This is a genomic window from Gammaproteobacteria bacterium (genome assembly GCA_029880545.1).
Taxonomy (GTDB): domain Bacteria; phylum Pseudomonadota; class Gammaproteobacteria; order Acidiferrobacterales; family SZUA-150; genus JAOUOD01.
The window spans coordinates 57,672-115,342 of the sequence record JAOUOD010000002.1 but is presented as its reverse complement, the minus strand read 5'-3'; the positions used below and the strand labels follow the sequence as shown (position 1 = coordinate 115,342).

Sequence of the window (57,671 nt, the reverse complement as noted above, 5' to 3'; positions counted from 1 at the left end):
CTTTTGAAATCAGTAATCTTGCGCGCTTTACTTCAGAGCGCAACAGGCGGTAAAAACAGGCAACCATGGAGCTGATTCGCGGTCTTCACAATCTTCGGCCGGAGCATCGGGGCTGCGTGGCCACCATCGGTAATTTCGACGGTGTTCACCTGGGCCACCAGGCGGTTATTGGCCAGCTGGCCGATGAGGGGCGCGATTACGGGGTGCCGTCGCTGGTCATGACTTTTGAGCCGCAGCCGCTTGAGTATTTCCAGCCGAACAAGGCGCCGGCAAGATTGACTCGCCTGCGCGAGAAATTGCGCCAACTGGGCCGATTCGCTGTAGACCGGGTGCTGGTGTGCGAGTTTGACGAAAAATTTGCGTCACTGGACGCCGAGGATTTTGTCGAGCGCATCCTGGTAGAGGGTCTGGGCGTCAGGCACCTGGTGGTGGGTGACGATTTTCAGTTTGGCAAGGCGCGCCGTGGAGACTTTGCCATGTTGCAGCAGGCCGGCCGGCGATTCGGTTTTGATGTAGTACACATGCACACGTTTAATATAGATGGCGAGCGTGTCAGCAGTACCAGGATTCGCACAGCGCTGGCAATTGGTGACCTGCAGACTGCCGAAAAATTACTGGGTCGCCCCTATCGCATGTGTGGTCGGGTGGCGCATGGCGACAAGATAGGCCGAACCCTGGGTATTCCGACAGCCAATATCCACCTGCATCGAAACATGTCACCGGTCCAGGGCATATACGTTGTCGAAGTTTTCGGAGTTCGGGGCGAACCGGTCCAGGGAGTGGCCAGTGTCGGTACCCGGCCAACAGTTGGTGGTACCCGGGCTTTGCTGGAGATCCACCTGTTTGATTTTAACGAGCAGATCTACGGTCAATACCTTAATATTGATTTTCTGCACAAGCTGCGGGATGAAGAAAAATTTGATTCACTGGATGAGATGAAGTTGCGCATATTCCAGGATATCGACGAGGCGCGTACCTGGTTCGCAAACAGAACATAAGACAAGGCCCGAAAAGGCGACATAGAGCATGAGTGAAAACAGTTACAAAGACAGCCTGAATCTTCCAAACACGGATTTCCCGATGAAAGCCAGCCTGGCGCAACGGGAACCCAGGGCGCTGGAGCGTTGGAACAAGGAAGATATTTACGGACAGATTCGCAAGGCTCGCCAGGGTCGGGAAAAGTACATCCTGCATGATGGTCCCCCGTATGCGAATGGCGATATCCATCTTGGTCATGCGGTCAACAAGGTGTTGAAAGATATTATCGTCAAGGCCAAGAGCATGGGTGGTTATGATGCGCCCTATGTGCCGGGCTGGGACTGCCATGGCCTGCCCATCGAGCTGCAAGTAGAAAAGAAAATCGGCAAGGCCGGGGTCAAGGTGCCGGCCGACAAGTTCCGCAATGCCTGCCGTGAATATGCCATGAAGCAAGTAGATGGTCAGCGCAAGGGCTTTATTCGTCTTGGCATCTTTGGTGACTGGGACAATCCTTACCTGACCATGGACTACAAGTACGAAGCCGATATCATTCGTACATTGGGAAAAATTATCGAAGCTGGCCATGTTGTTCAGGGTCACAAGCCTGTGCACTGGTGTACCGATTGCGGTTCTGCGCTGGCCGAGGCGGAAGTGGAATACCAGGACAAGGCGTCACCGGCAATTGATGTGCGGTTCCAGGTGCTCGACGAAGAAGAGCTGTTCGCCCGGTGTGAATCGGTTCCCGGTCATCATGGTGAAGGTCCGGCCAATGTTGTTATCTGGACGACCACGCCATGGACGCTGCCTGCCAACCAGGCCGTGGCCCTGAACCCGGACCTTGAATACGTAGTCATTCAGTGTGAAGCGGAGCATGGCAAGGAGCGCCTGGTGATAGCCGAGGCATTGATGAAAGATGCGATGGCACGCTGGAACATCGAGAGCTACAAGGTAATCGCCACTTGCCTCGGTTCTGCACTGGAGAACCTGAAGTTACAGCACCCGTTTTATGACCGCGAAGTTCCGGTGATTCTTGGTGATCACGTTACCACCGACGCGGGTACAGGTGCGGTGCATACCGCGCCCGGTCATGGTCTTGAAGACTACGTGGTTGGCAGCAAGTACAACCTGGCAGTTGAGAACCCTGTTGGCGGTAATGGCGTGTTCCTGCCGGATACACCCTTGTTTGCCGGTCAGCACGTATTCAAGGCCAACGATGCCGTTATTGAAACGCTGAAGACACGCGCCAGGCTGGTACACGTAGCATCCCTGAAGCACAGTTACCCGCATTGCTGGCGCCATAAAACACCGATAATTTTCCGTGCAACGTCACAATGGTTTATCGCCATGGAAAAGTTGCGGCCGGTCGTCATGCAGGAAATCTCCCGGACGAAATGGATGCCGGACTGGGGTCGCGCCCGAATCGAAGGCATGGTGGAAAACCGTCCTGACTGGTGTATTTCCCGTCAGCGCACCTGGGGCTCGCCAATCGCGGTATTCGTAGATAAAAGGACCGGCGAGCTGCATCCAAAGACGCCCGAATTGATCGAGCAGGTCTGTCAACGGGTGGAACAAAACGGTATTGATGCCTGGTTTGATCTTGATCCTGTTGAACTGCTGGGTAATGATGCCGACCGTTACGAGAAAGTCACCGATACACTTGATGTCTGGTTTGATTCCGGTGTATCCCATGCCTGCGTCCTGGAAACCCGTGAAGACCTGCAATGGCCGGCAGACCTCTACCTTGAAGGTTCGGATCAGCATCGAGGCTGGTTCCAGTCTTCATTGCTGACAGCAGTCGCCAGTCGTGGCAAGGCGCCTTACAAAGGTGTACTGACTCACGGGTTTACCGTCGACAAGCACGGCTACAAGATGTCCAAATCCCGGGGCAACGGCGTCGAGCCGGAGAAAGTGGCTGATACCATGGGCGCCGATATCCTGCGCCTGTGGATCGCGTCAACGGACTATCGCGGCGAGATGACGTATTCCGACGAGGTGCTCAAGCGAATTGCTGACAGTTATCGTCGTATCAGAAATACTGCTCGTTACCTTTTGGGCAACCTGGACGGATTTGAGCCATCAATGACGTTGCCGGTTGACGACATGTTGCCGCTTGATCGCTGGGCAGTCCAGGAAGCGGCCGCGTTGCAGCAAGACATCCTCGCTGCGTATGATAACTTCAGCTTCCATCATATCTACCAGAAGCTGCACCAGTTTTGCGTGGTGGAACTGGGTGGTTTCTACCTGGATATTCTCAAGGACCGTTTGTACACGATGCCGCGTCACAGTCGTGGTCGACTGTCAGCGCAAACGGCGATGTACCATATACTTGAAGCACTGGTGCGTTGGCTGGCACCGATTCTCAGTTTTACCGCCGATGAAATCTGGCAGTGTTTTGCCGGCAAGCGTGAGTCCAGTGTATTTATTGCCGAGTGGTACTCGTTCCCGGCCGGGTTTGGCAAGCAGTTTTCCGATGGCCTGGATCGCGGTTACTGGGCTGACGTTATTGAAGTGCGCGATACGGTCGCCAAGGAACTGGAGCGTTTGCGCGCGGCCGGCAGCATTGGCGCGGCACTGGAAGCGCAGGTGGATTTGTATTGTTCTGATGAGCTGAAGGCAAAACTGGATCGCATTGGCGACGAGCTGCGGTTTGTCCTGATTACATCTTATGCGAACGTGCATGGACTGGATAACAGGCCGGCCGATGCCGCCGAAACCGAGCGCAAGGATTTGTTTGTTTCCGTATCCGCACTGGATCATGGCAAGTGCGTGCGTTGCTGGCATCGTCGCGAAGATGTCGGCAGCAACAGTGAACATTCCGAGCTGTGTGATCGTTGTATCACCAATATCGGTGGCGGCGAAAACCGGGAGTTTGCCTGATGTTGCGCCTGTGGTGGATATCGGCAGCTGTTATCGGGCTTGATCAGCTGACCAAGGTGCTGGCGGTAAAAATGCTGAGCAAGGGTGTGATCCCGGTTTTGCCATTCTTTGACCTGGAGCTTGCCTATAATACCGGCGCGGCCTTCGGTTTTCTTCATGATGCCGGTGGCTGGCAACGTATCTTTTTTATTGTGCTTGCCGTAGCTGTCAGTATTGTCATCGTAACCATGGTCAGGAAACTCAGGCAGGATGAGCTGCAACTGGCCGTGGCACTGATGCTGGTACTGGGTGGAGCCATAGGCAATGTTATTGATCGTATCTATCTTGGCAAGGTTGTGGACTTCCTGCATTTCTTCTACGGCACCTGGTCCTGGCCCAATTTCAATATAGCCGATTCGGCTATTTCTGTTGGCGCCGTACTGCTGATTGTTGACAGTTTTGGCTGGCGCATTATTGGCCGGAGATCAGGTTCGAATGAAGCGCAGGAGAAGCAGGTATGAGCGACCAGGTTGTAAACGGGTCTGTTGTCACATTCCATTATACGCTCACTATTCCATCGGAGAATCACGTAGCCGACAGTTCCCGTGAAGGCGAGCCGGCCACCGTCACCATCGGCAGCGGCGAACTGATCGAGGGGCTGGAATCACGCATGCTTGGATTGCAAAAGGGTGATACCAGGAAATTCGAGGTACCGTGCATGGAGGCCTATGGTCCTGCTGAGCAGGAGCGGATCCTGACCATACCGCTGGATGAGTTTCCGGAAGACATGGATACAAGTGAAGGCAATGTTATTGGCTTTACCACGCCATCCGGTGAAGAGATTGCCGGAGTGATCCTGGCAAACAGTGAAGGCCAGGTGCGCGTTGATTTCTCGCATCCGTTGGCAGGCTATGACCTGTTGTTTGACATAGAAATACTGAACGTGGAGCCGGCTTGACCGGATCGAAATCATGAAAGTCATTCTCGCCAGCCCCCGTGGGTTTTGTGCCGGTGTTGATCGTGCCATTGAGATCGTTGAGCGTGCACTGCAGATGTTCGGTGCGCCCGTGTATGTGCGCCACGAGGTCGTACACAATCGTTTTGTTGTCGATGACCTCAGGCAAAAAGGCGCTGTATTTGTTGAGGAGCTTGACGAAGTGCCTGATGGTGCGACAGTGATATTCAGCGCTCATGGAGTCAGCCAGGCAGTTCGCGACGAGGCTCAGCAGCGCCAATTACAGGTGTTTGATGCAACCTGTCCGCTGGTGACCAAGGTACACATGGAGGTTATGCATCAGCACAAGGCAGGGAGCCAGACTATTATGATTGGCCATGCCGGTCATCCTGAGGTTGAAGGTACGCTGGGCCAGGTCAAAGACCGGATTTACCTTGTTGAGTCACCGGACGATGTGGCAAGTCTGGAGATTGCAGGTGAAGGACCTCTGACCTATGTTACCCAGACAACCTTGAGTGTCGACGACACGGAAAAGGTGGTCGCGGCACTGAAGAAACGTTTTCCGGGAATATCAGGGCCGAAGAAAGATGATATTTGTTACGCGACGCAGAATCGCCAGGATGCCATAAAGCGTCTGGCAGGTGAGTCAGACGTGGTCATTGTTGTGGGTTCGGCAAACAGCTCCAACTCCAATCGTTTGCGCGAAGTGGCCGAAGCCAGGGGTTGTCGTGCATACATGGTTGATGGACCACAGGATCTTCAGCAGTCCTGGTTTGAATCCGCCCAGACTGTCGGCCTTACGGCCGGAGCATCCGCACCGGAACTGCTTGTACAGCAGGTTCTTGATCAGCTCAGACAGTGGGGCGCAGCGGTTTCAGACGTGCAGGGTGGAGAACCTGAGACCATACACTTTGCCATACCCAAACCTTTGCGTGCACCTGCCTGATTAGCCAGTTATTTCTTGTCACTCCATTTGCCGTTGAACATGCCGTTGGCGTCAACGGTCCCGGTATCGTTTTTGTCCCAGCTTTTTCGTCCCGCCTGGTCAATGCGAAAACGACCGTCGTTGGACTGGAGACCGGTAGTGCCGGCACCGTTCGGATCAGCTTCCAGTAAATAGCAGTTGGCCGTTGTGCACCCGGCGGTGACCGGCGCCAGGATGGAAATACGGTAATGGTTTTCCGGGGATAGCGCGGAATAAATAAGCGTCGCACTGCCCGGGTCAGCTGCAGTGCTGCAGGCCTTGTCCGCGGCTGTCGATGACGACTGTGCTGCATAGCGGTTGCATTCAGTAAAAAATTTTTCCTGTATGTTGGCCAGTTGGGTTAATGGGCCCTTTGCATCGGTGCGACGCGCTTTCCTGACATGGTCCTGATAGCTGGAGTATGCGAACGACGAAAGCACCCCGATAATGACAACCACGATCATGAGTTCAATCAGGGTGAAGCCTTGGCTGTTTGTTTTGTTCATATAATCCTGTTCCGTCAAGGTTGAAAAGCCGGCCATGTTATTGGGGCAGGTTGTAGTCTGCCGGCAATAGCCACAGCTCAATAATGATTCCATATCCTGATCGGTTATCGTGTTTGACCGAGTAAGCGGCCTTGGTGCCTTTTCGGGCAAAACTGACCGGGATCGGAGTACCTTGTGCATTCTTGATGCGTGAACCTGCCGACAGTTTCAGCAAGGTGTCGTTGATAATGATTTCCATGTTTCTCGCGCGAAGCTCGTCGACGATGCCAAAATTCACTATCTCCGCTGGCAAGGTCGGCCGGTTTTCGGTAGCGACCCCGGTAACCGGTATCAACAGTGTCGGTGCGAGAAATAGAGTTGCCCGTATGAAGTCAAGTATCTTCATGTCCGCCTCCGGTTATTGCAGTTCACGCCAGCTTTGCCTGCACAGGCTGACCGGTGTTTTGGTTTTCTTGGAAGTCGGCGTGTCGCCGGACGAGTTGCCACCAACCAGGATGCTGTCAAGGTTGTCGCAACTTCGCCTGGGTGGTGTTACGCCACCCGCTGCAGGAGGTATGCCCTGCATGGGCTTCTGTTCAACGGGCGCGCCACCGGGATCAAACTGGCCGCCGCAAGCGGTACCATTACATACGCTATTATCGATTAAATCGATCTCACCGTCTTCATTGGTATCAAAGAATGCTTCAGGAGGTGGACCGCCGTTGGTGCGGTTCAGTGCCATTATCCAGCCCTTGGCGCCGGCGCCACATGGGCGGTCTTCCGGTATCAGCGTTGAGAAGATAATGGTGTCGCCCCAGGCGAGGGATTTGTAGATGACGCGTTCACCCGCAAAGCCGGTAACGGCCGGGTCGAAATCTATCTTCCAGCCCATGTAGGTGCCAGGTGTTCCGGATGAGCCCCATGAATCAATGCTGGTGTCACTGGACGTCCTGAATGCGGGCGGGTTAGCTGATCCGGCACCGGCATTATTGCCATTGACATCTGTCTGGGTAATAGCTTGCTCAAGAAGGTTTGCTTTCTTGACCTGGGTGTTGTTCTCGGTACCTGAACCGGTTTCATCCCAGATACCGTAGAAACTCTGCATCTGTGTCGTCGGCGAGACGATGATATCACTCTTGCCCAGGTACCGGCCTGTACCGAAAAATACCATCAAGCCTCCAGCCGCCGAAGTCTGATCGGCGATTTCCGGAGCAGAAGTAATCGGTTGCGGGATGCCGTTGTCATCCGTAGCGGTGAAAAGGGGTGCCGGCTTGCCGCCCACGTTCTTGGATACCACCCAGCCTGACGAGGTGGCGCTGGATACATCAAACTTCCACAGGTTGCCTTGCAGGTCGCCCGCGTAAACCAGGTCAACAATAGAGTCATTGTTGTCGTCTACAAGTGACGGTGCGTTTAGGCCATTGGGTGCTGTTGCGCTGCCTGCGCCGGTATTGATCTTTTTGAGCAACGCCCCGGTTTCAATATCCACGATGAACAGGTGCGCCTTGCCGGAGCAGCTGTAACTGGTACCGCAAACGCTGGTATCGCCCGGCAACGGGATGCTGCTGTTGTAGCCGTTGCCAAATATGGCAACCCACTTGCCATTGGCCAGGCGACCAATTGCCGGTTTGCCGAAGGTAAAGCCCAGGTCCGGATCAGTGAATTCCCACATGACGATATTGGCAGCATTGTTCTCGGCGAAGTTTGCCTTGTAGGAGTGCCTGGTACCGAGGGAATCGGTATAGGGCAGCGGGTCGGTAATATCGAGTGCAAACACTGATTTGCCACCACCGCGCAGGGAACCCAGAAGAACTGTGTGCCACGCACCGTTGTAGAAGGCATCGCCGGCTACCGGCGTTTCATCAACATAGTACTGGTGGGAATAGGCCGGGTCTGTGAGTTCCGGCAGCTTGTGATATATCGATGACGGAACGTAAGCCAGCTTTTCTTCACCGGTTTCGGCGTCAAAAGCATGCAGCATGCCATCGTTTGCGCCCACGTAAATCATTGCCTTTCGTTCAAAGTTGGCGACACGAAAACTGTTATAGGATACAGATTCCAGGGCGTCCAGATACCCGTAGGGCGGTGCGCCGACATAAAGCGGTGAAGAGTGGACGATGTCACCGAGCTTGAATTCCTGGCCACCTGGTCCGCGACTACGAAATTTTCCTGATCCGGACTTTGATTCATTGCCGTGGTCCCCGCGAATGAATTCAAGTCTTTGCTGTCCCAGAACGGCATCAGGATTCCCGGTACCGTCGGTTGCACCGTCAATCAATGCGGCCTGTTGGCTGGCGCCGATAGTGTTCCAGCGAAATGCTGTACCATCTGGCGCCAAGGCAGCAGGATTCCAGGTAACGATATGGCGCCCGGTGTTCCAGTTTTGAGTCTTCAGCACCTCTGCGGCGTCCGATGGTGGTCCGCCCCAGTCACCGCTGTTGATAATGTCAAAGCTGTCAAATTGTAACGCAAACAAGTGGCCTTCCCAGGTACCGCTGTCAAAGGTGGACTGGTACAGGCGCGTATCCGTGGACACGGCACCGGTGGAAACGGCAATTGCGGAAGCTGAACCGGCACGCTGGTTGATGTTTGACAGGGCATCCTCAAATGCCTTGATAAGTTTCTGTCCGTCAGAAGCACTCATAAACTGGCCGCGGCCGTTATAGGCGGCATGCCATAAATCGTCGATCCTGTTTTGCACATCATTGATGCCGTCCGCCGGATCCGGCCAGGCAAAGCCTGTTGCCCTTGGATCTGAGTCGCTGTTATCGGCAGGAGTCTTGGTGTTGAATGGATCCAGTGCACCGGTCAAACCGAAGCTCACAGTGAAAGTCACCATGTGCTGATGCGCCGCCTCGTCCACGTTCTCCAGGACGGGCACATCATCAGCAAGACTGGGTGCCAGGTCCCGTTCGTAATAGTTCATGGCCACGTCAGCCAGTGTATCGGAGAAGCCGTCTGCGAATGGAGTGCCGTCAAAACTTGTATTGCTATCGCCATCCGTGTTGGCCATGCCAATGGCGGGGCCATTGTATTCGCCATCAGTCAGAAGGATGGTGAAGTTTTGTTGGCATTCGCCACCGTGGTTTGCGTCGAGAATGGGCGATAGCCCGGTAGCCTTGAAACTGTTCGGGTGACTGGGTGCACTGGAAAATAATACGTTTTTGACATCAGTGTCATTTATACCTTCAAAATATTTTCCGGTGTTACGCAGTGCCGTTCTCAGGGGTGTGGTGCTTGCTGGCCCGATATTGGATAAATGTCTTAACATTTTTTCCTTGTCGGCCTGCGCAACCGGATCAACCGGTACGCTGATGTTGTCTATATTGTTGACCTGCACGGCGACACCATTGTTGTTCCATAGTGTCGAAAATCCCATTCGATGGCGACCAGTGTAAGTCAGTTCCGTTACGGCCCGTTTCATCACAAAATCACGTTTACGGTAATAGGTGTACCAGTTGGCGAAATTGCGTTGCTGCTCGGTAGCCGGCACAGTGGTTGTGCCTGTACTTGCCAGTTCGGCCCAGGTTACACCTTCGGAGTCAGTCAGCCCGCATTCGCCACTGTCCCACTGGCCATCAGCATCAGTGTCTGTCCACGGAAAGTAGGCATAGTTTATGGCAGTGGCATTAAGTGTGCCGTTGTACCCGGCATCATTGCAGTTGGTAACAGCACCGCTTGCATCAATAGTCGTGCTCGCGGATACCCCTGCAGGGCAATAAGGATTGTTTCTCAGCGTGGTGAAACCGCCCGACAAGATGTCCGCGTCAGAATAGCTGACATTGTTCGCGTCTTTCCCGCGCCAGGGCGTGTAACGAACATTGGGGTTGTAGGCGAGAACATTAAAACCGTGACACAAACGCTGGCGATCCAGTGTGCCGGCCGGTGAAAAACTCAGCGTGTTGGTCGTGGCCGTGCCAACGGGGACGCCCTCGTTGTACAGGGTTTCGCCTCGCATACTGCCGGAATCGTCGAGCATGAAGAAAATATTGGGCTGCACCGAATTGGAAATAAACAGTGGTGAATTGCTGATATCCGTGGAGGCAGGACTGCTAGCCGCGGTGAATAATATGCCCGTCAGCAATGCGCCGGTCACAGAGCGTTTGACCCGGCTTGATACGGTTATGCGGTAGCCATCTGGCTGAATGCAGTTCATAGTTTTCTCTCCAGTGAATTATTTGCTCAGAAAATCCATTTTCATATTGCGTCAATCCGGTTCAGTACCAGGCAAAAGTGGATTGGGTCAGCGATACAGCGTTAGCTGTGCCGCCCTGGCCGCGGGCGGTTATACGGTACATAAAGCGTTGTGGTGTTCCACCATAGCCGCCGCACCCTGACTTGCTTTCACATGCAAGCGGGCCCATGTCCTCAACAATGTATTGCGGGGAGTCCGACAGGTATGAAAGATCAAAGATACCGGTATTAGCCGGTTGTCCCGGGGTGCCGGGGTGCTTGATTGCATTGGCGCTGTTCCAGATATCCAAATTGGTATCGCGCCAGACCGGAGTACCGTTGACCGAGGGAGACAGTATCTGAGGCGTCGTTTGTGCCCGTGGCGTCTTGCCCTGTTGCTTTAACCATCCCTCGGCGGTAATCAGGGCGGATTCCGCAGCCTGGAACGACAGCGCCTTGTCTTTCATGTTGCCGGCCATTTTTTCCTGCAGTGACGAGGTGCTCATGGCCGAGATGCCGATAATGGTGAGCACCAGCAGAAAAATCAGTGATATCACCAGGGTCATTCCCTGCTCGGTCAAAGCTATAGTGTTTAATGGTTTCATACCGGCTCCTGGACAATGAAATAGTTTGTCCGACTCATGCCTAGTTTCTGCGAGCGACAGTCATGGTGAATACCCGTCGCCTTGCGCGATTCTCGGACCCGTAATTTTCCGGAGATGATCCTGGCCCGTAATCGTCAAAGCTTTCATTTGCCAGTCCGAGTATGTTGTAGACTGTAGTATCGGCTTCACCGTCGACCGTATCGCCGGATGTGACCGCAATGCCAACCCGGATGGAAACCACTTTTGACAAGTCTGCAGCTGCAGCGTCGCCTGGCAAGACATATTGATTGGCGCCATTGTCACGAAAGCGGCCCGGCGCAGTATCCGTATCCATGCCCAGCATCAGTTGCATACGCTCGACCCCTTCAACGAGGGCTTGAGCGACCAGGTCACCCCGGACCAGTGATTTACGCATCAATGCCGGGTCGGGATCGGGCTTGTTATCGCCATCAAGATCGGGCTTGCCGACGTAGTAGGCGCGGGCTTCCCAGCGCAATACTTCGGCATTGGTGGTGTAGCCATGACCAAGACGATTGGTACTGTTGCTGCCGGTAGCATGGGCCAATGTCAGCGCGCCGCCATTGTTGGCAACGTTGTTGGTGATGGCAAAGATATCGGCATTATTGCAGTCGGTGACCATGACGATATCGTTCTGGCGGAATGCGCTTTCAGTTTCCGTTGTTGCCAGGATCTGGATGTTGGCATTGGGCGCGGCCGACCCTGTCGGGTAAGCATCTACAGATGTCCCATACTTGACGATCAGGAGATCGGAAAACGGCTCCATTTCGCCGGCCTTGAAATATCCGCCTGATGCAATGTCCTTCAGCGCTGGAGTCCAGTCGCTCAAGGCACTGCCACCTGACCCGGTGTAGCGATAGACTTCCATGCCTGCGCTGTCATACCGGGTGGCGTCATTGGGATTTTTCAGTATATTGGTAACGTCGGCGGTCTCGAGGCGGCGTGCACAGCCGGTATAACCAGCCATGCGGATGTCGCGGGCGAGGAAGTCAATGGCAAAGCGTCCACCTTCCTGTATCCGCGACATGCCTTCCGTGTAGCTGTAGGTGGTCCTGCTTGAGACAAAAATCTGGGTAACAGCAAGAAGAATGATCAGGCTGATGGTCAGCGCAATCATAATTTCAACCAGGGTGAAGCCGGATTGCCAGAATTTTCTCGCAACCAGTGCAATGTTCCTGTGTTTGGTCGATGTCATAGTTCAACCTCCTGGGCGAATTCCTGGTCTGCTTCATTTTCTTTCCATTTAATCTGGATCTTGTGCAGCAGTGTCGCCGGGTCATAACTGATTTGGCCGTCCGCATCTGCGCCCAATTGCTCGTTGATGGATTGTTTCCATAGCGCTAGGTCGTAGGCGGCCAGCTGTGCGGCTGTGCAAGGGCTGGTGTGACAGGTTCCGGCAGCGGGCTGGCCCAGGCTGACGCCGTACTGGACCTGGTAGTTGCCGGCGATACCGTCATTCGCGCGGATCTTGTCGGTCAGCTCGTAGGTCAGGATAACGGCCTGGGTGCGTTGAAATGACTGGTAGTTGTATTTGAGTCCGACGGTTTGCAATGCAGCCAGTCCGAGCAGTCCGATAGCCAGAACCAGGATGGAAATCAGGACTTCCAGCATGCCGAATCCCGATTGACCTGCGCTGGATACGGGACAGTGAAAAGATAAAGGTCTCATCCAGAATCTCCTCGTTTCTGTATTACGGGCAAGCTGTGGCCGGACGTGCGACCTTGGTGACGCCGGTGAAGCTGATGATGATGTCACGACCGGTGTCGGTTTCCGGGATGCCGTTGTTGTCTGAGTCGTAGCAAATGGCCAGCGTAATCGCGTTTGCCGCCCCCACGGTTGCCGTGCCCAGGTTGGTTATTCCCTGGCGGTCAAAACCAATCGCAACGACCGCGCCTGCCGGGTCACCGAGGTAGGTGCGGGAGCCGTCGGGTGGCTCGATAACGCGCAGTATCTGTTCACCGGCATCAACTACACCATTGGTCGTGGTATCAGTCCATATCAGCCGTTGGCGGGTGTTCCAGCTGCCGGCGGGGTCGCAATCTGACGCAGCCACGTTGGCGACGCACAAGGCGACCGCGGTACCTCGCTTGATGGCCTCGCTACGGGCAAAGTTAAGGTCGGCGATAAATGCGTTGGCTTGGGTAGTGATGCGATTGTTTTCGAGAGTTCGCATGAACGAAGGCACAGCCAGGCCACCGATAATCGCCAGGATTACCAGGGCAATAATCAATTCAATGAGCGAAAAACCGCCACTCCTTGGCATAATTTTTTGTCCGCGTTCGCGTGACCCGCTATTTTGACAATAAGTTACAGGCGGTATAATTAGACCGATGAACGGTAGATTTAGCGAGCCACTCGTGCCGACAAACGGTCTATTGTGGCAGATAAACGGGATTCCTGTGCGAAAATGAACGGTCGAGAAAATCCGTAAAGTGAAATCCATGTAGTTTCCCTCGTTCCTGAACACGGTTTTGCCCTCAGTTTTTAGGCTTCTGCAGGCTATTTTTATTTCTAATTTAAAGTATACCCGTGTCTTTTGATCTGAACTACAGGGTTGAGAAAAGCATGCTGCTGCGCGCTACCAAAAATGGACATGTAAATAAGTATTAGTATAAATATAAATACTGTTAAGATATTGATAACATTGAATAAATCTATATAAACACTATGGAAGTAATGAAAACCGGTTTGTTGGAAGTGTGGTATGGACGCCACAAAGACAACCCATTGCTGTTCGGGGGGCGTTAGTGACAGCAATGGGCGGCAGGAGGTGCACCAGTTTTACAGCCGGGTGCGCTACATATACATATGGGAACCGGACGGCAGATGATTACCAGCAACTGGTTGTAGCAGTTCCTGTAGAATCTTCGCTTTCCTTTTCGCCCCTGGAAGTAAGCCGGAAGCGGCGGCAAGTTGTATCCTTTAGCTGGTTGGTGTCAACGGCAACGGCTTCCAGTGCCCAGCAGGTAATCGGGAAGCAACCATTGTCCCAGGTCGGTGCCACGGCGCTGACCCGGTAATAACGCTCCGGAGAATCCCAGTCGCCAGCCGCAGCGCCGGCGCTGGTGGCCTGCACCAGTCCCAACTCGGTCAGATCGCTGGTGTAGGTCTTCCGATCGAGGTAGAACTGCTCCATGCGTGACGCGACCTGGGATATGGCGGTCTTGGCATCGGCACGTTTGCTCTTCCTGATGCTGTCCTGGTAGGAAGGGATGGCGAATGCGGCGATGATGGCAATAATAACAACGACAATCATCAGCTCGATCATGGTAAAGCCATGTTGCTGGCGGAGCGTTCTGTATGACAATTTATTTGGGCTTGCGAACATATTTATCCTCTTTATGTGAAGTCAGGCTGCGAAAACAAGCAACCTCTTTGTTCTTTATAACCGATACCGTGAAAACAGCAAGCTGTCAAAACAGGAAAAACCCCTGGCCACTGGGTAGCCAGGGGTGTTGCTGAGACTGGATCAGTAGCCGTCGTTTTCCAGCCAGAATGAGCGATATCCGCCCTTCAGCTTTGTCTCCTGTATTTGAAGGTCTGGGCGAACCACCTTGCCGCCGATGTTAACTACACCGGACGGGATGCCGCCTGATTTCAACTTTTCGTACCGATCACTGGTGGTCAGGCCGGCGGTAGTCGAATCATAATCCTGGGTAGCAGTGCCGTCTTTAAGGTTCAGTGTATACAAGAAGCCTGAACCTTCTGAGGGTTCACAAGTGTCTGCTAGTGCGCCATTGGCCGGTTGGTAGCTGGTGAAGTAGATTTCAGAAGCGACCGTAAAAGCCGACGCCAGCACTTTTTCTCCGCAGGGTTCCGAGGCGGGCTGCCAGGGGCAATGGAGCTTTAGGCGCCAACCGTTGGACAGGTCTGGCGGCGTTGCGCAACTGCTGTTTTGCAGGCAGTTATTGGTAATGTCGGCCAGACTGCCATGATTCAATGTCGTAATTGACGGTGTACCGGACAAGGTTTCGCGGTCGCGGATGACATAGAAGTAATTGTCGGTAATGAGATTGGTTGGATGCGCCCGATTACCGCTACCGATGACAATGGCGTCATACGGTACCCCGGAGTCGTCCTTGGCCTGGACGTAGTCCGGCTGGTAGAAGAATCGACGATCCGTGGTCGTGGTGTCACCGTTGTTCTGGGCATTGAATACCAGGTTGGCGCGCCACTCGTTGCCACTGGCAAACTGATCATTAGACTTGAGATCCATGCGCCAGATATTGCCACCGGTATCTCCGACATAGATGCGATCGGTCAATCCATTGCCATCGCTGTCTACTGCCGTGACGCGTGACGGAATGCTGTGCAGCATGCGACTGTCGTAGTAGGCCTTGGCAGCCGAATCGGGCCCGGTGGTTGCGCCATATACCGCTTTCCAGATCAGGCTACCATCGCTGGCGTCTACCACAAATACGCCACGACCCATGCTGTCCGGACCACCGGCCGCTGCCGTATGATTGACCGTATTGTCATCCTTGTTTGGATCAAAGCCGCCTGAAAAGATCAGTGCCGGTGTTGAGGTAGTGTTGCCACCGTGTAATACCTGGGTAACAACAGGCTCAGACCAGGTTTCACCCAGCTCGGCAAAGTCCGGATCATTTTTGGTAATACGCCAAAGCATTTTCGGATTATCCGGGTCGCTGATATCCAGTGCGTAATAGGCGTGACCGCCCCGGCGCAGGCCGAAGAACAGGTGAACATAATCACCGTCAACCGGTTCAATGTTGCCATCTCCGTCGACATCGCGGGTTACCGCAGTCGGGGCGCCGTCAACGCCGTATTGATGATCGGCCACGGAACCGGCGCGAAGAGTCGGAATGATGTCCATAACCTCCATTGGCATGTAGGCCCAACCTTCCACGCCATCCTGATCCGGTATGTAGCTGGGATTCCCCTGCGCATCTGTTGTAGCGGTACCGGTTGTCAAGGTGTTGCGTATCATATGGAGTACGCCGGCATTGGTACCGGAATAAATGCGAATATCCGGGTTGAGTTTGTGGCGGCCGTTAATGGCCCCATAGTTGACTGCCAGTGGCCGCGAGTGCAGCGGATCACCAAACATCCAGTTCCGGTTCTTCTCGCCATCGTTGATACCGCGGACATACTTGATCATGTTACATGAAGTGTCCGTCGTTTCGGTGGGATCACAGGTGCCAGCGGTTGCGACACCAAATGCAGCCATAATATCAGTTGCTGCAGCGACTGAAGTAGTCGCTTCCAGTGGTCTCAGGCCGGTTGCGTTTCCATTGGTAAAGCCGGCCGGGTCAGTAAAGACCTTCCGGTTTGATGTTGCCGTGGCGGTGCCGGCGGGATTGGTCAACCCCGGGGTAAAGGTGCTGGTGCACGTGGTCCCGGCGCAAGTGAGCTTGTACCCGGGTATCCGTGATCCACAACCGCCGCGTTCAATAAAGCGTCCGTCGGAACCGGCAAAAAATTCATCTATACCCTGGACCGGGTCACGCAAGTCGCCGGGAAGGGTCCAGAAGCTCAACGCACTATTGCTGATACGACCGTCTTTGTCGCTCACTGCATTCTTCGGTGGCGTACTGGCGTCAACAATGAGGCCCTTGTCCAGATCCAGGTTGAACTTCTTGATGTTGCCTGACCATGCCGGTTTGCCGGTTTTTTCCGCTTCGAACATGGCGATGAACAGGTCCTTCTGCACCTGGGCGCGGTTGTACACGTTTACGGCAATGGATGGCGCCACGAACGTGGTAGAGACGCTGATGATATTGCTCAGGTGGGCGCGCAGGTCTTCTTCCAGTTGATCCGGGTTTTCGCTCAGCGCGGTGGGGCGGGTCGTGCCGCCGGCTTCGGCCCAGCTGATCTGTTCGTTGGTAAAATTACCGTTGGGAGTATTGATCAGAAAATAAGACGTTACATTCTGGGTGCCTTTTAGGTTATCTGCCCGATCGGGCCATGTTGCCGGTCCAAATGTGCCATCGGCCAGATCCACGTCATAAAGCCAGCGCAATACGTTGGCAAACTGGGTGTTGGGGTTGGAGACATCCACGGCGTTGAGTGCATCGCTGGTGGACATGCCGCCGTTTGCCTTGTCCATGGAAATCGCAGCATTGGCATCTTGCTCCTGCTGGTTGACGCCAAACATAAAATTGACCACGTAAATACCGGCACAATCGGTGGCATTGACAAGCTGCAACGGGCTTTTGTACATATATTTGCCATTATTACAGGTCTTGCCGGTACCGTTAAAACAGGCTTCTACATTGGTGTCCCACTTTGGTGTGACGTTGCCATTACTATCCAGGTCGTTGGCGTCACCGAGGTTATAGGTGACCGTGGTGCCATAGTCCCGCCAACCATTGCGAAGAGAAAAAATTTCCTGTCCGGTCAGGTAGCGAAACAGTTCGAAATAGATTTCCGATCCTTGCCAGGTATGACTGAGATTACCTTGAGGGATGGGCAGGGCATCCAGCTTCTTGAAGAATTCAATCTTGTTTCTGTCCTCTACCGGGTTAGCGACAGTCATGTCGTTTGGATCAAAGGTATTCGGATCATCATTTGTTTGGGCAACCGAGTTGAGCCCGTAATAGACCATCGCGCCACCACTGCAGGCAGTTGCGGTGGGTCCGGCGCAGCCGTTGTTATGGGCGTGGTTGACTATCAATCCGAGCTTGAAACCGTAAAGCGGGTCCAGCACCTTTTTCATGACCGCGCGAATCATGTCGAAAAAGGTAATGGTCGTCAGCGGCGGCATGTAGCCGTCTGCGATGAGCTTGGCGCATTCGCCGTTGTTGCACACGGTGCTGCCAAGGTTGGCACGATAGTCTATGGTGAACATTACCATGGCTTCCGGAGCATTGGCTGCGGAGCCGACATAGATATCGGTATCATGAGCCCGGGCAATTTCCGAAGATAGCGTGCTTGTCGCCAGTACGGCTGCAGTCGCGAGTGTCAGGAAAATTCTGTTGAAAACCATAACGAGCACCTCGTTGTATGTGCCAAAACTGTTTGCTAGTTGTTTGAAGCGGTAATAGGTTCAATAGGCGGCGCCCCGTTTGAGGGAACCGGTTTTATAAAACCCTGGGTAATGTCTGAAAGTCCTTGCCCCAGTGCTACCTTGTTATAGCGGCTGCGGATGGTGAAGGCTGCGGCCTTGGCCTTGTCACAACTCAAATCCATGCCACGAGGTGGACAAAAACCTTCGGATACCTTTTCGATAGCCAGGGAATGCTTGTTGGTATTACCACTATCCAGAAACGGGGCCTGCAGCGGGATGGTTAATGTCGAGTTTTCGTGGCAGGTGTCGGTGTAATTGGACGTACACCGAATAAAGCCGATATCGCCGACAACGGTAACCATGTTTTCGTGATTGCTGACCGTGTAATCAATTCCTGCCTGCGCCAGCTCAAAGGCCTGCATGGACATTTCCTCGTTACCGGACATGCGAAGCTGTAACAGGCTGGTGCCTAGAGATGCGAGACTGAGCAGGGTAACCGCGACCAGTATAATCAGCGCCGTTAACAGCGCTGCACCCTGTTGGGTTGTATTCACCTTGAGTATCCTGTTTCTCATTGCAATACCTGCTAGTTCAATTGGGCCATGTACGCGGTGTTGCGCATCACAACAGTTTTTGTGAACAGCCGGCGCCGATACTGGTCGCCATTTCCGTTCACCTGGACAGTGCCGAGGTTGTAGATGATATCGTCCTTGTGAGTAACATCCTGGCCACTGGCACGTGCAAGAATAAAGATGCGTGCAGTTACTGCCTTTTTGAGCTCAACGGTGGTCGGTGCGTCGTTGAAATAGTCGGCAATACCATCCTTGTTCACATCAATGCCAAAATTGACAACGATATTTTCGATTCCCTCGGCAGCCTCGTATTCCACGAGTTGTGGGGCGCCGCCGACAATTTCCAGGCGACGCATATACAAGGTTGGAACCGGGTCATTGTTCTTGTTGCGATCCTTGATGTAATACATGTTGATCAGGTATTCACGGGCCTTTTCATTGGCAGCCGGTTCAGTAGCAACATCGCCGGGACTATGTATGCGCAACCGGGCGTTGTAGTCATTGCTGATGATATAGGGGTTGCCTGCAACCTGGGTCGCGGCAGAAGAGCCCTTGGCGCGCTTGAACACAAATATAGGTGTCCCCGTCTTGTGGAAGTTCACGCACGTACCGAAAGCGCCCGGGGTGGCGCCGGTGATTACCGGTGTATCCGGGTTGGCTGGGTCCAGGCTGAAGCCGCACTGGGTCGGAAAGGTAATACCGGACTTGTCAATGCCGCCGGCGTAAGTGGCGCCACCCCAGTAGCCGGCCATGCCAAATTCTTCGTCCAGCTTGTGCATGATAAAGCGGCCGTTTTCCTGCATGCGACCCAGGTCATCATCCTGGCGATAGTTTTGGTTTGAGCTGAGCAAGACGCCCATAACAGCCGCAATCAGCATAAGCCCGAGGGTGACGGCAATCATGAGCTCAATCAGGGTCAGGCCTGACTGGTATGTTATAGGTGGCGTGCGTGTGTTCATCATCAGTGATCCGATTGTGCAATCATGGTGTCAACAACTATCAGGCGACGGTGATCGTTGTCGCCGGCAGTATCGCCGTCGTAGTTGCCGCTGGCCTGGCCGCAGGGATTGTTTGGATCCGGGTCAGAAATTTCCGTTTGTCCGCGCCAGGCAATGGTGATGCGATAGCGTCCCGCACGAGTTGGCTTCGGTGGTATGCCGACAGTTGTAGCTTCGGTTACAAAACTGTCAATACACGCAATGGGAGACACGAGACCACCTATATTGGCTGTCTGGGTGAGGCTGTCGGTTACCGTGGCGCCGATGAGTGCCTGCTGAAATTCCCATAGGTCATGGGTGGCCAGTTGTAATGGCGAACAAGGTGTCCCGGTGCCGCCACAATTGGGCGCGGGCTCGCTGGTGAAGGTGGCAGCTGATATGGCGGCTGCCGGATTTTCCAGCGTGCCCGCGTAAACATTCAATGGCTGGGCCGGGTTATAGGTGGCAGGGGTGTCTGCCTTGCCGCCAATATTGCCGGCGTTGGCGCGCATTTTTTCCAGGATGCCTTGGGCGAGCATGGAAGCAGTTGTTCGTTGAACTGATTCAAAGCTGGATTTTTTCGATGTCAGTTGCAGTGCGGCGATACCGAGCAAGCCAACCGCGAGAATCACCACGGTCACCAGGATTTCGATCATGGTGGCGCCGGCCGCATGTTTCGCTGTCCGAATTGTGGGTTTGTCTAACATAATCACCGTGAAATTCTCTTGTTACAGTTTACGGGCAAGTGTATTCGCTTACTTTGGCCCTGCCAGTCAGGGTCAGCTCTACCCGGCGTCCCAGTTCGCCGGTGCGATTGTTGTCACAAACGCGAAACTCGGTACCGACGGCCACGTTACTTGATCCGTCCGGCAGGTAGCTGAGATTTGGCAGTGACGCTGATGTATTAATGATGACGCCGGAACTCATGCCATCAGACTGCCGGACTAATTCCTCGCCTCCGTCAAACACTGCATCACGGTTAGTATCGATCCAGATCAGCCAGCCATCATCCCAGCTCGTGGTTGCCGCGGTGTTGCAGGTCGAAGACGCGGCGTTTTTGGCGCATACTGCAACAAAGGCTTTACGCTTGATAGATTCTGAGCGGGCAATCTGGAATGCGCCGACCAGTTCACTCGCTTCAGTGCGAATGCGCATATTCAGAATGGTGTCCCGGAATGAGGGCAGGGCAAAGCTGCCAATCACCGCGAGGATCGCCAAGGTAATCATTAGCTCAACGAGTGTAAATCCTTGATCTCTGATAAACGGTCTATTCTCTCTGATAAACGGTCGTATGGAGGTTTTGTTATCACCGATAAACGGTTGATTAAGGCCGACAAACGGGATGCGTGTGTATAAGGTTGTGTCGCGTTGTTGGTTGATCATAGGCATGCTGCTAGGTCGAAACATCGTATAAATACCTGTATAAGGCTCCACAACCAATCAAAGATGTTATTTCTATTACTACAAGTGTAGACGAAACGTGTATGTGTACAATTCCATTGTCCGGTAGCCGGGTCTTGCTTATGGCCATGTTTTTTTGCCAGTTTTTATTCGAATGACGTATTCACATAATCAAATCGCAGTTATCGGCGGCGGTATTATCGGCTTGTTGGTCGCTCACTCGCTGGTCGAGCGTGGTGAACAGGTTTGCCTGATCGAGAAAGGCGAGATCGGCAGGGAGTCCTCCTGGGCAGGCGGGGGGATATTGTCTCCGCTCTATCCGTGGCGGTATCCAGACGCCGTGAACCACCTTGCTCTTTGGAGCCAGGACTATTACCGGGAGTTTTGCGCGGGTCTGGGCAGTCGAACCGGCGTGGATCCGCAGTGGCGTCGTACCGGCTTACTGGTTGCCGGTGATCCGGGGCCCATGTTTTCAGGCTGGGCAAAGAAATTTGGCGGTGATTCCGCCGTTGTTGACGCGCAAGCAGTGGCGGCGTTGAGCCCCCGCCTGCTCTCGATTGAAGGCTCCTCCGTCTGGATGCCACACATTGCACAGGTGCGAAATCCAAGATTGCTCTCGGCTTTACGAAAAGAGCTTGAGCAGCGCGGTTGCCGATTCTTGGTGGGGACAGAAGCGCAGGCCCTGCAATTTGATGCCGGACGTGCCCGGGGTGTTGAAACCAGCCGGGGTGTTGTGCCTGTGTCCCGGGTCGTGATTGCCATGGGCGCGTGGACCGGGAGATTTATGGAGTCGCTGGGCCTGACAGTGCCGGTGAAGCCGGTACGAGGACAGATGATTCTGTTTCGGGGTGAGCCGGGGTGGCTCAATACGATGGTCCTGAAAGAGAGCAGGTACCTGATTCCCCGGGCAGATGGACGCATTCTGGCAGGGAGTACGCTGGAGGACGTCGGTTTTGACAAGTCGACGACCGAGGACGCGCTGGTAGAACTGCGCGACGCCGCGATAGATATGGTGCCTGGATTGGCCGGTATGCCGGTGGAGACACAATGGGCCGGGCTGCGGCCAGGGTCTCCTGACGGTGTTCCGGTAATCAGCAGATTGAAGGGAGTCGAAAACGTGGTAGTTTGTAGCGGCCATTACCGCAATGGCTTTGTGCTGGGACCAGCCTCCGCCCGGTTGGCCGTGGAGCTTTTGCTGGGCGAGGCGCCATCGGTAGATGTAATGCCTTATCATCTGGACCGCGTCTAGACCTGAGCCGGAATTTGTCTATAATTCAACCATATGGAAGACCTTTCTAAGACACTATCCGCTAACCGGCCCGGCGCGCCGGAATCAGGCGCTGAGTCCGGCAGAATCAATGCTGGCGAGATTCGCCGTAGACTTGAAGCGCACGGGATACTGCCCACAGCGCAGCGTATTGATATTGCATCTATCCTGTTTGCTGAGCGTGGCCACTATTCGGCAGAAGACGTGTACAACAAGGTCAATCATGCCGCCATGGCTTCAATTGCCAATGGCTTCAGCCGCAAGCGCGCTTCCAAGGCAACTGTCTATAACACGCTCGGGTTGTTTGCTGAAAAAGGCCTGGTGAAGGAAGTAATCGCTGATCCTGACCGGGTGTTTTTTGATACCTATACTGGCCCTCATCATCATATGTTCAACACCGATACCGGTGAACTGAAGGATATCGATGGTGAGTCGGTCAATGTCATCGGCTTGCCTGCACTGCCTGAGGGTGCCGAGCTCGAATCAATCGAGCTGATTGTGCGCTGGCACCAGAAAAAATAAGCTCCACAGCGCGAGACAGTAATTGCTCACAAGGTTGACGCGGTGGTCACCTGGCTTTTACCTGTATCCCGCAGACTGTGTATACTCGCGATCCTGAAAATCCCCGTTGCCGGAGTAGCTCAGTCGGTAGAGCAACGCACTCGTAATGCGTAGGTCAGGCGTTCGATTCGCCTCTTCGGCACCATTTTTCTCTTTGTTGAGCTGTCTCTGTATGGAAACCGGTGCCCGGGATAATTCATCATGGTAACGTTCGGTCTGGCACGGATGTTCAGCAAGGGAAATTCCAGTCATGCATGTCGATCCCGAAAGCGGTTTGATTTCGCCGGCGCGATTTGTTGGTTCACCCAATTTTGATACAAGGCCGGACGGTTGCGTGCCCGAAGTTCTGATCATTCATGCTATCAGCTTGCCCCCCCGCCAGTTTGGCGGGCCGTATGTAGAGCAGTTATTCTGCAATTGCCTGGATGTTTCGCATCACGAGTATTTTCGCGAAATCCAGGGTCTGGAAGTCTCATCGCACCTGTTTATTCGTCGTGACGGAGAATTAATTCAGTTTGTCCCTTTGGGTCAGCGTGCCTGGCATGCCGGGGTTTCGGAGTGTGAGGGTCGCCAGCGGGTAAACGATTTTTCCATCGGCATTGAACTGGAAGGCGACGATTTCACGCCTTTTGAGGAGGCGCAGTACGAGTGCCTGGCCGGGGTGACCCGGGCGCTGATGGATGCGTACCCGGACATTTCCGTGGACAGAATATACGGTCATGCCGATATCGCGCCGACACGAAAAACCGATCCAGGGCCGTATTTTGACTGGCAGCGCTATCGTAGCCGGTGTTCGGCTTGATATGATTGGTGCACATTTGGGGGTCGGCACAGCCGGCGAGGAATTACGGGTCCAGACAAAATAAATATGATTGATGTGTTGTTGGCAGGTATTGGAGCGGGTGCGCTGGATCGATGGCTTGGAGACCGGTCCAGGGTTGATCCTGAGCCCTGGTACAAGGACTGGGTAGACAGCGTTGAGCAGCGGTTTAACGGTGGCCAGGTATTTCAAGGCGTGATCGCGTTGTTGTTGGTGCTGGTGCCGGTGTTGGTGCTGGTTGTGCTGTTGCGCTGGGTGGCCTGGCAATTCGGCATGTTGACAGGCTTTGCACTGGATATCGTTTTGTTGTTTTTCTGTATCCGCATCGATGGGTTGCACCAGTCTGCCAATCGAATAGGCCATGCATTGAAGCGCGGCCGGTTGCTCGAGGCGCAATCGCTGTTACGTGCATTCAGTGGTCACAGCGTTCTCAGGGAGGATGAGGCCGTTATCGCCGAGGCAGCCGTCGAGACCATCCTGTGTCGCGCCAATACCCAGGTTATCGCGCCGTTGTTCTGGTTTGCATTGCTCGGCCCTGTCGGCTCGGTAATGCAGATGCTGACCCGCATTGTGCGTCAGCGGTGGCAGGGGACCGGGGACCGGTTCGGCCAGTTTGGCTTGCCGGTGCAACAGGTTTATTGCGCCATTAACTGGCTGCCTGCGCGTTGTTCGGCCATGTGTTTTGCCATGGTGGGTAATTTCTCCGACGCGGTTCATGGCTGGCGCGATACGCCGTCTGGCTGGTGTAACAGTGAAACAGTGGTTGCTACTACGGGACTGGCTGCGCTGCAGATTGAGCGTGCCGGGCAGGAAGCCGGTGAAGAGATGGAGCCTGACGAGGAATCATCAGCGCAGGCCATTGACCCAGGTTACCAGCATGCCGATTCGGCGTCCGTGCGACGGGCAGTTGCGTTGGCGTGGCGCTCAGTACTGTTCCTCGGCGTGCTCGCGATTGTCATGAGCCTGGCATCATGGCTGGGCGTGTAGGCTGAACCGCGTCATGATATCCGCAATCATTCAGTCTTGAGATGAAACAACTGATTCTTGGTGGCGCCCGTTCGGGCAAGTCGCAGCTTGCACAAAATCTCGCCATGGCTTCCGGGTTACCGGTAGTCTACGTGGCAACTGCAGCAGCCGGGGATGATGAAATGGCCCAGCGTATTGCCATGCACAGGCAGCAACGACCCTCCGGGTGGCAGGTAATCGAAGAAGCTCTCGAGCTGGAATCTGAATTGTTGCGATTGTCCGGACAGGGGTTCTGCGTGCTCGTGGATTGCCTGACCTTGTGGCTCAGCAATAACCTGGAGCAGCCCGATGTTCATGACAGGATTACCCGGCTGGTTACCACGGTGAAGACATATGAAGGCATCCTGATTATGGTTAGTAACGAGGTAGGCCAGGGCATTGTTCCCATGGGTGAACTCAGCCGTGCATTTGTTGACCATGCTGGCAGGCTGCACCAGCAACTGGCGACGACTTGTGATCGTGTTGTCGTCACCATGGCCGGCCTGCCACTGGTACTGAAAGGGAGGCATATTGAGTACTGATTGGTGGCTGGAATCCGCAATGCCGCCGGACGAACCAAGTCTGCAGCGCGCGCGTGAGCGTCAAATGAATCTCACCAAACCGCCGGGGTCGCTGGGTCGCCTTGAGGACGTGGCGTGCGCCATTGCCGCCATGCAAGCTTGCGACGCACCGACATTGGATCGAATTTCCATTGTTGTGTTTGCTGCTGATCATGGCGTTGCCGAAGAAGGGGTATCGGCATTCCCGCAAGCGGTGACAGCGGAAATGGTGCGAAATTTTGCCCGTGGCGGTGCGGCGATCAGCATACTCGCCAGGGAGCTGGGCGCAACACTTGCGGTGGTCAATGTTGGTACGGTTTCATCTCTGGAAGTGCTTGAAGGTGTAACCGATGCACGGGTGGCTGCAGGTACCCGTAACTTTTCAAGGTATGATGCCATGAGCCGGGAGCAGTTGGCCCGGGCGCTGTTGGCCGGTTTTGATGCAGTCGAACAGGCTCGTGCTGACAGAACGCAACTGTTTATTGCCGGCGAAATGGGAATTGCCAATACCACGTCAGCGACAGCATTGGCCGCGGCCTTGTTATCAGTAGATGCGCGCGAGTTAACGGGGCCGGGTACAGGCCTGGATGCAGACGGTATGGCCCGCAAGGCCGAACTGATCAACCAGGCACTGCTGTATCATGCCTTGAGTCCACGGCAGCCCGTGGATATTTTGTGTCGTATGGGCGGTTTTGAGATTGCTGCCATGGTTGGCGCTTACATACGTTGCGCGCAGTCAGGAGTCCCGATTCTTGTGGACGGCTTCATAGCCGGGGCCGCAGCCATGGTTGCATGCGGGATTAATGCCTCGGTGAGACCGTGGATGCTGTTTGCGCATGCGTCGGCAGAACCTGGCCACCGGTTGATGATGCAACATCTCCGGGCGAAACCCCTGCTTGACCTGGATATGCGATTGGGCGAAGGAAGTGGTGCTGCAGTGGTTGTTCCCATGCTGCGATTGGCACTGGCGTTGCACAACGGCATGGCCACCTTTGCTGAAGCCGGCGTTTCGGAAAAGGGCGCGTGAGACTGTTTTGATTATCGATCTGTTGCGTCACGGTGAACCGGAAGGTGGAAACGTTTATCGCGGCTCCACGGATCATGGCTTGACGGGTTTTGGCTGGCAGCAAATGCGCAGTTTTTGCCAGGCCCCCGCCTGGAACAGACTTGTCAGTTCGCCGTTACGCCGATGTTTTGATTTTGCCGCTGAGCTGCAGCAACAGCATGACTTGCCTTTGAGTATTTATGCGGAATTCAGCGAGATACATTTCGGTGAATGGGAAGGGCAATCATTTGAGCATGTGCTGGCAACCGATGAAGCCAGGCTCAGGCGGTTCTGTGATGACCCTGAAAGCCAGGCACCGCCAAATGGCGAAAGACTCACTGACTTCAGACATCGAGTAATGACCGGCTGGCAGCGCCTGTTGAACTCACCTGGCCAGGATCACGTCCTCGTAGTAACACATGCCGGGGTAATCCGGGTTGTATTGCAGTCGCTGTTAGGGATACCCTATCCCATGTTATTTCGTATCACATTGCCTTATGCGGCGGCTGTGCGAATCCGGGTTGGCGCCGCTGTCAGCGGTTCGGCGCAATGGGAAATGTTGACAGGTCCGGACATCAGGGAGTAGCGATATGCATTGGCTCAAGGCAATCCGGGTAGCATTTCAGTTTCTCACCCGTATACCGGTCCCGGCAACGGAATCGGTCGGCGATGAAGATCGTGGCAAGTCGCTGATATTTTATCCTGTCGTTGGCCTTGCTATCGGCGGTATCCTGCTGTTGTTGCAACTGCCCTTCTATACAGCATCCGCCAGTCTCCAGGCGGCTTTGATTCTCTCGGCCTGGGTGTTGATTACCGGAGCCTTGCACCTTGACGGGCTTGGCGACAGCGCTGACGCCTGGCTCGGTGGTCATGGCGATCGTGAGCGCACGCTGGAAATCATGAAAGACTCCGATAGCGGTGTCGCTGCCGTCGTACTCATCGTGCTGGTGTTGCTGGTGAAATTTGCAGCGCTGGAGCAATTGTTGTCATCAACGCCAGGCTGGACCGCGTTACTGGCCGCGCCTGTTATCGGCCGCGCTGCCGTGGTGGCGTTGTTTCTGACTACGCCCTATGTGCGTGGCGAAGGCCTGGGCCGACCACTGGCTGATCATCTTTCACCGAAATCCTCCTGGATATCGGTTGCATTGTCACTGGCTTTTGCCGTGGTACTTTTGGGATTATGGGCGCCACTGGTTGTGCTGTTGACACTGCTCATGGCATTTGTGCTGAGACTGTTGATGATCAGGAGTATTGGCGGAACCACCGGCGATACCGCAGGCGCGATGATTGAAGTCGTGGAGTTGACCGTGCTGGTTGGCGCCGCATTGATGACTGGCTAGGCGATCCCTATTCCCGGTAAGTCCTGGTGCCAATAACGGAACCGTCCATCAATACCACTGCAACTGACCGCTGTTGTTGCCTTGAGTTACCTGATTTTCCGGAATTCCCTTCATATGAGTAGTGTACAACATAATACCAGTGGCCCTTGTGATCAGGGCAGCCATATTCATTAAGCGTAATTTGTTCGACGTACAGTTCGGTATATTTGTCAGGCCGCTCCCGGCTCCAGCGCTGAAAATTGGCAATGGCATCATCCAGGCTGAGTGGGACAGATGTGGTGCCTGGTAACCACAGCGGTGTGGTTTCCATTTTTCTGTGACTGACTCGTACTCCGGTGCGGCTTCCGTCCAGCCTGATACTGCTGATCAACCAGTGTTGCTCGGTATCCGGATTTTGGGCAAAAGCAGGCAATGCCGGGTGCGCGGCAGACAACAGAACAATAATCACGCCATGAACCAGGTTCAGGCGATATGGGCGCATACCGGAAAACAATGCTCTAACCTCGTGTGTGGCACCTCTGGAAACGGGTGCTCTTTTCATTCAGTGGCTATAATTATAGTCGCTGTTTCGGGGATTGCCGGGATCGGCGGGCATTGCTGTCAGTTAGCGTTCCTGATTCCCAGAATACGGTCCAGGCGAGCAGTATCCAGGTGTTGCTCGATAGCATCTGCCAAACGATTGATATGTTGATCACGCAGTTGCTGGTAATCGGGAGTCGAGCTGTTCTCCAGCCCGGCCCAGCGCAGAATGTTGTGACAGGCATCTTTTTGGTCAAACAAGCCATGAACATAGCTGCCGCACACCAGGTCATCTTCCGATTGTGCGCCGTCGTGACTGTTGCCGATCCGGGCAAACGGTCGTGACAGTGCGCTGCCATGGCTTTGACCCATGTGAATTTCGTAGCCGGTAAGCCGGGTTTCCGTATTACCGAGAACGAGCAAACCGGAAACCTGGTTTAACTGCTTTTGCTGATGCATTTGTGTGTCCATATCCAGCCAGCCAAGGCCAGTGCTGCTGCCAGGATGGCCGTCAACACCGTCGGGATCATGTATGGTGTTGCCCAGCATCTGAAAGCCGCCACAAATCCCGAGCAGCTTGCCACCGAAGCGCAAGTGTCGCCGGATTGCCTGTTCCCAGCCTTGCTGGCGCAGCCAGTCCAGGTCGGCACGAACTGATTTGGAGCCCGGCAAAATGATCAAATCGGCTGCCGGAATGGCTTGATCCGGCCCGATAAACTGGAAGGCAACATCCGGATGCAGTCGCAGTGCATCAAAGTCAGTATGATTGCTGATCCGCGGCAAGGCCGGAACAATGATTCGGAACAGCCGCAGGTCTGCCAGGCTTCCAGGCTGTACAGGCAGCGCATCTTCGGCTTCGATATGCAGTCCATGAAGATAGGGCAGGACACCGAGGACCGGAATCCCGGTTTCCTGTTCCAGCCAGTCCAGTCCGGATTGCAGCAGGGCAATGTCGCCACGGAAGCGGTTAATGACAAACCCCTTGACCCGGGCACGCTCGGTAGCGGTCAACAGTGCCAGCGTACCGACGAGGTGGGCAAATACACCGCCGCGATCGATATCGGCAATCAGGATTACCGGGCAGTCCACGGCTTCGGCGAATCCCATATTGGCAATATCATTGTCTCGCAGGTTGATCTCGGCCGGGCTGCCGGCGCCCTCTACTATGATTGCGTCATAACGGTTAGCGAGTCGCTGGTAGGCAGCCAGTACGGCATCGCGTGCGACCTTCTTGTAGTCATGGTAAACGCTGGCATCCATGTCGCCGATGGCGCGGCCATTGATAATGATCTGGGCGCCAATGTCGGAACTGGGTTTGATCAGTACCGGGTTCATATCAACATGGGGCTCAAGGCCGGCAGCGTGAGCCTGAACCGCCTGGGCCCTGCCTATCTCGAGACCATCAGCCGTAACCGCGCTGTTTAGCGCCATATTCTGGGGTTTGAATGGCGCCACGTTGATACCGCGGCGATACAGGACGCGGCAAAGTCCCGCGACCAGGATACTTTTCCCGGCGTCGGACGTGGTACCCTGAACCATGATTGTTGCTGTGGACATGGGCCGGAGTATGGCATAAAACGCTGGCTCTTCAGGCTCGGGAATCAGCAGAAAAATGTCCGGAATGGCGATCGTTGCCTGCAGTTATCGGGCGGGCGGATTCCCGGATCGCCAGTAAAACCGGTTGCGGTGAGTGACAGCCGGAAAGACGTTGATATCACCCGGTTGGTCAAGGAGTCGTGCAGGTGAAAGGTGGAATGATATTGTTCGTGTGCACGGCCTGCCTGTCCTTGCCGGTGCTTGCGGCGCCATTGTCGGTCAAGGATGACCTCGGCATCAGTGTGACACTGGACCGGCCGGCGCAGCGAATCATTAGCCTGGCTCCACATGCAACGGAGATGTTGTTTGCAGTCGGCGCCGGTAGCCGAATTGTCGGTGCCGTGGATTTCAGTAATTATCCTGAAGCTGCCAAGGCGATACCGCGGGTAGGTGGTTACCATCGGCTTGACGTAGAGCGGATTGTGAATCTGAAACCGGATCTCGTCATCGCCTGGCGGGATGGCAATGGTCCACCGGCAATCGATAGGCTGAAAAAGTTGCGATTAAATGTCTATGTTACCGAGCCGGTTGATTTGCCGGATGTCGCCAGTCACTTGCGACGCCTGTCAGTTCTTGTTGGTGAGGAAGAGACTGGCCAGGCGGTTGCCGCGCGGTTCCAGGTGCGGTATGAAGGCCTGAAACAACGGTATGAAAATGCCAGGCCTGTATCCACGTTTTACCAGTTATGGCATCAGCCGTTAATGACGGCAACAAACAGCCACCTGATTGGCCAGGTGATCAGGCTTTGTGGTGGGGCAAACATTTTTGCCGATCTGCCTGTGCCTACTCCCAAGGTCGGCCTGGAGGCGGTGTTGGCTGCCGATCCCCGGGCAATCATCGCCAGCGGCATGGACGAGGCACGTCCGGAATGGCTGGATGACTGGCGCCAATGGCCGAAGCTGCGCGCGGTCAGCAATAATCATTTGTTTTTTGTGGCACCGGATATTTTGCAGCGCCACAGTCCCCGCATTCTCGATGGTGCTGATCAGGTGTGCGCAGCGCTGGACCAGGTGCGCAGCGCCCGGGGAGATCGTAAACATTAGTCATATAGCCAGAGAAATCAGGCAGGTTTCGTCGCGGACCCCGAAATGCAGCTGGCACTACGGTACTATTGGTCTATACTGCTAGGGGTCTGATAAACATGTATATTTTGTGCATGTTTACAAGCTATTGAATTGAAGGGTAATCGCGGAGAAGTTTGATGAGCAAGCCACAAAAACGACGGGCCGGTGACCTGGCGCCAAATCTGGAGCTGTGGGCGGCGCTGGACGAGGGCAGAATTCTGACAGAGGTGCTGACGGACTTTTATAAAGAGGTGTACGCCGACCCCCAGCTGGCACATTTTTTCCACGGCGTCACGATCGAGCGTGTTCGCGAGAAACAGTACAATTTTCTTTACGCCATTTTGTCCGGCGAACCGGTTTATTTCGGTGAGCGTCCACGCAATGCGCATCACTGGATGGTTATCTCCAACGACCTGTTTGATTATCGGGAGGATATGCTGGCGCGCCATTTTGCCAATCACGGTGTGGCCGATGAGCATGTTCAGCATATTCGTCGTATCAGTGAGGCATTTCGCAAGCAAATCGTAAAGGATGAGCCGATCCCCAAGCGCTTTGCCGGTCGTGAACTGCCGCTGGAAGGGTATGACAGTATTGTCCTGGCAATAGGATCATTGTGTGATGGCTGCCAGGGTGAAATGCATGAAGGCGACAAGGCGCAATACCATGTGCGCACCGGTCAGACCTATTGCCAGGCTTGCATGCCGGAAGGCAGCACAGAACCCAATGTTGCCAAGGTCGTGTAAGCTCCCGTGGATGGAAACAGCGGGATAATTTGTTGATCAGTCTTGGGCTGGTATACTGCCGTCACTATGACGGCAGTTTTGTTTGGCATACCCAATTGTGACACGGTAAAAAAGGCGCGACGCTGGTGTGAGGCGCGTAATGTTGAATACCGGTTTCACGATTTCAGGAAAGACGGTATTGATGGAGCCATGCTGGCACGGTTTGAAAAAGCCGTTGGCTGGGAAGTGTTGCTGAACCGGCGCGGCATGATGTGGCGCAAACTGTCACGGGAAGCGCGTGACAACATCGACCGTCACACAGCCATGTCGCTAATGCTGGATAACCCGGCCATTATCAAGCGCCCGGTGTTGCAGATTGGCAAACATATTCAGGTCGGATTTGATGAAGCGGTCTACAGCAAGTTACTGACCCGCTGATCGCTACAGTTCCACGCCTTTTTGTGCGCGCACACCCTGTTTATAGGCGTGCTTGATTTCCCTGATCTCGCTTACTGTATCAGCAGCCTCGATGAGAGCATCCGGTGCAGCACGCCCGGTAATCACCACGTGCTGCATGGTTGGGCGTCGGCCCAGCGCATCGGTCACGCGATCAACCGGTATGTAATGCATCTTCAGTGCGATATTGAGCTCGTCGAGGATGACCATATCAAACCGGTCATCGGATAAATATTCTTCAGCTTTTTCCCAGGCAGTCATTGCTGTCTTGATATCACGCTCGCGATCCTGGGTTTCCCAGGTGAAGCCTTCACCCATGACGTGATAATCAACCTTGTCAAACTGGCGAAAGAATGCTTCTTCACCGGTTGTATCCTTGCCCTTGATAAACTGGATGATGGCAATGCGCATGCCGTGACCCAGTGCCCGGGCGGCCATGCCAAATGCGGATGAGCTCTTGCCCTTGCCATTACCCGTCATTACCACCACGACGCCACGATCTTCAGTGGCCCGGGCCATGCCCGCATCGACGACTTGCTTGTGTTTTTGCATGCGCGACCGATGGCGCTGATTTTTATCCTGATCCTGTGACATCATTGGCTCCATGTTGCCTTGCGTGCTACCAGTTCATCAATGCCTTTCAGCAGTACCGGTGCCGGATGCAGAAACAATTCACCGTCCAGGTTGATAATACGTATACCGGTTGACGGCGGTATGGCGGCACATTGACTGTTGTGTTTGCGTTCAAATACAAAAATCAGCTCGGGTTCAAGCAGGTGAATCAATTCGTTAAGGTGCTCGACTTCCTCGCCTTTACGAATATGGCGCAGCTTTTCCGCTGTCTCAACCGGTACGAAGCCCGCCTCTTTGAACAGCTCGGTCAGCCAGCGCTCGCGTCCAAAAGAGTAGGGCGTACCGCTGCAAGCCGACAGTAGCAAGACACGCTTGTTGTTGCCCTGCACCTGCGCCGCCTTGCGTCGCCAGAGCAAGGCGAATGTCTTTGCCCGGGCCGTCAATTCCGGATTACCTGCGGCTTGCGCGATCAGATGAAGATTGTCTTCTACTTGCTGCATGCTGGCAAAACCGTCCAGTCGCAGAGCTACGGTCCGGCCGGGAGTAACCGGTTGCCAGTTTTGTTCCGGCGTCCAGTTGGATGTCAGCATAATGTCGGGATCCAGTGCGGCAATGGCATCTACATCAGGATCGAGTATTCCACCGGTATGGGGCAAATCCAGTTCATCAAATCGGCTTACGCCGACAATACACTTGCCAAGATTCAGCCATTGGAGTGTTTTGGTAATGTAAGGGGACTGGCTGATAATACGTCGACATTGATCAGGGTTCGCCGCGTTGCTGGCGATGACCAGGTCAGTGGTGGCCGTGCATAACAGCAGGATAAGCAGTCGCAAGATGGATGGGCTACCCATGTTAGCGGTTCACCAATTTGTAAATGACCGGTACTGATAACCGCTCCAGGTTGATTGCGGCAAGCAATGTCCGGGCAGGAACCGGATGCACCTGGACCTTGCTTAGTGCATCCATGGCTGCACTATCAAGCAGTTCATAACCCGAGCTTTTCCTGATCCGTATATCATTAAGCTGACCTTCATCATCAATAATGAAATCCAAAAGCACCAGGCCTTCCCAGCCGCGCCGCCTGGCCAGCGCCGGGTAGTGGAAATACCGGTTAAGTTGTTTGCCAATGCCAGCCTGGACGGCACTCGCCGCTGCCTGGTAGCTGGTTTCAGTATTGGGGGACTGGTCGGTCAAGTCGGCAGCAGCGTGACCGGATGTCATGCTGTTGTCTGCCAGGGTGTTGTCGACAGTTTCCGGGACCGGATTGGGTTTTGATTCACCTGCTGCGCGCGTGCTGCGCTGACGGACTGCTTCCAGGGTGGCGGCAATGTCCGGCTGCAATGTGTGGTGTCCGGCTACGAGCGGTCGGCTCGGGCCGGCGGCAAGCAGGACAACGTGGATCAGCGTCGATGCCAGTACCAGGACTGGCAGTCGATGTGATGCTGTATCCAGGTTGCCCACGCCGTATTCAGCCGTGATTATTCATACTGCAGGCTGATAAAGGCGGTTCGACCGGCCTGGTTGTAGGTATCCACGGTCTGGTATTCCCGGTTAAACAGGTTGTCGATGCGCGTACGCAAGGACCAGGAATCAGACAGTGCCAGGTTCCAGTACAGGTTGCTGACGGTATATGGATCCAGGGCAACAGTATTGGCTGCATCGTTGTAGCGTTTGCCATGATAGTTCGTATCAAGACCAACAGTACCCATACCACCCTTCCAGGACAAGTCGAGCTTGCCCATTGTGCGACTGCGGCGAGGCAGAACCTTGTCAGTGTCGGCATCGCGCGGGTCCAGCCAGGTGTAGTTGGCCGCGATATGCAGCCCACCGATGCGGGACGATACGCGCGCTTCGGCTCCCTTGATTTCAGCCTTGTTGATATTGACGACTGTCGGGAAGCTGTAGGCAATCAGGTCTTCGATGCTGGTACGGTAGGCGTTCAGTTCCCAGGACAGCAGGGCGTGATTGCCGCGAATACCCAGTTCGCTTGAATGTGATGTTTCCGGCAACAAGTCAGGGTTGCCGACAAAATAGGTGGCTGTAGCCGGATCGTTCCAGAACAAATCATTGAACGTCGGCGCGCGGTAACCGGTACCGTAACCGGCAATTACCGTCACCGGCGCCAGTTTGGCGGCAACAGACAGGTTGCCGGTGGTCTGCGCCTCATACCATTCATTCCTGTCACGACGTACTGATGCCTGCGCATCAACCAGCTTTGTGCCGGCAGAGTATTGCAGGAAGCCACCGCTGTTATAGCGGGTGTCGCGGGCGTAGTCAGTGCTGCTGTCTACGGATTCATCCAGGTAATCAATACCGACAACAACCAGTCCGCCGCGCCCAAAATCCAGGTCAGACTGGATCAGCATCTGGTCACGCTGGGTATTGTAAGTGTCCGGAGTGACCGACCCGTCAATGCGGTAGTTGGTACTGTTGTCCATTGCGCGCGAAGCCTGCAGTTTCAGCTGCGAGGCGCCGCCGGTTTTCATGGTGATAGCGGTGCCGTACAGTTGCTGGTCAAAGTCGGCAACATTGGGAAAGAATACGCTGCCGTCATAGTGACTGGTGCCTTCGTTGTATTGCGCGTTCACTTCGAATGATGCAGCATCCTTGACGGCAACACCGCCGCGTACGTTGACACTGTTGCGAACGTAGGGATCATTGTCAGCTTCAGGCGCATAGAAATTGTCATCTGTTGCGTTAAAACCCTCGGTACTGAATCGCTCAAGGCTGACATTGTGCCAGGCCACACCGTTTTGTGATGATACATTGGCGCAGACGCGACGTGTGCCATGGTTGCCGGCGCCCACAGATGCCGCTGAACGGTTGCCCTCAGCCTTCCTGGTGAAAATCTGGATAACGCCGCCAATGGCATCGGAGCCGTACAGGCTTGAACGCGGACCGCGCACGATTTCAATGCGTTCGATTTGTGATAACGGGATATCGGCCCAGGGAGTCGTGCCGCTGGTGGCTGAGCCAATGCGGACACCGTCAATCAGAACGGCAACATGATCAGACTCGGTGCCACGCATGTACAGTGATGTGATTTTGCCATAACCACCGCTGTTGGTGAGATCAATACCGGCGACACCTTCGAGTACTTCTTCGACCGACAGTGCCTGGCTGTTGGCGATATCTTCAGCGGTAATGACGGTAACCGATGCCAGGGCATCATCAACAGTCTGGGCGGAACGGCTTGCTGTAACGATGATGGTGTTGTCAGTGGATTCTTCTGCTGCGGCAAAAGAGGTAGAACCAAGTGCGGCAACAGTTGCTGCCGCTATTACAGGAAACTTCATCTGAATTCTCCGAATATGCACACGCCCGTGCATAGTGATTGTTGTCACCGGGGAGAGCTCAGGAAGGGGTAGGAATAAACCAGGTAGCCCGAACCTTGCCGCCCGCCCGCAGCATTACGGTTGCCTGCAGGCCGGTCTCCGGGCTTACGAGTGGACTGTTGTCCGGGTACACCCCTTCCCATATCGTGGCCGGATACTGAATTTGCAGCCGGGTAGATACAGTGGTGTTGGTGTACCGCAACTCGATTACCGTTGCGGGGGCAGCGCGGGAATAGTCAGGACATGAGGTCTCAGACGCACCCGCTTCCCGTTTCATCGCCATTGGCGACACCTGAAGCGGGGATGAATGTAGGGGCTTGGCATCGTTCCGTCAAGTACCGCGCCAAACCCATGATTCGGTGCGAATTTATACGCCCTGTTTCTTGAGAATCTTGCTTACCGTGGAAGTATGCAGCCCGAGATGCTGGCCCAGTTCGGTCAAGGTGTAACCGTGACGTAAGTGGGCGTCGCAGATGGTCCGGTCTCGTTCAGAGCGGTCTTTACGGGTATTGCTGTCAAACAGGTCCGATAATGGTGTACGGGTTTCCGGCGATGGCGCAGAGTCCTTGTCCATGTACTGGCGATGTTTTTCAACGAAAGTGGCATTCCCAAGAAACAGCTGGTAACGCACCGCGCGCCAGGGGTTTTCGGGGTCACTTCCCTTGTTGACGTAGTCCTGGAATCGATTAATGGCATCGGCAGGATTTTCGCCGAACTGAGCAAGCAGCCAGTCGCGGGCACTAATGGGTTTTGCTTGCCCGGATTGTCCGATCACCTCATTGAAGCTGCTCCAGCGATACTGTGATGCGTAATCACACCGCTCAAGACGCACGGGATTCAGCATGAGGTGACGAGCCAGCTTGATCAGGTTGGCGTCCTTGTCAAACAATATGGCCTTAAACCGGCCTTTGAACAGCGCACCTTTCTTAAAGTAGCGACGATTGTATTCCTGGGTGTAGATACCGTTTACCTGGCGCATGCCCTGGGACAGGTTGGCCTTGGGGGTTTCGATAATCAGGTGATAATGATCATCCATCAGGCACCAGGCATGACAAACCCAGCCGGACCGCTTGATAGTCTGGGAGAGAATGTCCAGGAACCGGATACGGTCGCGCTCGTCACAGAATGCCTGCTGTGAAGGAGGGACCCGACTGGTTATGTAATATGTAGCGCCAGGGTACTCAATACGGATGGGTCGTGACATAGGTGCTTCTCGTTTCAGTGCTTTTTCAGCTCGTTATTGACAGCTTTTTGGAACTAATTTAATTATAGACAAATCATTTACATCAACTATTTTGTAAGTATTCGACAAAATTGGTGTTGTTGCGCGTATGAAAGTTCGAACCGGCGACCGGGCGCGGGATTTCACCCTGCTGGATATGCAGGGAAATCCATGCTCACTTTCCGATTACAAGGGCAACAAAATACTCCTGTCTTTTTACCGTGACGCGGGCTGCCCGTTCTGCAACCTGCGTATATTCGAATTAACCCGGCGCCAGGCCGGGTATGAAAAGCAGGGCCTGGTAATGCTGGCCTTGTTCAAATCCAATTACGACGGCATTCGTCGCTATGTCGGTCGCCAAAACCGGTCCTTCCCGATGTTGGCCGACCCTGAAGGCAAGGTGTACGACATCTACGGTGTCGAATCATCCTGGCCGTCACTGCTTCTTGCTTTCTTCAGAATTCCGAGAATTCTGAAAGCGTTTTCCAAGGGTTTTTTGCCTACCCTGGGCGCCTTCAAGCCTTTGTTGCCTGCCGACATCCTGATCAATTCTGACCTGACTGTTGCCAAGGCCTTTTATGCTCGAGATGCCGCTTCGCATATTTCGCTAAAAGACATCGAAACCTTTCTGTCAAAATAAGCCATCCCCTGGGTCATGTGCCGGCTGCTACCTTTGTGGGCGACGCCCAGGCTGGCTTGGCACAACAAGACTTCAGGTCATGCTCCTGGCCCCGTTGCCGATAATTTCGTTGCGCACGACTCATTACGGCAGTTAGATGGAGCATTGATCACTCACAAGTTAATTCATGCTTACTTGTGATCTTTTCAGAATAAGCGTAGTCATTTATTCCCGATGTGCCAGTTGGGGGCGGTCGGTCATAACCGGTCAGTTGCTCGTCTTAATAATAGAAATACGAACTAAGTTACTGTTAAAAAAGGAAAAATAATTTGTTTAATCAGGAAGGGCAGGGGATGGCGATAGGGTGGATCATCGGCCAGCAAGTGCCGTTTATCCAGTGATGAAGGCGTTAAATTGCGAAGCTGCACCGACCGGGAAAACCCCGGTCGGTGAGTACAGGATTACTTGAATCCCAGTTTGCGCCAAATGACGATATTCGGACAGATGCCGGTAGCAAAGGCAAAGCCGGATGCTGCGAGCGGAATATAGAAAATCCAGTGAACTGTGCTGTAGCCGGTCAGCCAGATACCGAGTGACAGAACAATAAACAGGGACAGGTACATCATGCGTTGTGCGTTCATGGGTTTACTCCAGGGATAGATAAGCGGGAAGAATCGGGCTACGCCAGTGAGCCGGCGAGTTGTTCAAGAGAATCTGACAGCGGTGTTAACACGGCGCTGTCCATTTGTTGTTCCAGGCCGGACAAGGTCAACACAATGGCGTCAAAGCGTTGCCTGCCAAGGTCGCTCAAGGAAATCAGTGATGAGCGGCCATCCGAGGGATGGGGGCGGCTCTCACTGAGGCCGAGGCGCTCCAGTTCCTTGATTTGGCCGGTAACCGACGCCCGGCTGATACCGAGGTGATCACTCAGCTTCGACGAGGCTACGGGCTCCAGGGCCTGGATCTGGTGCATCAGGCGCATCTGCGCCAATGTGATGCCGGATGCGTTTAAAATTGGGCAAATCAACCGTTCAATGCGGCGCAAGTTTTCTAAAACCTTGATTAGTTTCAAGTTTTCCATCTGATTAGTTTACCAAACTAACCAAATTGCCGTCAATAGCCTGATGCTGAAATTCGGTGGCGAACTGGAAATCCGGTACAATGGTAATCGGAGTGGAATCAGGGTAACCGAGGCATGACCAGGCTGGCACAAGGTTTTTTTTCAGCGGAGGCGGAGCAGGTTGCCCAATCCCTGCTGGGCAAGGTGATTCGACGGCGCTTCCAGGGGCAGTGGCTGTCCGCGCGCATAATCGAAACCGAGGCCTACTACCGGCATGAGCGCGCCAGTCATTCTTCCCTGGGGTATAGCCATGCACGCCGCGCCATGTTCATGCCGGCGGGTATAATCTATATGTACTATGCCCGCGGCTGGCCATCACTCAATGTCAGTACGGAAGGCGAAGGCGATGCCGTGCTGATCAAGTCGGCCTATCCCTGGCCGCATAGGCTCAGCGGCAAGCGCATGATTGATTTAATGCAGCAGGCCTACGCGGAAAAGCGGCCGTTACATCGCTTGTGTGCGGGTCAGACCTTGTTGTGCCGTGCGCTGCGCCTGGCTGTCGAAGACTGGAATGCCAGGCAGTTTGATGCGGGAGAGTTCTATATCGATGACACTGGTGAACGACCCGGCAGGGTAATCCAGACCCGGCGACTAGGCATCGCCGCGCATCGCGATGCGCACCTGCCTTACCGGTATATCGACTATGACTATGCCCATGCCTGCACCAGGAACCCGCTTGCCTCGCGAACATGGCACGAGGGAACAGACTACGTGGTGCGGGCAGTGAGGGGCTGATAAACCTGTCTAGCGCTCGGTGTCATGCTGTTGTGCGGCCCACATTTGCGCATACGTTGCGTTTTTCGCAATCAGTTCGGCGTGTGTGCCTTGTTCAATGATGCGGCCGTGATCCAGTACCAGGATCTGATCGGCGTCCATGATGGTCGACAGCCGATGCGCCACCACCAGGGTAGTGTGATTGGTGGCAATATCAACGAGTTCCGCCTGGATGGCTTTTTCGGTGCGTGAATCCAGTGCCGACGTGGCTTCATCGAATACCAGTATGGGCGGGTTCTTCAGGATGGTGCGGGCAATGGCAACGCGCTGTTTTTCACCACCGGATAATTTCAGGCCGCGTTCACCGACAACCGTATCATAACCATCCGGCAGGCTTTCGATGAATGTATGGATATGTGCACGCTTGGCAGCGCCAATAATTTCTTCATCGCTGGCATCAGGGCGGCCGTAGGCAATATTGTAATGAATCGAATCATTAAACAGCACCGTATCCTGCGGCACGATGCCAATGTTACCGCGCAGGCTTAGCTGGCTGACATCACGCACATCCTGGCCATCAATGGTTATGCGGCCGTTGGTGACATCGTAAAACCGGAACAGCAGTCGCGACAGTGTCGATTTGCCGGCACCGCTGGCGCCAACAACCGCGACCTTGTGACCGGCGGGAATCTCAAAACTGACATCAAACAATACCTGGCGATTGTCGTCATAACCGAAGTCAACATGGTCAAAGCGAATATGACCCTGGCTTACTTTTAAATCATGCGCATCGGTCTTGTCCTCGATTTCCGGCGTGGTTTCCAGGATGCCGAACATGCGCTCCATATCCGCAAGCGAGTGACGGATTTCGCGATAAACAAAGCCGAGAAAATGCAGTGGCTGGTAAAGCTGCAGCAGGAACGCGTTGACCAGCACCAGGTCGCCAATGGTCATCTCGCCATCAACGACACCCTTGGCCGCCAGGGTCATCAGGATAGTGACACCAACGGCAATAATACCGTTCTGGCCGCCGTTCAATACCGACAATGATGTCTGGTTGCGTATGGCGGCATCCTGCCATTTTTTCATGTGTTCGTTGTAGCGATCCGCCTCGTAGTGTTCGTTATTGAAATACTTGACGGTTTCGTAGTTGATCAGGCTGTCGATGGCAGTGGTATTGGCGCGCGAGTCCAGTTCGTTCATGTTGCGCCGGAATACCATGCGCCACTCGGTAATGAGCAGGGTGAACAGGATATACACCACCAGCGTGCCAAGTATGCTCAGCGTGAAGCTGATGTCGTACTTGGCCAGCAGAATCGCCGATACCAGGCCGATTTCGAACAGGGTCGGCAGGATGTTGAAAATCATGAAGTTCAACAGGAAACGGATACCGGCCGCGCCACGCTCAAGGTCACGCGACATGCCGCCGGTCTGGCGTTCCAGGTGATAGCGCAAGGACAGCTTGTGCAGGTGTTCAAAGACACGAATGGTCACCCGGCGGATCGAGCTTTGCGTGACCTTGGCAAAGACAACGTCGCGCAACTCGGCAAACACCGAGCTGGCCAGGCGCAGGCCACCGTAGCCGAGTAACAGTACGATCGGGATAGCCAGCATCGCCTGGGGCTTGTCGAGAATATCGACAATGTCCTTGAGTAACAGCGGAATACCGACGGTGGCGGTTTTTGCTGTCATCAGGAGCAACAGTGCAATCAGTACCCGGCCGCGGAACGACCAGACATAGGGCAGCAGCGTCCGAATGGTCTGCCAGTCATCCCGGTCTTTGGGCGGGGGTCCGTAGTGTCTTGTGCGCATAGGGTGGCAATGATATCGACAGAAGGGGGTTGTTGGTACCTTAATTTCCGGTCATGTCCCCACGAATTAAGCGCTTTAGGATTCGCGCCAACGCAGGATCAGCGCAAATTGAAACAGGTTCGCAATCTGGTGGGAAAGTCTCTGAATAGACCATAGACTTCGCGGTTTGGCGGGATGGCAGGCAAAAAAGGCGGGCAGGGCCCGCCTTGTTGCTGATCAACCGTTACCTGGGAATCAGTTTGTGAGGTTGAGGTAAATATGGTTACCTCCATTTTCACCGGTCACAATATCCAGATCGCCATCACCGTCAATGTCGCCGATATCTATTGATCGGGTCGACGCTGTTCCGAGGGCCTGGGCGCTGTCGGTGAAGATACCGGTACCATCATTCAGGTATACTCGGTTGCCCTGGCCGTCGTTGCCCGTAACCAGGTCAGGGTCGCCATCATTGTCCACATCGGCCAGCTTGATCGAGGACGTAAGGTAGGAAGGAAATACCTGGCCGCTATCAACGAAGGTTCCGGTGCCATCGTTAATGTAGATGCGATCTGATTGCCCATAGTTGCCGGCAATCAGATCGAGATCACCATCTGCGTCAATGTCCGCCAGGGAAACCGCTCCTGTTTTATCGAGTCCAAGGTTTTGACCGCTGTCAGTGAATACGCCTGCACCATCGTTCAGGTAAACCGCGTTGGCCTGGTTAAAGTTGCCTGTGACCAGATCCAGGTCGCCATCGCCGTCAATGTCACCCAAATAAACTGAGTAGGTGGTTGATAGTCTCAGGTTCTGACCGCTGTCGGTGAATACACCGAATCCATTGTTGACATAGATCTTGTTGGGTTGCCCGTTATTACCGGATACCAGGTCCAGATCGCCGTCGCCGTCCAGGTCGCCAAGTGCCACGGCAATCGTATTGAAGGATCCCAGGGACTGACCGCTGTCGACCGGGAGGCCGGTATTGAAATATACGCGGTTAGTCTGGCCATTGTTACCCTGCACCATATCCAGAAGACCGTCGCCGTTAACATCGCCCAGCGCGACAGACCAGGTATTAAGAGAAGAGATTACGCCACCCGTGGTCCAGAAGTTACCGTTGCCATCGTTCAGGTAGTACTTGGTTCCACCACTGGTATTTCCCGCAACCATATCCAGGTCGCCGTCGTTGTCCAGGTCACCCAGTGCGATGGACATCGTGTAATCCGCATCCATCTCCTGTGTAGCGTCGGTGAACACTCCGCTGCCGTTATTGATATAGGTATGGTTGATGGCATTCAGATTATTGCCGACAAGCAGATCCAGGTCGCGATCACCATCGATATCGACCAGGCTCACCGATGTGGAATTGTTATTTCCAAGCGGTTGGCTGCTGTCTGTAAAGATACCCAACCCGTTGTTTACGTAGACCTGGTTGGGCTGATTGAGATTGCCCGTCACAATATCGAGGTCTCCGTCGTTGTCGATATCCCCCAGTGTGATGCTGATTGTGTAGAAAGAACCCAGTGCTTGCAGGCTGTCGGTAAAGTTGCCTGAGCCATCATTTAAGTAAACCAGGTTGGGGCTTCCGGTTCCTCCCCGCTTTTGTGCTACCACGAGATCCATGTCACCATCACCATCGAGATCGCCAAATGCGACCACTTGTGAATCGTATCCCGTTAGCGTCTGACCGCTATCAGTAAAGTTTCCGGACCCGTCGTTCAGGTAAATTACGTCAGGCTGGTAGCCGTAGCCGTTGCCTTCTGCAATGTCGAGATCGCCATCACCATCAATATCGGCCAGGGCAACCGACCAGGTGTTGCTGTTACCCAGTAGCTGGGCGGACTCGGTGAAATTGCCTGAACCGTCATTCAGGTATAGGTGATTTTCGCGCTCAACATAACTTGTTCCGTCAAATCGGCCGTAGACGCCTTCGACAAGATCAAGATCACCATCACCATCTATGTCTCCCATGGCAATGGACTGAGTGTAATATGTTCCAAGCGACTGCGGGGTGGCGGTAAATACGCCGAAACCGTTGTTTATCCATACCTTGTTGCCTTCTGCGTACATTCCTTCTACCAGGTCCAGATCACCGTCACCATCGATATCGCCAAGCGTCATCGACTCCGTGTTGATGCTGCTTAAAGTCTGGTTGCTGACAAAATTGCCAGTACCATCATTAAGGAACACTTCGTTACTCTGTCCGACGTTTCCAACAACCAGGTCATCGTCGCCATCATTATCAAGATCGCCATGGGCAATCCGCACGGTGCTGCGTACGCCCATCATCGGATTGAGGAAGATTCCGGCCAGGTGGAGCCTGATATTCACGCAATCAACAACAATACTGGTGACATCGGTACCGGAAATTGTACCGGTTCCGTTGGTTACCGAGCACTCGTAGTCCGGCGTCGTCGGTTGTGTGCGTATGGTAGCGTCATAAGTCGTGCCATCGTCGTTTGGAGTAGGGAAGGTAAAGGCACCGTCACCCGACAACGTGAGGTAGTCTCCGCCATTATTTTGCAGGGTAATTGTTGCCCCGGCTGGAAGACCGGTCAGTGTACCACCCACCGTATACTTCTCGGGAACACAGTGTACGTCAATATCCAGTATGTTGGCGCCCGAAACGGCGCCGGTACCATTGTTCACGGTGCAAATTTGGTTTGGACCGGTTGGATGGCTAATTACAGTAATGTTGTAAGTGTCGCCATCCGGAACAGGTGTGGAGAAGGTGAATACACCATTTGCAGTAAGTGTCAGGTCATCACCCCCGTTGTTTTGGATAATCGCGCCTGTGATGCTTGGTACTTTCAGGCCTCGAGTGCTTCCGCCAATGGTGTAGGTATCGGTCGTGCAGGTAATGGTGATATCGGTGACATCGGCACCGTTGACTGTGCCGGTATTGTTGGCAAACGAGCAGGTCTGATTGGGATTGGTGGGTGCAGTCCTAAACCCGACCACGTACTGGGTTAAATCATATACCGGTGTTGGGAAGGTAAAGCTGCCATTGGTGGTCAAGGTCATGGATTCCATGCCATTGACAATGGTCAGGCCGGTCGTGCCTGCCGCCAATCCCGAGATCGTACCGCCAATGGTATAGGTGTTGGTGACACAGCCTATTTCCACGTTAACAATGTTCGACCCTGAAATAACACCACTGCCATTGACCACGGTACAGGTCTGGTTCGGTGCTGTCGGTTGTGCCGAGACTGTCACCGTGTAACTGCTGCCATCAGGCAGGGCGGTGGGGAAGGTAAACAGGCCGTTTGCCGTCAAGGTAAAGTCATTGGCACCGTTCAGCTGCAAGGTAATATCTGTTGGCACACCGCTATACAGGCCCCAGAGGGAGCCACCCACCGTATAGGTGTTGGTCACGCAATCCACGGCAATGTTGCTGACATTAGCACCACTGACGGTGCCGTTACCGTTAGTTACTGTACAGGTCTGGTTGGGCGAGGAAGGCTGAATGGAGATGGTGACGTTATAGCTGCTGCCGTCAGAAACGGCAGTCGGCAAGGTAAAACTGCCGTTGGCCGAAACCAGCATGGAGCTGGAGCCCACATTCTGAATGCCGACACTATTACCCGCTGCCAAGCCTGATACGGTGCCGCCGACGGTGTAGGTGTTGGTCACGCAATCCACGGCAATGTTAGTGACATTGCCGCCACTGATGGTGCCGGTCCCGTTGGCGATAGAGCACATCTGATTGGGTGAGGTGGGTTGAGTTAATACGGTAACATTGTAGGCATCACCATCAACTAGGCTGGTGGCAAAGATAAAGCCGCCATTAGCGTTCACCGTCAGGTAGTCACCGCCATTATTTTGCAACACGACCGAATTGCCGGCAGCCAGTCCGGAGATCGTACCACCCACCGTATAGGTGTTGGTCACGCAATCCACGGCAATGTTGCTGACATTAGCACCACTGACGGTGCCGTTACCGTTAGTTACTGTACAGGTCTGGTTGGGCGAGGAAGGCTGAATGGAGATGGTGACGTTATAGCTGCTGCCGTCAGAAACGGCAGTCGGCAAGGTAAAACTGCCGTTGGCCGAAACCAGCATGGAGCTGGAGCCCACATTCTGAATGCCGACACTATTACCCGCTGCCAAGCCTGATACGGTGCCGCCGACGGTGTAGGTGTTGGTCACGCAATCCACGGCAATGTTAGTGACATTGCCGCCACTGATGGTGCCGGTCCCGTTGGCGATAGAGCACATCTGATTGGGTGAGGTGGGTTGAGTTAATACGGTAACATTGTAGGCATCACCATCAACTAGGCTGGTGGCAAAGATAAAGCCGCCATTAGCGTTCACCGTCAGGTAGTCACCGCCATTATTTTGCAACACGACCGAATTGCCGGCAGCCAGTCCGGAGATCGTACCACCCACCGTATAGGTGTTGGTCACGCAATCCACGGCAACTGTCGTCACATGGGCATCGGCCACGGTGCCACTGCCGTTGGTCACGGTACAGGTTTGGCCACTTGGCTGGGTCAGGACCGTGACATTATAGGTACCACCCCCGGCCAGTTCGGTGATAAAGGTAAATGCACCATCGGCGGTGACCGTTAAATCATCAGCCCCGTTGTTCTGCAGGACGACACTGTTTCCTGAAGCCAGGCCACTGACTGCCCCACCTACCGTATAAGTCCCGGGTACCGGGACGCCACCACCACTGCCACCACGGTCCGGGCACGCAGACAGCAGACCCAAGAGCGGGACTAACAAAAGAAGTTTGAGGGTGGCAGTGACGAGGCGCATGAGGTGTTCCCCTTTCTTGATGTTTTTCAGGCACAACAAACAGATGGAGGGTGTCTGTACAATCCAGGCGCCCCGCGTTATGTCGCGTCGCTGAATTCCAATCGGGGGAATTCACTGCAAGGGTTTATTATTCTTGTATGCCGATTGATACCGAGAGTGTACCGGTAAACCAACATTTGCTTGTGAGCATAGCTAAATGCGCCGGGCATGGCAAACCCTTCACTTCATCCTGTATGCATGGAAACAGTCGAGTGTCTGGGTGAGGTATTGCGCTAACTGAGAATCATCAGCCAGTCATCAACTATTGCAGAGAGATGTGCTAATCCCGCGTCAGCTTCTTGTACTTGATCCGGTGCGGTTGGTCGGCATCTTCACCAAGACGACGTTTGCGGTCGGCTTCGTAGTCGGCATAGTTGCCTTCAAACCAGGTCACCTGGCTGTCACCTTCGTAGGCCAGGATATGGGTGGCGATTCGATCAAGGAACCAGCGATCATGTGAAATCACCACGGCGCAGCCGGCGAAGTCGAGCAGGGCTTCTTCCAGGGCGCGCAGGGTTTCGACATCAAGATCGTTGGTCGGTTCGTCAAGCAGCAACAGGTTGCCACCACTGCGCAGCAGTTTTGCAAGATGTACGCGATTGCGTTCGCCACCGGACAGGTCGCCGATGCGCTTTTGCTGATCCGAACCCTTGAAGTTGAAATGCGAAACATAGGCGCGTGATTGCACTTCCTTGTTGCCCAACAGGACCAGGTCCTGGCCATCTGAAATTTCTTCCCAGACGGTCTTGTCATTGTTCAGTGCATCACGACTCTGGTCGACGTAGGCCACTTGCACGGTATCGCCAACGCGGAAGCTGCCGTCATCCGGCTGTTCCTGGCCGGTGATCATGCGGAACAACGTGGTCTTGCCCGCGCCGTTAGGACCGATAATGCCGACAATGCCGCCACGTGGCAGGTTGAAATTGAGGCCATCAATCAGCAGGCGATCGCCAAAGCCTTTCTTGACGTTGGTCGCTTCAACGACCAGTTCGCCCAGGCGCGGACCCGAAGGAATATAGATTTCCTTGGTTTCGTTGCGCGTCTGGAATTCCTTGGATGCCATTTCCTCGTAGGCGGCGAGACGTGCCTTGCTCTTGGCATGGCGGCCCTTGGCGTTGCTGCGCACCCATTCCAGTTCCTGTTTCATGGCGCGCTGACGGGCGCTTTCCTGTTTCTCTTCCATCTCCAGGCGTTTTTCCTTTTGTTCCAGCCAGGAAGAATAGTTGCCTTCCCACGGAATGCCGTGGCCGCGATCCAGTTCAAGAATCCAGCCGGCGACGTTGTCGAGGAAATAGCGATCATGGGTAATGGCGACGACAGTGCCCGGGAATTCCTGCAGGAAGCGTTCCAGCCAGGCAACGGATTCTGCATCAAGGTGGTTGGTGGGTTCATCCAGCAATAACATGTCCGGGCTGGATAGCAATAACTTGCACAGCGCAACGCGACGTTTTTCACCGCCGGACAACTTGCTGACATCGGCATCCCAGGGCGGCAGTCGCAGCGCGTCAGCGGCAATTTCGAGTGTACGTTCAAGGTTATGGCCATCGGATGCGTGAACAATGGCTTCCAGTTCGGCTTGTTTCTTGGCTAGCGCGTCGAAGTCAGCATCGGCTTCGGCATAGGCGGCATAGACCTTGTCCAACTCGGCCAATGCATCCTTGATATGACCCATGGCTTCCTCGACATTGCCACGCACATCCTTGGTTTCATCCAGGTGCGGCTCCTGCGGCAGGTAGCCAATCTTGATGCCGGGCGCCGGGCGAGCCTCGCCCTCAATATCCGTATCAATACCGGCCATGATGCGCAGTAGTGTCGATTTACCGGCGCCGTTCAGACCCAGCACACCGATCTTGGCGCCCGGGAAAAACGACAAGGAAATGTCACGCAGGATTTCCCGCTTGGGCGGAACGATCTTGCCGACCGATTGCATGGTATAGATGAATTGTCCGGACATAGGTATTACTCGGTTAAATGATGGGCTGGCGAGAGCCTACAATCAGATGATGGGTGCGACAAGTGCTCGCGGTATTATTGTTTACCAGGATGAGGTATCAGATGATAATTCGGCCTCGTCACCGGTATCAAATTCAAAATCCAGGTCATCGGTTGCCGGCTGGAAATAGTCCCCCTGGACATACTGAATGCCCGAGCTCCAGATATCGGGCAGGTTGCCGGCATCTTCTATACCCTTGGCGATGACCTCGATATCCAGTTTTCGCGCCATCTCCATCATTGACATCATGGTTTCCTTGCTGGCGTTATTGGACATCGTTTTGCTGATGGTGTCCGCCGCCAGCTTGATGAAGCGCACCGAATGTCGCGGCAGGCTTAGCGCGGTGGACAGGTCGGGCAGGCTGTTATCCAGGGATATCGAGCAACCCAGTTCGCAAATATCGCTGACCATTTGATGAATGATGGTTGATCGTTCGGCCAGTTCCGGGGCATCAATTTCAAATACCGCGTATTGGGGGTCAACCAGGGTCTCATTCAACGCCTGCTTGATGATGGGGCTCAGGCCGCTGTCCTCGTAGGCTTGTACCGACAGGTTTATAAAAAACCTCGTGCGACGCCCTTCGTTGTGCAATGCGGCCATTGAGCGAATGGCGGCATCGGCTACCCAGCGATCGATGGCCTGCATTTGCCCGGTCTTCTCCGCCTCGTCGAGGAACTTGTCCGGCGTCAATATCTCTCCGTTAGCCGAAATCATGCGGATATAGACTTCAAACTTTTCGTTGCCCCCGCCCTGGAGATCGATTATGGGCTGGTAGAATAACCGGAACCGGTTATCGATCAGGGCCCGGGCAATATCCTTGCCCAGTTCCGACATGACCGCGACTTCGGGTTGCGGCGCCGGCACCGGTGCTTCGACTGGCGCCGTGTCGGGTGTTATGTCCGCGGTTGATACCGCAACCGGTTCCGGGGCGGTTGATTGTACGACAGCAGCCGGTTTGGGGCGTTTTTCCTCGCATTGTCTAACGCCCTGATCCAGCAGTTCATGGGCATCCCCGGATTCGGAGGTGACCATGTTGATGCAGATGACGCAACTGCAGCTATGTGTCTTGCCATGTTCATTCAGAACCAGGTTGTGCAGTCTGGCTTCAATATCGGCAGCGGTATTTTTGGCGACGGCCTCGCCCTGGTTGGTCAGCAGGATAGTGAAGGCATCACCGCTGATGCGTGCAATGATAGCGTTTTCGCCAAGTAGTTCCTTGAATTCGCTGGATATCTTGACCAGTGCCAGGTCGCCGGCGGTATAGCCCATTTCGGAATTGATGGCGACTAGGTCGTACAGGTCGACAAACAACAGGGCGGAATGTGTTTGTTGTTCCCGTGCTTCGCCGATGACATCGCCAAGCAGCTTGGCGAAGTAATGGCGATTATACAGGCCGGTCAGTGGATCATGCTGGCTGAGGTAATGCAGCCGGTCTTCAGCCATCTTGCGCTTGCTGATGTCATTGACCTTGATTTGTATGCAATCGTGGTTGTTATGCGTGACCTTGCCGGCGGAGATTTCAATGTCGATCCGCTTGCCATCCTTGCGGGTTGCCTTGAATTCGGGTGACTCGCGCACCTCGATGCCCTTGGATACTTTCCTGAGATAGTCCTTGAATAGGTGATGATCATCCTTGTCGATCAGGTTGAGCGCGGGCACGATTTCCAGTTCTTCCAGGTTTTCATAGCCGAACAGGTCAAGATAGTTCTGGTTGGCATCGATATGCACCCCGTCATGCACATAACTGACTGCGTCATTGGGATTGTTGGCCATGGCCTCGAGCTTGTGTTCCAGTTGTTTCATGGCCTGCATGGCGCGGTCATATTCCTTGACGTACTCGGCAGTGGCAAGCTCACGTTCGATGGCCGGAACAATGCGCGCCGGCCGCGATTTGTTGACAACGTCGCGAGCACCGGCATTCATGATGTCAGTCATTTCATCGTCGCTGATGCCCTTGGTGTAGACAATAAAAGGAGTATTCGGGCTGGCGTTGCGGACCACGTCCAGTGCCAGCCGGGCATTGAACGCCTTCAGGTTGAACTCGGAAACCACAACATCCCATTTGTTGTCTTTCAGTGCGTCCTGCAGCCCGGGAGCATCCACTACGCGATGACTTTTCAGCATGAACCGTGCAATACGAAGATTGCGGGCCAATGCATCGGCATCGTCCGGGTAATCATCCACTACCAGTAATCGGAGTATTTTTTTGCTCATTCGTGCAGTTCCAGGTCAAAAGTGTAGGCCAAAAACCGGCCGACAGGAACGACCCACAGTAAACCCCGGTTTTATTGCTGCCGTTGCGGGAATGCCACCAGATGATCGGTCTCAACGCGAATACCCAGCTCATCACCAATCCCGTGATCCGCGTGACTGGGCAGCACTGACAGGATCTCGGCACCGCTTTTCAGTTTCAGTGTATACAGTATCTCGGCGCCCTTGAAAGCTTTCTTGGTGACGGTGGCGCGCAAGTCGCTTTCCGGGTCGGCGATAATGTCGTCCGGTCTCAACAACAGCTCGACCTTGCTGCCGGTTTCCCAGTTATAGGAGCGATTACCCCGGTGGTGGCCAATCTCGGTTTCGATAATGTCCGGGCTGGTCAGTACACCGGGCAGAAATACGCCCTGGCCGATAAATTCGGCAATAAACGCGCAGCATGGCTCATGGTACAGGTTGTAAGGCGTATCCCACTGCAGGATGCGACCATTGTTCATGACTCCGACCTGGTCACCAAGCGCAAATGCTTCGTGCTGGTCGTGTGTTACCAGGACCGCGGTCGCGCCTTGCTGCTTGAGTATGTCGCGGACTTCATAGCTCACGCGTTCGCGCAGTTCCACGTCCAGGTTGGAAAAAGGTTCATCCATCAGGATCAGGTCAGGTTTGGGCGCCAGTGCCCGAGCCAGTGCGACGCGTTGTTGCTGCCCCCCTGAAAGCTCGTGAGGGTAGCGGGATTTCATTGCATCCAGGCCGACCAGTGCCAGCATCCGGTTCACCGTATCAGCGCGCTCGGCAGGTGGCAGGTGACGGATGCCGAATGAAACGTTGTCGCCAACCGTCAGATGAGGAAACAGGGCATAGTCCTGGAATACCATACCGACCCGGCGCTTTTCAGGTGGCTGCATAAATCCTTTGGCGGATACCAGTTGTTCATGCAGGCTGATCTCGCCCTCATCGACCGACTGAAACCCGGCAATGGCGCGCAATACCGTAGTCTTGCCGCAACCCGAAGGTCCCAGCAGGCAAACGAGGTTGCCTTTGTTCACCTGCATGTTGACGCCATTGACCACGGTCAGGCCGTCTATGCTGCACTTGATATCCTTAAGAGAGAGAAGTTCGCTCAATGTCGTTATGCACTGTTGTCAGGTTATTCGGCAAGAATAGCATTCGGTTGGTCCGGACGCAGGGCCTGGTGTGATCAATAGTCTCATCGGCAGTTATTGCTGCCCGAATGATTCCGGTGCCAGCAGCATCTCGAGCAAGGCTTTTTGCGCATGCAAACGGTTTTCTGCCTCATCCCAGACAACGCTTTGCGGCCCGTCAATCACGGCGGTACTGACTTCGCTGCCGCGGTAGGCCGGCAGGCAGTGCATGAAGATCGCATCACTGGCGGCTGCAGCCATCAGCTTTTCATCAACAATGAAACCGGTAAACGCATGCTCGCGCGCTTCCTTTTCCTGCTCCTGGCCCATACTGGCCCAGGTGTCGGTGACCACCGTGTCAGCTGCTGCTGCGGCTTCCATCGGGTTGTTGGTCAGCTCAATACTGTCCTTGCAGCGCTCAATCATGGTTGCAGACGGTTCGTAACCTTTGGGCGTGGCGATGCGCAGCCGGAACCCGAGCATGCGCGCCGCGTTCATCCAGGAGTGGCAGACATTGTTGCCGTCACCAATCCAGGCCGCCGTCTTGCCAGCCACGTCACCCCGGTGCTCGACCCAGGTCTGCATGTCGGCTAGCAGCTGGCACGGGTGGTAATCATCTGTCAGGGCATTGATTACCGGCACACGCGAGTGTGTGGACAGGGTTTCAATGTCATGATGAGCATGGGTGCGCACAACGATGGCATCGACCATGCGTGATAATACCCGGGCCGTATCTTCAATTGGTTCGCCGCGCCCAAGCTGGGTGTCGCGAGGCGACAGGAACATGCTGTTGCCACCAAGCTGGGTCATGCCGGTTTCAAATGACACTCGCGTCCTGGTGGAGGATTTATCAAACACCAGGGCGAGCATGCGATGTTGCAGCGGAGTATGGGCAATGCCCCGGTTACGCAGCGACTTCAGGTGAATGGCGCGATCAATGATGGCGCGGAATTCATCGCTGGAAATATCGGCTAGTGACAGAAAATGACGCGTGTTCATGGTTTTTCGCCCGCAATATCCGGTCAGGCTGCCGCGGCAAGATAGTCGGCCAACAGGCTGACCAGGCCATCGGCAAGCTGATCGGCTTCTTCGTTGGTCAGGTTAAGTGGCGGCAGCAACCTGACGATGTTCATTGCTGTTACATTGATGAGCAAACCCTGTTGCAGCGCTTTCTGCATCAGCTCTCCGCATTCACGATTCAGCTCAATGCCTATCAGCATGCCTTTATGGCGTATGGTTTTGATGCCGGCAACCTTGGTGAGCCCGGACTGCAGTCGCGCAACAATCCGTGCCCCGGTAGCTGCTGCTGTGGCCGGAATGTTTTCCTTGTTCATGGTTTCAATGACGGCCAGCGCCGTGCGACAGGCCAGCGGGTTACCGCCAAAGGTAGAACCGTGGTTGCCAGGCTTGAGGGTTTCGGCGGCAATTCCCCGGGCCAGGCAGGCACCGACGGGAAAACCATTGCCCAGGCCCTTGGCCAGCGTCATGACATCGGGTATGACGTCTTCATGCTGGCAGGCAAACCACTGACCGGTGCGACCCATGCCAGTCTGAATTTCGTCGAGCATCAGCAGCCAGCCTTTTTCATCGCAAAGCTTGCGCAAATTCTTGAGGTAATCTTCGTCAGGTGCGATCACGCCGCCTTCGCCTTCAACCGGCTCAACCAGGATTGCCACAATGTCGTGGTTATTGGTGCCAGCCAGGGATACGGCTTCAATATCATTAAACGGAACACGAACGAAACCACTTACCAGTGGCTCAAAACCGGCCTGCACCTTGCGGTTGCCGGTGGCAGTCAGGGTGGCCATGGTGCGGCCGTGAAAACTGCCTTCAGTCACAATAATAGTCGGGTTCAGGATGCCCTTGTTATGACCATAAAGGCGGGCAATTTTGATTGCCGCTTCGTTGGCTTCGGCGCCTGAATTGGAAAAGAATGCACGCTCCATGCCGGACAGTTCGCATAGCCTGTCCGCAAGCTGTTCCTGTAACGGAATGCCATACCAGTTGGACGTATGCATGAGCGTAGCCGCCTGGTCCTGGATGGCGGCGGTTACTGCCGGATGACAGTGTCCCAGGTTGCACACGGCAATACCGCCAACAGCATCAAGATACTTGTTGCCTTGCTCGTCCCACAGCCATGCGCCTTCGCCGCGGACGAAGCTGACCGGGAGTCTGCCGTAGGTATTCATTACATGTTCAGTCATGACGTCTTTTATCCCTAAAAAGCAAAGGCGCCCCAAACAGGCGCCATTTGAAATCGGAAACAGCAAATTCTAATGAGTTTTCCATCGTCTGCCAAGTGGATTAACTTGCTGTTTTTTGGTGGTAAATCCGGATACTCCGGATTCTCCCGGGAGTCGCGCCCGTGGGGCTGACAAAAACGGATTATAATGGAGGCTGTATTCGTCCCAAAGAAGACTGCACATTCTACAAGGGTGGAATTTATGAATCGAAACACTCCGAAACTGCTGACTGGTGTGACCATGGTTCTCGTGTTGTTGGCAAGTGCTGCTGGCTGGGCGCACGAGCCGGCAAAATATAATGCCCGAGAGCAATGGTGGTGGGATGCCAGCTGGTGGGAGCAGGGCGCACTGGAGCCGGTCGCCAATCACAAGGTCAGAACTGAGTGGATCAATTACAAGAGTGGCGACAACGAGATCCGGGCCATGGTGGCCCGGCCGGCGGACACCAGGAAATACCCGGGCATTTTATTCGTGCATGGTCGTCGTGGACTGGATGACCTGATCCAGGCCAAGGTCCGCCGCCTGGCCGCACGTGGCCTTGTCGTGGTAGCGCCGGATATTTACGGTTCACGCTTTATGGACCCGCTGCCCTACGAACACGACTACACGATTGAAGACGATGTGGCCAACGGCGTACCGGTTGTGCTAAAGCGCAAGGATATCAGCAGCCGCAAGACCTGCCTGGTTTCGCATACACGCGGCGGTTACTACACGCTTAAGGCGGCTGTCACCAAAAAGGCGCAGGAAAAAGGCGTGGCCTGTTATGTTTCCTGGTATCCGCATATGCAGGATCCCAATGCACCCGAGCCGTCACAGGTATACGGTTATGCGCCGGAAGCGGATGAACTGAAGGTTCCGGCCCTGATCTTTATTGGCGAAGACGAGCAGTACCAGCGTCGCCGCGCGATCGAATCGGCAACGAAATCACTCAAGGAGAAAAACCGCGACGCCACCCTGGTAATTTATCCAGGCGTCGGTCGCGGATTCGATTTCCGGCCGGACAATGTTCGCACCTTTGCCGATGACCTGGCATCGAAAGATGCCAATCAGCGCGCCGCTGCATTTATATACAAGCACCTCAGGTAGCCCGGGAGAAGCAACTGGTCATAAAAAAGCCCGGCCCGGAATCATGATCCGGGCCGGGCTTTTTGGTTCAGCACCTGAAGTTCTTATGAGAACAGAACTGCGCCGTGTGGACCTGCCACCATGAAAAACGCCATCGGGATAGACAGCATGGTGTTGGTGCGTGAAGCCAGTAGTGCAACGCGTGCGGAACGGGCTTTTTCTTCATCAGACGCTTCGACCATGCCCAGAACCTTTTTCTGGTTTGGCCAGATCAGGACCCATACGTTGAACAGCATGATGGTGCCCAACCAGGCGCCCATGCCGATGATGGATGCATTGCCTTTAAGCAGGAACGCGTCAGCGGCAATTCCCAGGCCGTGCAGGTAGGAGAAACCGGTCAGCCAGGTCACCAGGGCTGCCCAACGGAACCACAGCAGTGCGCGTGGAGCGATGTGCTTGGTAATGCCGGCAGCGGTGCCGTCGGCCTTTGCCTTGCCGAGGCCGGGTACCTGTACGAAATTAAAATAGTACAGCAGGCCAATCCAGGTAATACCAGCCATTACGTGCAGCCAGCGGTCAAATACAAGATAGATTTCCATGGTTTTCTTTCTCCAGAATCATCCGGGAAGCCTTGGCTCGCCCGGGAACAGGGTGTCTGTTATTCGCTTTATGCGCGTGTTTTTATTTAGCCGGCAGCAATCAGGAAGTTGCGCACAACATAATAAAGAATAACGGTCAGGATCAGACCGGATACAATCGTACCGGTGATGGAATCCAGTGGGTTCTTCATGTGGTTTTTCCTCTTACGGGGTTAATGAATCGAATCGATTATAAAAGTTGACTAATTTGATTGGTGGCAAAGCCTAAGGGAGAATCCTGAGAAATTCAAGCGAGCGACAGCTATTTGACGGTCCGTTTAGGCCCAAAAAAGCTGGGGTAAGGAGGGCAGGCGATACCAGTCACGCATGACAGCCCCGGTTTGGGGCTGTTGGCCCCGCCGGGTTGGCGTCACAGGTTGATCTTGAGCGCGGCCTTGTGTTGATGCTGGGTCATGAAGTTGTCGGCACCACCGGGTCCACAGGCAAACAGCATGATCGTGTCCTGCCCCGCGACCAGGACTTTGTCCTGGCTGTCTGCGGTATCCAGTGCCCGCGTAAATACCAGTTCTGTCGTCCCGGCGATTTCTGTGCCGGATACGCCTGAAAGGTGATTGGTAATATCCGTTGTCGGTGCAAAAAAACCGGTAGCGTGCATGTCTTCCACGGTTGCCCCGGTTGTTACATACCCCATGACAATATCGGCCCCGGTCATGGAGCCCGACGGGTTAATGCCCATTCCCACCCAACCGGTCGTGGTGCAGCTGATCTGGAAAGAAATATCGGTGCCGGTAATTTTCCATTTCAGCACCCCCGTGCTAGATGCAGAAAAGGGAATGCTGGCAACATTGAACCCATTGGTGTCGATAGTTACGGTAGGTGTAAAGATATTCGGCGCGCCAGAGATATTGTCACTGCTGCCATTGCTGCCCCCGCAGGAAGATTGCAACAACGCGAGCAGGACAATACCGGCGGTGGATGTGCGTGGCAGTTTCATATTCATGTTGATGGTCTCCTTACCTGGTTGTAGTCGCTCGAAAGGGCAATCCTCGGTCGGTATGGCCGTCCGTCGGAAAAAATATTTATTGGCCGATTGTTATGGCTTTGAGTATTAATATGGTATGAACAGTTGCGGTGTCGATTTTATTCCAGCGGCCATGAAATCCAGTGTTGAAGATTATGCACAAAAACGCGCAGGTAATTGCGCTTAAATTTGGATAACAGGCATCTAAAAGGCGCTATTGTGCAGAAATCAACGTTTTTGTCGTAAACCAGGGGTTTTGTAAATGCACGAAAAACACGTGATTTTGTGCCGATCTTGACCTAACTCCACAAAACCACGATCATACCGGCGCTTTAAACACCGCCTGTCAGTGTTCCAAACGCTTGATCTGGCCCAAATACAATCTGGTAAAACCTGAATATATTAGGTTCCCCCCACCAAGAGACGCATCAGGGAGACCCATGAACAAAGAAGACCAGAAGCGCTTGCTGCGCGAAATGATTTTTTATCGTCGCTTCGAGGATCGCACCTTCGAAGCCTACATGGAACGCAAAATCGGTGGATTCCTGCACCTGTACTCAGGCCAGGAAGCGGTCGCCACTGGTGTTCTTGAAAAGGCTGTAGTCGGCCAGGGTGAGAAAAACGATTACGTAATCACCGGCTACCGCGATCACATTCATGCCATCAAGACCGGCGCCCCGGCGCGCGAAGTCATGGCCGAGTTGTATGGAAAGGAAACCGGTTCGTCCAAGGGTCGTGGCGGTTCCATGCATATTTTCGACGCCAGCCAGAATTTCATGGGTGGTTACGCACTGGTTGGACAACCGTTCCCGCTGGCCGCCGGCCTGGCGCTGGGCGCCAAGCACAAGGGCAGCGGCCAGATCGCCATCTGTTTCCTTGGTGATGGTGCCAACAACCAGGGCACGTTCCATGAAACCATGAACATGGCTTCTGTCTGGAACCTGCCGGTGCTGTTTGTTTGCGAAAACAACCAGTATGCCATCGGTACCGAGATCAGCCGCTCCACGGCACAGAAGGATCAGTACAAGCGTGTGGATACGGCCTACAACATGAAGTCCAGCCAGCACGACGGCATGGACATTGATATTGTTATGGCTGAAGCCGAGAAGGCTGTTAACTACGTGCGCAAGGAAAGCAAGCCGTACTTCATTGAATTCATGACTTACCGTTTCCGTGGTCACTCCATGTCTGATGCCAAGGGTTACCGTACCCGCGACGAAGAACTGGAATGGGAAAAGCGTGACCCGATCAGAATCTACAGCCAGCGCCTGATTGATGCCGGTGTATTGACCGCCGACGACATCAAGGCAATGG

Annotated in this window: 50 protein-coding genes, 1 tRNA gene, 2 pseudogenes and 1 riboswitch (1 of these 54 only partly in view); of the genes and pseudogenes, 21 read left to right on the top strand and 32 right to left on the bottom strand. The window is 54.4% G+C overall.

Annotated features, from left to right (window positions below):
• Window positions 1-65: 65 nt before the first annotated feature.
• Genes ribF through ispH form a run of 5 tightly spaced genes read left to right on the top strand, consistent with a single transcriptional unit; the run spans window position 66 to window position 5,735 of the window.
• On the top strand, window positions 66-998 hold the full coding sequence (gene ribF, locus OEZ10_02570; GenBank protein MDH5631857.1) for a bifunctional riboflavin kinase/FAD synthetase: 933 nt from the start codon (window positions 66-68) through the stop codon (window positions 996-998).
• 28 nt (window positions 999-1,026) lie between these two features.
• On the top strand, window positions 1,027-3,855 hold the full coding sequence (gene ileS, locus OEZ10_02565) for an isoleucine--tRNA ligase (protein ID MDH5631856.1): 2,829 nt from the start codon (window positions 1,027-1,029) through the stop codon (window positions 3,853-3,855).
• Window positions 3,855-4,355 carry a signal peptidase II gene (gene lspA, locus OEZ10_02560; protein ID MDH5631855.1) on the top strand — a complete coding sequence of 167 codons (501 nt, stop codon included), beginning with the start codon at window positions 3,855-3,857 and terminating at the stop codon, window positions 4,353-4,355. The genes ileS and lspA overlap by 1 nt, the downstream gene beginning before the upstream one ends.
• Window positions 4,352-4,792, top strand: a complete 441-nt coding sequence (locus OEZ10_02555) for an FKBP-type peptidyl-prolyl cis-trans isomerase (protein ID MDH5631854.1) — start codon at window positions 4,352-4,354, stop codon at window positions 4,790-4,792. The genes lspA and OEZ10_02555 overlap by 4 nt, the downstream gene beginning before the upstream one ends.
• 13 nt (window positions 4,793-4,805) lie before the next feature.
• A complete protein-coding gene (gene ispH / locus OEZ10_02550) occupies window positions 4,806-5,735 on the top strand; it encodes a 4-hydroxy-3-methylbut-2-enyl diphosphate reductase (protein ID MDH5631853.1) in 930 nt (309 codons plus the stop codon).
• A gap of 8 nt (window positions 5,736-5,743) precedes the next feature.
• On the opposite strand, the gene OEZ10_02545 is transcribed toward ispH, so the two are convergent.
• From OEZ10_02545 to OEZ10_02480, 14 genes and pseudogenes are all read right to left on the bottom strand, one after another.
• Window positions 5,744-6,259, bottom strand: coding sequence for a type IV pilin protein (locus tag OEZ10_02545; protein ID MDH5631852.1), 516 nt, complete (start codon window positions 6,257-6,259; stop codon window positions 5,744-5,746).
• Between the two features lie 37 nt (window positions 6,260-6,296).
• Window positions 6,297-6,644 (bottom strand): hypothetical protein, encoded by a 348-nt coding sequence (locus OEZ10_02540; protein MDH5631851.1) that lies wholly within the window; start codon window positions 6,642-6,644, stop codon window positions 6,297-6,299.
• Between the two features lie 12 nt (window positions 6,645-6,656).
• Complete coding sequence (locus OEZ10_02535; GenBank protein MDH5631850.1) at window positions 6,657-10,394, bottom strand: PilC/PilY family type IV pilus protein; 3,738 nt, start codon at window positions 10,392-10,394, stop codon at window positions 6,657-6,659.
• A 61-nt stretch (window positions 10,395-10,455) separates the two neighbouring features.
• The gene (locus tag OEZ10_02530) at window positions 10,456-11,016 is read right to left on the bottom strand and encodes a PilX N-terminal domain-containing pilus assembly protein (GenBank protein ID MDH5631849.1); all 561 of its coding nucleotides are present in this window, start codon (window positions 11,014-11,016) and stop codon (window positions 10,456-10,458) included.
• 40 nt (window positions 11,017-11,056) lie between these two features.
• Window positions 11,057-12,229 (bottom strand): PilW family protein, encoded by a 1,173-nt coding sequence (locus OEZ10_02525; GenBank protein ID MDH5631848.1) that lies wholly within the window; start codon window positions 12,227-12,229, stop codon window positions 11,057-11,059.
• Window positions 12,226-12,702 carry a type IV pilus modification protein PilV gene (pilV, locus tag OEZ10_02520; GenBank protein MDH5631847.1) on the bottom strand — a complete coding sequence of 159 codons (477 nt, stop codon included), beginning with the start codon at window positions 12,700-12,702 and terminating at the stop codon, window positions 12,226-12,228. Before pilV (OEZ10_02520) ends, OEZ10_02525 begins: the two co-directional genes overlap by 4 nt.
• 22 nt (window positions 12,703-12,724) lie before the next feature.
• Window positions 12,725-13,297, bottom strand: a complete 573-nt coding sequence (locus tag OEZ10_02515; protein ID MDH5631846.1) for a GspH/FimT family pseudopilin — start codon at window positions 13,295-13,297, stop codon at window positions 12,725-12,727.
• Window positions 13,298-13,864: 567 nt separating this feature from the next.
• Window positions 13,865-14,233, bottom strand: a pseudogene (locus OEZ10_02510) (type IV pilin protein).
• Window positions 14,213-14,362 (bottom strand): annotated as a pseudogene (locus tag OEZ10_02505) (prepilin-type N-terminal cleavage/methylation domain-containing protein). The pseudogenes OEZ10_02510 and OEZ10_02505 overlap by 21 nt, the downstream one beginning before the upstream one ends.
• A gap of 141 nt (window positions 14,363-14,503) precedes the next feature.
• The gene (locus OEZ10_02500) at window positions 14,504-17,980 is read right to left on the bottom strand and encodes a PilC/PilY family type IV pilus protein (GenBank protein MDH5631845.1); all 3,477 of its coding nucleotides are present in this window, start codon (window positions 17,978-17,980) and stop codon (window positions 14,504-14,506) included.
• Window positions 17,981-18,015: 35 nt separating this feature from the next.
• Window positions 18,016-18,555, bottom strand: coding sequence for a pilus assembly PilX N-terminal domain-containing protein (locus OEZ10_02495; GenBank protein ID MDH5631844.1), 540 nt, complete (start codon window positions 18,553-18,555; stop codon window positions 18,016-18,018).
• Window positions 18,556-18,587: 32 nt separating this feature from the next.
• Window positions 18,588-19,535 carry a PilW family protein gene (locus OEZ10_02490; GenBank protein ID MDH5631843.1) on the bottom strand — a complete coding sequence of 316 codons (948 nt, stop codon included), beginning with the start codon at window positions 19,533-19,535 and terminating at the stop codon, window positions 18,588-18,590.
• Entirely contained in the window at window positions 19,535-20,257 is a 723-nt protein-coding gene (gene pilV / locus OEZ10_02485) for a type IV pilus modification protein PilV (GenBank protein ID MDH5631842.1), read from the bottom strand. The genes OEZ10_02490 and pilV (OEZ10_02485) overlap by 1 nt, the downstream gene beginning before the upstream one ends.
• Window positions 20,258-20,285: 28 nt before the next feature.
• Window positions 20,286-20,933 (bottom strand): GspH/FimT family pseudopilin, encoded by a 648-nt coding sequence (locus tag OEZ10_02480; GenBank protein ID MDH5631841.1) that lies wholly within the window; start codon window positions 20,931-20,933, stop codon window positions 20,286-20,288.
• Between the two features lie 172 nt (window positions 20,934-21,105).
• Between OEZ10_02480 and thiO the strand changes: the two genes are divergently transcribed.
• The 9 genes from thiO to OEZ10_02435 all read left to right on the top strand — a co-directional run bounded on the left by thiO (window position 21,106) and on the right by OEZ10_02435 (window position 27,549).
• Window positions 21,106-22,200, top strand: a complete 1,095-nt coding sequence (thiO, locus tag OEZ10_02475) for a glycine oxidase ThiO (GenBank protein MDH5631840.1) — start codon at window positions 21,106-21,108, stop codon at window positions 22,198-22,200.
• A gap of 33 nt (window positions 22,201-22,233) precedes the next feature.
• A complete protein-coding gene (locus OEZ10_02470) occupies window positions 22,234-22,740 on the top strand; it encodes a transcriptional repressor (protein ID MDH5631839.1) in 507 nt (168 codons plus the stop codon).
• Window positions 22,741-22,848: 108 nt separating this feature from the next.
• Window positions 22,849-22,924: transfer RNA gene (locus OEZ10_02465), tRNA-Thr, on the top strand.
• A gap of 105 nt (window positions 22,925-23,029) precedes the next feature.
• On the top strand, window positions 23,030-23,581 hold the full coding sequence (gene ampD / locus OEZ10_02460; protein ID MDH5631838.1) for a 1,6-anhydro-N-acetylmuramyl-L-alanine amidase AmpD: 552 nt from the start codon (window positions 23,030-23,032) through the stop codon (window positions 23,579-23,581).
• Between the two features lie 66 nt (window positions 23,582-23,647).
• Window positions 23,648-24,586 carry a regulatory signaling modulator protein AmpE gene (gene ampE, locus OEZ10_02455; protein MDH5631837.1) on the top strand — a complete coding sequence of 313 codons (939 nt, stop codon included), beginning with the start codon at window positions 23,648-23,650 and terminating at the stop codon, window positions 24,584-24,586.
• A gap of 41 nt (window positions 24,587-24,627) precedes the next feature.
• Complete coding sequence (gene cobU, locus OEZ10_02450) at window positions 24,628-25,146, top strand: bifunctional adenosylcobinamide kinase/adenosylcobinamide-phosphate guanylyltransferase (protein ID MDH5631836.1); 519 nt, start codon at window positions 24,628-24,630, stop codon at window positions 25,144-25,146.
• Entirely contained in the window at window positions 25,136-26,191 is a 1,056-nt protein-coding gene (gene cobT, locus OEZ10_02445) for a nicotinate-nucleotide--dimethylbenzimidazole phosphoribosyltransferase (GenBank protein ID MDH5631835.1), read from the top strand. Before cobU ends, cobT begins: the two co-directional genes overlap by 11 nt.
• Before the next feature lie 7 nt (window positions 26,192-26,198).
• Window positions 26,199-26,795, top strand: coding sequence for a histidine phosphatase family protein (locus OEZ10_02440; GenBank protein MDH5631834.1), 597 nt, complete (start codon window positions 26,199-26,201; stop codon window positions 26,793-26,795).
• 4 nt (window positions 26,796-26,799) lie between these two features.
• A complete protein-coding gene (locus OEZ10_02435) occupies window positions 26,800-27,549 on the top strand; it encodes an adenosylcobinamide-GDP ribazoletransferase (GenBank protein MDH5631833.1) in 750 nt (249 codons plus the stop codon).
• Window positions 27,550-27,556: 7 nt separating this feature from the next.
• Here the strand turns inward: OEZ10_02435 and OEZ10_02430 are convergent, their stop codons facing one another.
• A complete protein-coding gene (locus OEZ10_02430; protein MDH5631832.1) occupies window positions 27,557-28,030 on the bottom strand; it encodes a hypothetical protein in 474 nt (157 codons plus the stop codon).
• Window positions 28,031-28,149: 119 nt separating this feature from the next.
• A complete protein-coding gene (locus tag OEZ10_02425) occupies window positions 28,150-29,625 on the bottom strand; it encodes a cobyric acid synthase (protein MDH5631831.1) in 1,476 nt (491 codons plus the stop codon).
• 197 nt (window positions 29,626-29,822) lie between these two features.
• Here OEZ10_02425 and OEZ10_02420 point away from each other — a divergent pair, with 197 nt between their 5' ends.
• The 3 genes from OEZ10_02420 (at window position 29,823) to OEZ10_02410 (ending at window position 31,888) form a co-directional block, all read left to right on the top strand.
• Window positions 29,823-30,707, top strand: coding sequence for a cobalamin-binding protein (locus OEZ10_02420; GenBank protein ID MDH5631830.1), 885 nt, complete (start codon window positions 29,823-29,825; stop codon window positions 30,705-30,707).
• Window positions 30,708-30,865: 158 nt separating this feature from the next.
• Complete coding sequence (locus tag OEZ10_02415; protein ID MDH5631829.1) at window positions 30,866-31,471, top strand: group 1 truncated hemoglobin; 606 nt, start codon at window positions 30,866-30,868, stop codon at window positions 31,469-31,471.
• Window positions 31,472-31,537: 66 nt separating this feature from the next.
• Window positions 31,538-31,888: an ArsC family reductase gene (locus OEZ10_02410; protein ID MDH5631828.1), complete on the top strand. Its 351-nt coding sequence runs from the start codon at window positions 31,538-31,540 to the stop codon at window positions 31,886-31,888.
• A 3-nt stretch (window positions 31,889-31,891) separates the two neighbouring features.
• Here the strand turns inward: OEZ10_02410 and cobO are convergent, their stop codons facing one another.
• From cobO to OEZ10_02385, 5 genes are all read right to left on the bottom strand, one after another.
• A complete protein-coding gene (gene cobO / locus OEZ10_02405; protein ID MDH5631827.1) occupies window positions 31,892-32,500 on the bottom strand; it encodes a cob(I)yrinic acid a,c-diamide adenosyltransferase in 609 nt (202 codons plus the stop codon).
• Window positions 32,500-33,333, bottom strand: a complete 834-nt coding sequence (locus tag OEZ10_02400) for an ABC transporter substrate-binding protein (GenBank protein ID MDH5631826.1) — start codon at window positions 33,331-33,333, stop codon at window positions 32,500-32,502. Before OEZ10_02400 ends, cobO begins: the two co-directional genes overlap by 1 nt.
• Window position 33,334: 1 nt before the next feature.
• On the bottom strand, window positions 33,335-33,943 hold the full coding sequence (locus OEZ10_02395) for an energy transducer TonB (protein ID MDH5631825.1): 609 nt from the start codon (window positions 33,941-33,943) through the stop codon (window positions 33,335-33,337).
• 17 nt (window positions 33,944-33,960) lie between these two features.
• The gene (locus OEZ10_02390; protein ID MDH5631824.1) at window positions 33,961-35,778 is read right to left on the bottom strand and encodes a TonB-dependent receptor; all 1,818 of its coding nucleotides are present in this window, start codon (window positions 35,776-35,778) and stop codon (window positions 33,961-33,963) included.
• Window positions 35,779-35,889: 111 nt separating this feature from the next.
• A riboswitch (cobalamin riboswitch) is annotated at window positions 35,890-36,128 on the bottom strand.
• 56 nt (window positions 36,129-36,184) lie between these two features.
• On the bottom strand, window positions 36,185-37,021 hold the full coding sequence (locus tag OEZ10_02385; protein ID MDH5631823.1) for a transposase: 837 nt from the start codon (window positions 37,019-37,021) through the stop codon (window positions 36,185-36,187).
• A 127-nt stretch (window positions 37,022-37,148) separates the two neighbouring features.
• Between OEZ10_02385 and OEZ10_02380 the strand changes: the two genes are divergently transcribed.
• Complete coding sequence (locus tag OEZ10_02380) at window positions 37,149-37,679, top strand: peroxiredoxin family protein (protein ID MDH5631822.1); 531 nt, start codon at window positions 37,149-37,151, stop codon at window positions 37,677-37,679.
• 440 nt (window positions 37,680-38,119) lie between these two features.
• On the opposite strand, the gene OEZ10_02375 is transcribed toward OEZ10_02380, so the two are convergent.
• Together OEZ10_02375 and OEZ10_02370 are read right to left on the bottom strand one after the other, a co-directional pair.
• Window positions 38,120-38,299: a hypothetical protein gene (locus tag OEZ10_02375; GenBank protein ID MDH5631821.1), complete on the bottom strand. Its 180-nt coding sequence runs from the start codon at window positions 38,297-38,299 to the stop codon at window positions 38,120-38,122.
• Window positions 38,300-38,337: 38 nt separating this feature from the next.
• Window positions 38,338-38,739: a MarR family transcriptional regulator gene (locus OEZ10_02370; protein MDH5631820.1), complete on the bottom strand. Its 402-nt coding sequence runs from the start codon at window positions 38,737-38,739 to the stop codon at window positions 38,338-38,340.
• A gap of 114 nt (window positions 38,740-38,853) precedes the next feature.
• Between OEZ10_02370 and OEZ10_02365 the strand changes: the two genes are divergently transcribed.
• On the top strand, window positions 38,854-39,513 hold the full coding sequence (locus tag OEZ10_02365) for a DNA-3-methyladenine glycosylase (protein MDH5631819.1): 660 nt from the start codon (window positions 38,854-38,856) through the stop codon (window positions 39,511-39,513).
• 9 nt (window positions 39,514-39,522) lie between these two features.
• Here the strand turns inward: OEZ10_02365 and OEZ10_02360 are convergent, their stop codons facing one another.
• The 7 genes from OEZ10_02360 to OEZ10_02330 form a co-directional block, all read right to left on the bottom strand.
• Window positions 39,523-41,304 (bottom strand): ABC transporter ATP-binding protein/permease, encoded by a 1,782-nt coding sequence (locus OEZ10_02360; GenBank protein ID MDH5631818.1) that lies wholly within the window; start codon window positions 41,302-41,304, stop codon window positions 39,523-39,525.
• Window positions 41,305-41,538: 234 nt separating this feature from the next.
• The gene (locus OEZ10_02355; GenBank protein ID MDH5631817.1) at window positions 41,539-46,041 is read right to left on the bottom strand and encodes a VCBS repeat-containing protein; all 4,503 of its coding nucleotides are present in this window, start codon (window positions 46,039-46,041) and stop codon (window positions 41,539-41,541) included.
• A 319-nt stretch (window positions 46,042-46,360) separates the two neighbouring features.
• A complete protein-coding gene (gene ettA, locus OEZ10_02350) occupies window positions 46,361-48,034 on the bottom strand; it encodes an energy-dependent translational throttle protein EttA (protein MDH5631816.1) in 1,674 nt (557 codons plus the stop codon).
• Window positions 48,035-48,115: 81 nt separating this feature from the next.
• A complete protein-coding gene (locus OEZ10_02345; protein ID MDH5631815.1) occupies window positions 48,116-50,287 on the bottom strand; it encodes an EAL domain-containing protein in 2,172 nt (723 codons plus the stop codon).
• 71 nt (window positions 50,288-50,358) lie between these two features.
• Entirely contained in the window at window positions 50,359-51,411 is a 1,053-nt protein-coding gene (locus OEZ10_02340; GenBank protein ID MDH5631814.1) for an ABC transporter ATP-binding protein, read from the bottom strand.
• A 93-nt stretch (window positions 51,412-51,504) separates the two neighbouring features.
• On the bottom strand, window positions 51,505-52,428 hold the full coding sequence (gene argF, locus OEZ10_02335) for an ornithine carbamoyltransferase (GenBank protein MDH5631813.1): 924 nt from the start codon (window positions 52,426-52,428) through the stop codon (window positions 51,505-51,507).
• A 23-nt stretch (window positions 52,429-52,451) separates the two neighbouring features.
• Complete coding sequence (locus OEZ10_02330; GenBank protein MDH5631812.1) at window positions 52,452-53,633, bottom strand: aspartate aminotransferase family protein; 1,182 nt, start codon at window positions 53,631-53,633, stop codon at window positions 52,452-52,454.
• Window positions 53,634-53,873: 240 nt separating this feature from the next.
• Here OEZ10_02330 and OEZ10_02325 point away from each other — a divergent pair, with 240 nt between their 5' ends.
• Window positions 53,874-54,758, top strand: a complete 885-nt coding sequence (locus OEZ10_02325) for a dienelactone hydrolase family protein (GenBank protein MDH5631811.1) — start codon at window positions 53,874-53,876, stop codon at window positions 54,756-54,758.
• Between the two features lie 83 nt (window positions 54,759-54,841).
• Here the strand turns inward: OEZ10_02325 and OEZ10_02320 are convergent, their stop codons facing one another.
• On the bottom strand, window positions 54,842-55,336 hold the full coding sequence (locus OEZ10_02320; protein MDH5631810.1) for a urate hydroxylase PuuD: 495 nt from the start codon (window positions 55,334-55,336) through the stop codon (window positions 54,842-54,844).
• Between the two features lie 409 nt (window positions 55,337-55,745).
• Window positions 55,746-56,336 (bottom strand): DOMON domain-containing protein, encoded by a 591-nt coding sequence (locus tag OEZ10_02315; protein ID MDH5631809.1) that lies wholly within the window; start codon window positions 56,334-56,336, stop codon window positions 55,746-55,748.
• A 461-nt stretch (window positions 56,337-56,797) separates the two neighbouring features.
• Here OEZ10_02315 and pdhA point away from each other — a divergent pair, with 461 nt between their 5' ends.
• A protein-coding gene (gene pdhA / locus OEZ10_02310; GenBank protein MDH5631808.1) for a pyruvate dehydrogenase (acetyl-transferring) E1 component subunit alpha crosses the window boundary here: on the top strand, window positions 56,798-57,671 show its 5' portion. Its footprint extends 140 nt past the window's final position; only the first 874 of its 1,014 coding nucleotides appear in the window; it begins with the start codon at window positions 56,798-56,800; its stop codon lies off the right edge, out of view.

Excerpts from the sequence above, each read along its gene's own strand:
- ettA (MDH5631816.1), bottom strand. The coding sequence starts at position 48,034 with ATGTCCGGACAATTCATCTATACCATGCAATCGGTCGGCAAGATCGTT.
- OEZ10_02375 (MDH5631821.1), bottom strand. The coding sequence starts at position 38,299 with ATGAACGCACAACGCATGATGTACCTGTCCCTGTTTATTGTTCTGTCA.
- OEZ10_02555 (MDH5631854.1), top strand. The coding sequence starts at position 4,352 with ATGAGCGACCAGGTTGTAAACGGGTCTGTTGTCACATTCCATTATACG.
- ampE (MDH5631837.1), top strand. The coding sequence starts at position 23,648 with ATGATTGATGTGTTGTTGGCAGGTATTGGAGCGGGTGCGCTGGATCGA.
- ribF (MDH5631857.1), top strand. The coding sequence starts at position 66 with ATGGAGCTGATTCGCGGTCTTCACAATCTTCGGCCGGAGCATCGGGGC.
- OEZ10_02545 (MDH5631852.1), bottom strand. The coding sequence starts at position 6,259 with ATGAACAAAACAAACAGCCAAGGCTTCACCCTGATTGAACTCATGATC.
- OEZ10_02385 (MDH5631823.1), bottom strand. The coding sequence starts at position 37,021 with ATGTCACGACCCATCCGTATTGAGTACCCTGGCGCTACATATTACATA.
- OEZ10_02530 (MDH5631849.1), bottom strand. The coding sequence starts at position 11,016 with ATGAAACCATTAAACACTATAGCTTTGACCGAGCAGGGAATGACCCTG.
- OEZ10_02470 (MDH5631839.1), top strand. The coding sequence starts at position 22,234 with ATGGAAGACCTTTCTAAGACACTATCCGCTAACCGGCCCGGCGCGCCG.
- OEZ10_02490 (MDH5631843.1), bottom strand. The coding sequence starts at position 19,535 with ATGATGAACACACGCACGCCACCTATAACATACCAGTCAGGCCTGACC.
- OEZ10_02410 (MDH5631828.1), top strand. The coding sequence starts at position 31,538 with ATGACGGCAGTTTTGTTTGGCATACCCAATTGTGACACGGTAAAAAAG.
- thiO (MDH5631840.1), top strand. The coding sequence starts at position 21,106 with ATGACGTATTCACATAATCAAATCGCAGTTATCGGCGGCGGTATTATC.
- cobO (MDH5631827.1), bottom strand. The coding sequence starts at position 32,500 with ATGTCACAGGATCAGGATAAAAATCAGCGCCATCGGTCGCGCATGCAA.
- OEZ10_02355 (MDH5631817.1), bottom strand. The coding sequence starts at position 46,041 with ATGCGCCTCGTCACTGCCACCCTCAAACTTCTTTTGTTAGTCCCGCTC.
- OEZ10_02325 (MDH5631811.1), top strand. The coding sequence starts at position 53,874 with ATGAATCGAAACACTCCGAAACTGCTGACTGGTGTGACCATGGTTCTC.
- OEZ10_02360 (MDH5631818.1), bottom strand. The coding sequence starts at position 41,304 with ATGCGCACAAGACACTACGGACCCCCGCCCAAAGACCGGGATGACTGG.
- cobU (MDH5631836.1), top strand. The coding sequence starts at position 24,628 with ATGAAACAACTGATTCTTGGTGGCGCCCGTTCGGGCAAGTCGCAGCTT.
- pilV (MDH5631842.1), bottom strand. The coding sequence starts at position 20,257 with ATGTTAGACAAACCCACAATTCGGACAGCGAAACATGCGGCCGGCGCC.
- OEZ10_02400 (MDH5631826.1), bottom strand. The coding sequence starts at position 33,333 with ATGGGTAGCCCATCCATCTTGCGACTGCTTATCCTGCTGTTATGCACG.
- OEZ10_02420 (MDH5631830.1), top strand. The coding sequence starts at position 29,823 with ATGATATTGTTCGTGTGCACGGCCTGCCTGTCCTTGCCGGTGCTTGCG.
- OEZ10_02345 (MDH5631815.1), bottom strand. The coding sequence starts at position 50,287 with ATGAGCAAAAAAATACTCCGATTACTGGTAGTGGATGATTACCCGGAC.
- ampD (MDH5631838.1), top strand. The coding sequence starts at position 23,030 with ATGCATGTCGATCCCGAAAGCGGTTTGATTTCGCCGGCGCGATTTGTT.
- OEZ10_02390 (MDH5631824.1), bottom strand. The coding sequence starts at position 35,778 with ATGAAGTTTCCTGTAATAGCGGCAGCAACTGTTGCCGCACTTGGTTCT.
- OEZ10_02525 (MDH5631848.1), bottom strand. The coding sequence starts at position 12,229 with ATGACATCGACCAAACACAGGAACATTGCACTGGTTGCGAGAAAATTC.
- OEZ10_02380 (MDH5631822.1), top strand. The coding sequence starts at position 37,149 with ATGAAAGTTCGAACCGGCGACCGGGCGCGGGATTTCACCCTGCTGGAT.
- OEZ10_02480 (MDH5631841.1), bottom strand. The coding sequence starts at position 20,933 with ATGATCAACCAACAACGCGACACAACCTTATACACACGCATCCCGTTT.
- OEZ10_02370 (MDH5631820.1), bottom strand. The coding sequence starts at position 38,739 with ATGGAAAACTTGAAACTAATCAAGGTTTTAGAAAACTTGCGCCGCATT.
- OEZ10_02535 (MDH5631850.1), bottom strand. The coding sequence starts at position 10,394 with ATGAACTGCATTCAGCCAGATGGCTACCGCATAACCGTATCAAGCCGG.
- lspA (MDH5631855.1), top strand. The coding sequence starts at position 3,855 with ATGTTGCGCCTGTGGTGGATATCGGCAGCTGTTATCGGGCTTGATCAG.
- OEZ10_02415 (MDH5631829.1), top strand. The coding sequence starts at position 30,866 with ATGAGCAAGCCACAAAAACGACGGGCCGGTGACCTGGCGCCAAATCTG.
- OEZ10_02315 (MDH5631809.1), bottom strand. The coding sequence starts at position 56,336 with ATGAATATGAAACTGCCACGCACATCCACCGCCGGTATTGTCCTGCTC.
- ileS (MDH5631856.1), top strand. The coding sequence starts at position 1,027 with ATGAGTGAAAACAGTTACAAAGACAGCCTGAATCTTCCAAACACGGAT.
- OEZ10_02430 (MDH5631832.1), bottom strand. The coding sequence starts at position 28,030 with ATGCGCCCATATCGCCTGAACCTGGTTCATGGCGTGATTATTGTTCTG.
- OEZ10_02330 (MDH5631812.1), bottom strand. The coding sequence starts at position 53,633 with ATGACTGAACATGTAATGAATACCTACGGCAGACTCCCGGTCAGCTTC.
- pilV (MDH5631847.1), bottom strand. The coding sequence starts at position 12,702 with ATGAGACCTTTATCTTTTCACTGTCCCGTATCCAGCGCAGGTCAATCG.
- OEZ10_02435 (MDH5631833.1), top strand. The coding sequence starts at position 26,800 with ATGCATTGGCTCAAGGCAATCCGGGTAGCATTTCAGTTTCTCACCCGT.
- OEZ10_02540 (MDH5631851.1), bottom strand. The coding sequence starts at position 6,644 with ATGAAGATACTTGACTTCATACGGGCAACTCTATTTCTCGCACCGACA.
- OEZ10_02365 (MDH5631819.1), top strand. The coding sequence starts at position 38,854 with ATGACCAGGCTGGCACAAGGTTTTTTTTCAGCGGAGGCGGAGCAGGTT.
- OEZ10_02320 (MDH5631810.1), bottom strand. The coding sequence starts at position 55,336 with ATGGAAATCTATCTTGTATTTGACCGCTGGCTGCACGTAATGGCTGGT.
- OEZ10_02515 (MDH5631846.1), bottom strand. The coding sequence starts at position 13,297 with ATGCCAAGGAGTGGCGGTTTTTCGCTCATTGAATTGATTATTGCCCTG.
- argF (MDH5631813.1), bottom strand. The coding sequence starts at position 52,428 with ATGAACACGCGTCATTTTCTGTCACTAGCCGATATTTCCAGCGATGAA.
- ispH (MDH5631853.1), top strand. The coding sequence starts at position 4,806 with ATGAAAGTCATTCTCGCCAGCCCCCGTGGGTTTTGTGCCGGTGTTGAT.
- OEZ10_02500 (MDH5631845.1), bottom strand. The coding sequence starts at position 17,980 with ATGGTTTTCAACAGAATTTTCCTGACACTCGCGACTGCAGCCGTACTG.
- OEZ10_02425 (MDH5631831.1), bottom strand. The coding sequence starts at position 29,625 with ATGTCCACAGCAACAATCATGGTTCAGGGTACCACGTCCGACGCCGGG.